The sequence below is a fragment of the Achromobacter sp. 2789STDY5608615 genome (assembly GCF_001298995.1).
GTDB lineage: Bacteria > Pseudomonadota > Gammaproteobacteria > Burkholderiales > Burkholderiaceae_B > Achromobacter > Achromobacter insuavis.
On record NZ_CYTY01000023.1, the window covers coordinates 51,358 to 100,822 of the forward strand.

At 68.1% G+C, this 49,465-nt stretch carries 50 protein-coding genes, 3 tRNA genes and 1 riboswitch; of the genes, 22 read left to right on the top strand and 31 right to left on the bottom strand.

All coding sequences use genetic code 11. The annotated features are described in order from the left end of the window. On the top strand, positions 1 to 651 hold a 651-nt coding region (locus tag AOZ49_RS19820), incomplete at its 5' end, for a complex I NDUFA9 subunit family protein (RefSeq protein ID WP_054477295.1). A gap of 64 nt (positions 652 to 715) precedes the next feature. On the opposite strand, the gene ruvA is transcribed toward AOZ49_RS19820, so the two are convergent. From ruvA to AOZ49_RS19850, 6 genes are all read right to left on the bottom strand, one after another. After that, positions 716 to 1,288, bottom strand: a complete 573-nt coding sequence (gene ruvA / locus AOZ49_RS19825) for a Holliday junction branch migration protein RuvA (protein WP_006393160.1) — start codon at positions 1,286 to 1,288, stop codon at positions 716 to 718. 95 nt (positions 1,289 to 1,383) lie between these two features. Further along, a complete protein-coding gene (gene ruvC, locus AOZ49_RS19830; protein ID WP_054432892.1) occupies positions 1,384 to 1,932 on the bottom strand; it encodes a crossover junction endodeoxyribonuclease RuvC in 549 nt (182 codons plus the stop codon). Next, positions 1,932 to 3,521, bottom strand: coding sequence for a bifunctional phosphoribosylaminoimidazolecarboxamide formyltransferase/IMP cyclohydrolase (purH, locus tag AOZ49_RS19835; RefSeq protein ID WP_054432893.1), 1,590 nt, complete (start codon positions 3,519 to 3,521; stop codon positions 1,932 to 1,934). The genes ruvC and purH overlap by 1 nt, the downstream gene beginning before the upstream one ends. A gap of 103 nt (positions 3,522 to 3,624) precedes the next feature. Then, the gene (locus AOZ49_RS19840; RefSeq protein WP_006217670.1) at positions 3,625 to 3,864 is read right to left on the bottom strand and encodes a helix-turn-helix domain-containing protein; all 240 of its coding nucleotides are present in this window, start codon (positions 3,862 to 3,864) and stop codon (positions 3,625 to 3,627) included. Between the two features lie 36 nt (positions 3,865 to 3,900). Continuing rightward, positions 3,901 to 4,926, bottom strand: a complete 1,026-nt coding sequence (dusB, locus tag AOZ49_RS19845; protein WP_054477297.1) for a tRNA dihydrouridine synthase DusB — start codon at positions 4,924 to 4,926, stop codon at positions 3,901 to 3,903. A gap of 82 nt (positions 4,927 to 5,008) precedes the next feature. Then, entirely contained in the window at positions 5,009 to 6,178 is a 1,170-nt protein-coding gene (locus AOZ49_RS19850) for a UbiH/UbiF/VisC/COQ6 family ubiquinone biosynthesis hydroxylase (RefSeq protein ID WP_054432895.1), read from the bottom strand. 79 nt (positions 6,179 to 6,257) lie between these two features. On the opposite strand from AOZ49_RS19850, the gene AOZ49_RS19855 reads away from it, so the two are divergent. Next, positions 6,258 to 6,722: a TM2 domain-containing protein gene (locus AOZ49_RS19855; protein WP_054432896.1), complete on the top strand. Its 465-nt coding sequence runs from the start codon at positions 6,258 to 6,260 to the stop codon at positions 6,720 to 6,722. Positions 6,723 to 6,780: 58 nt separating this feature from the next. On the opposite strand, the gene AOZ49_RS19860 is transcribed toward AOZ49_RS19855, so the two are convergent. Further along, a complete protein-coding gene (locus AOZ49_RS19860; RefSeq protein WP_054432897.1) occupies positions 6,781 to 8,124 on the bottom strand; it encodes an aminopeptidase P N-terminal domain-containing protein in 1,344 nt (447 codons plus the stop codon). 144 nt (positions 8,125 to 8,268) lie between these two features. Then, positions 8,269 to 8,423: riboswitch (yybP-ykoY riboswitch) on the top strand. A gap of 79 nt (positions 8,424 to 8,502) precedes the next feature. Between AOZ49_RS19860 and AOZ49_RS19865 the strand changes: the two genes are divergently transcribed. The 5 genes from AOZ49_RS19865 to AOZ49_RS19885 all read left to right on the top strand — a co-directional run bounded on the left by AOZ49_RS19865 (position 8,503) and on the right by AOZ49_RS19885 (position 15,693). Beyond that, positions 8,503 to 9,507: a sodium:calcium antiporter gene (locus AOZ49_RS19865; protein WP_006393167.1), complete on the top strand. Its 1,005-nt coding sequence runs from the start codon at positions 8,503 to 8,505 to the stop codon at positions 9,505 to 9,507. 455 nt (positions 9,508 to 9,962) lie between these two features. Beyond that, on the top strand, positions 9,963 to 10,295 hold the full coding sequence (locus AOZ49_RS19870; RefSeq protein WP_054477299.1) for a hypothetical protein: 333 nt from the start codon (positions 9,963 to 9,965) through the stop codon (positions 10,293 to 10,295). 420 nt (positions 10,296 to 10,715) lie between these two features. Next, positions 10,716 to 13,523: a magnesium-translocating P-type ATPase gene (gene mgtA / locus AOZ49_RS19875; protein WP_054477301.1), complete on the top strand. Its 2,808-nt coding sequence runs from the start codon at positions 10,716 to 10,718 to the stop codon at positions 13,521 to 13,523. 92 nt (positions 13,524 to 13,615) lie between these two features. Further along, positions 13,616 to 14,722 (top strand): porin, encoded by a 1,107-nt coding sequence (locus AOZ49_RS19880; RefSeq protein ID WP_054477303.1) that lies wholly within the window; start codon positions 13,616 to 13,618, stop codon positions 14,720 to 14,722. 98 nt (positions 14,723 to 14,820) lie between these two features. Then, entirely contained in the window at positions 14,821 to 15,693 is an 873-nt protein-coding gene (locus AOZ49_RS19885) for a cytochrome c oxidase assembly protein (protein WP_156333331.1), read from the top strand. A gap of 73 nt (positions 15,694 to 15,766) precedes the next feature. Here AOZ49_RS19885 and galU read toward each other — a convergent pair whose 3' ends face one another. After that, positions 15,767 to 16,618 (bottom strand): UTP--glucose-1-phosphate uridylyltransferase GalU, encoded by an 852-nt coding sequence (galU, locus tag AOZ49_RS19890; RefSeq protein ID WP_006393172.1) that lies wholly within the window; start codon positions 16,616 to 16,618, stop codon positions 15,767 to 15,769. Positions 16,619 to 16,691: 73 nt separating this feature from the next. Between galU and AOZ49_RS19895 the strand changes: the two genes are divergently transcribed. Beyond that, positions 16,692 to 18,200 (top strand): M48 family metalloprotease, encoded by a 1,509-nt coding sequence (locus AOZ49_RS19895; protein ID WP_231690396.1) that lies wholly within the window; start codon positions 16,692 to 16,694, stop codon positions 18,198 to 18,200. Between the two features lie 22 nt (positions 18,201 to 18,222). Here AOZ49_RS19895 and AOZ49_RS19900 read toward each other — a convergent pair whose 3' ends face one another. The 4 genes from AOZ49_RS19900 to AOZ49_RS19915 form a co-directional block, all read right to left on the bottom strand. Continuing rightward, positions 18,223 to 19,323 carry a YheT family hydrolase gene (locus tag AOZ49_RS19900; RefSeq protein ID WP_054432908.1) on the bottom strand — a complete coding sequence of 367 codons (1,101 nt, stop codon included), beginning with the start codon at positions 19,321 to 19,323 and terminating at the stop codon, positions 18,223 to 18,225. 12 nt (positions 19,324 to 19,335) lie between these two features. Then, positions 19,336 to 19,758: a YybH family protein gene (locus tag AOZ49_RS19905; RefSeq protein ID WP_006393176.1), complete on the bottom strand. Its 423-nt coding sequence runs from the start codon at positions 19,756 to 19,758 to the stop codon at positions 19,336 to 19,338. Between the two features lie 34 nt (positions 19,759 to 19,792). Further along, a complete protein-coding gene (locus AOZ49_RS19910; RefSeq protein ID WP_054432911.1) occupies positions 19,793 to 20,005 on the bottom strand; it encodes a zinc-finger domain-containing protein in 213 nt (70 codons plus the stop codon). Between the two features lie 79 nt (positions 20,006 to 20,084). Next, positions 20,085 to 21,005, bottom strand: a complete 921-nt coding sequence (locus AOZ49_RS19915) for a branched-chain amino acid transaminase (protein WP_054432913.1) — start codon at positions 21,003 to 21,005, stop codon at positions 20,085 to 20,087. 186 nt (positions 21,006 to 21,191) lie between these two features. Between AOZ49_RS19915 and AOZ49_RS19920 the strand changes: the two genes are divergently transcribed. Continuing rightward, positions 21,192 to 21,941 carry an AzlC family ABC transporter permease gene (locus AOZ49_RS19920; RefSeq protein WP_054432915.1) on the top strand — a complete coding sequence of 250 codons (750 nt, stop codon included), beginning with the start codon at positions 21,192 to 21,194 and terminating at the stop codon, positions 21,939 to 21,941. Continuing rightward, on the top strand, positions 21,938 to 22,273 hold the full coding sequence (locus AOZ49_RS19925; protein WP_054477307.1) for an AzlD domain-containing protein: 336 nt from the start codon (positions 21,938 to 21,940) through the stop codon (positions 22,271 to 22,273). The genes AOZ49_RS19920 and AOZ49_RS19925 overlap by 4 nt, the downstream gene beginning before the upstream one ends. A gap of 6 nt (positions 22,274 to 22,279) precedes the next feature. Here the strand turns inward: AOZ49_RS19925 and AOZ49_RS19930 are convergent, their stop codons facing one another. From AOZ49_RS19930 to AOZ49_RS19940, 3 genes are read right to left on the bottom strand one after another with little or no spacing between them, the layout of a single operon-like run. After that, positions 22,280 to 23,446: an FAD-dependent monooxygenase gene (locus tag AOZ49_RS19930; RefSeq protein ID WP_054477309.1), complete on the bottom strand. Its 1,167-nt coding sequence runs from the start codon at positions 23,444 to 23,446 to the stop codon at positions 22,280 to 22,282. Next, positions 23,439 to 24,695 (bottom strand): MFS transporter, encoded by a 1,257-nt coding sequence (locus tag AOZ49_RS19935; RefSeq protein WP_054477311.1) that lies wholly within the window; start codon positions 24,693 to 24,695, stop codon positions 23,439 to 23,441. The genes AOZ49_RS19930 and AOZ49_RS19935 overlap by 8 nt, the downstream gene beginning before the upstream one ends. 10 nt (positions 24,696 to 24,705) lie before the next feature. Next, positions 24,706 to 26,781 carry a TonB-dependent receptor gene (locus tag AOZ49_RS19940; protein WP_054477313.1) on the bottom strand — a complete coding sequence of 692 codons (2,076 nt, stop codon included), beginning with the start codon at positions 26,779 to 26,781 and terminating at the stop codon, positions 24,706 to 24,708. Positions 26,782 to 26,909: 128 nt separating this feature from the next. Between AOZ49_RS19940 and AOZ49_RS19945 the strand changes: the two genes are divergently transcribed. Beyond that, positions 26,910 to 27,863, top strand: coding sequence for a helix-turn-helix transcriptional regulator (locus AOZ49_RS19945; RefSeq protein WP_054477314.1), 954 nt, complete (start codon positions 26,910 to 26,912; stop codon positions 27,861 to 27,863). 243 nt (positions 27,864 to 28,106) lie between these two features. Beyond that, a complete protein-coding gene (locus AOZ49_RS19950; protein ID WP_156330720.1) occupies positions 28,107 to 29,567 on the top strand; it encodes a DEAD/DEAH box helicase in 1,461 nt (486 codons plus the stop codon). Positions 29,568 to 29,667: 100 nt separating this feature from the next. On the opposite strand, the gene AOZ49_RS19955 is transcribed toward AOZ49_RS19950, so the two are convergent. From AOZ49_RS19955 to AOZ49_RS19965, 3 genes are read right to left on the bottom strand one after another with little or no spacing between them, the layout of a single operon-like run. Next, positions 29,668 to 30,888 carry an MFS transporter gene (locus tag AOZ49_RS19955; RefSeq protein ID WP_231690397.1) on the bottom strand — a complete coding sequence of 407 codons (1,221 nt, stop codon included), beginning with the start codon at positions 30,886 to 30,888 and terminating at the stop codon, positions 29,668 to 29,670. 28 nt (positions 30,889 to 30,916) lie between these two features. Then, complete coding sequence (locus AOZ49_RS19960; RefSeq protein WP_054432925.1) at positions 30,917 to 31,915, bottom strand: asparaginase; 999 nt, start codon at positions 31,913 to 31,915, stop codon at positions 30,917 to 30,919. Positions 31,916 to 31,928: 13 nt separating this feature from the next. Beyond that, on the bottom strand, positions 31,929 to 32,834 hold the full coding sequence (locus AOZ49_RS19965) for a polysaccharide deacetylase family protein (protein ID WP_054477317.1): 906 nt from the start codon (positions 32,832 to 32,834) through the stop codon (positions 31,929 to 31,931). A gap of 174 nt (positions 32,835 to 33,008) precedes the next feature. Here AOZ49_RS19965 and AOZ49_RS19970 point away from each other — a divergent pair, with 174 nt between their 5' ends. Next, a complete protein-coding gene (locus AOZ49_RS19970; protein WP_054477320.1) occupies positions 33,009 to 33,785 on the top strand; it encodes an IclR family transcriptional regulator in 777 nt (258 codons plus the stop codon). Positions 33,786 to 33,841: 56 nt separating this feature from the next. Here AOZ49_RS19970 and AOZ49_RS19975 read toward each other — a convergent pair whose 3' ends face one another. After that, the gene (locus AOZ49_RS19975; protein WP_054432930.1) at positions 33,842 to 34,225 is read right to left on the bottom strand and encodes a thioredoxin family protein; all 384 of its coding nucleotides are present in this window, start codon (positions 34,223 to 34,225) and stop codon (positions 33,842 to 33,844) included. Positions 34,226 to 34,288: 63 nt separating this feature from the next. On the opposite strand from AOZ49_RS19975, the gene AOZ49_RS19980 reads away from it, so the two are divergent. From AOZ49_RS19980 to AOZ49_RS19990, 3 genes are all read left to right on the top strand, one after another. Continuing rightward, complete coding sequence (locus AOZ49_RS19980) at positions 34,289 to 35,092, top strand: EI24 domain-containing protein (protein WP_054432933.1); 804 nt, start codon at positions 34,289 to 34,291, stop codon at positions 35,090 to 35,092. Between the two features lie 46 nt (positions 35,093 to 35,138). Beyond that, positions 35,139 to 35,951, top strand: a complete 813-nt coding sequence (locus AOZ49_RS19985; protein WP_054432935.1) for a competence/damage-inducible protein A — start codon at positions 35,139 to 35,141, stop codon at positions 35,949 to 35,951. Positions 35,952 to 36,109: 158 nt separating this feature from the next. Beyond that, a complete protein-coding gene (locus AOZ49_RS19990) occupies positions 36,110 to 36,973 on the top strand; it encodes an IclR family transcriptional regulator (protein ID WP_006393193.1) in 864 nt (287 codons plus the stop codon). Between the two features lie 132 nt (positions 36,974 to 37,105). Here the strand turns inward: AOZ49_RS19990 and AOZ49_RS19995 are convergent, their stop codons facing one another. Beyond that, entirely contained in the window at positions 37,106 to 38,035 is a 930-nt protein-coding gene (locus AOZ49_RS19995) for a tripartite tricarboxylate transporter substrate binding protein BugD (protein ID WP_054477323.1), read from the bottom strand. A 432-nt stretch (positions 38,036 to 38,467) separates the two neighbouring features. On the opposite strand from AOZ49_RS19995, the gene phaP reads away from it, so the two are divergent. Further along, positions 38,468 to 39,046: a TIGR01841 family phasin gene (phaP, locus tag AOZ49_RS20000; RefSeq protein WP_054432936.1), complete on the top strand. Its 579-nt coding sequence runs from the start codon at positions 38,468 to 38,470 to the stop codon at positions 39,044 to 39,046. Positions 39,047 to 39,252: 206 nt separating this feature from the next. On the opposite strand, the gene AOZ49_RS20005 is transcribed toward phaP, so the two are convergent. The 5 genes from AOZ49_RS20005 to AOZ49_RS20025 form a co-directional block, all read right to left on the bottom strand. Further along, positions 39,253 to 40,299, bottom strand: coding sequence for a quinone-dependent dihydroorotate dehydrogenase (locus AOZ49_RS20005; protein ID WP_054477325.1), 1,047 nt, complete (start codon positions 40,297 to 40,299; stop codon positions 39,253 to 39,255). Between the two features lie 58 nt (positions 40,300 to 40,357). Then, complete coding sequence (locus AOZ49_RS20010; protein ID WP_054432941.1) at positions 40,358 to 41,107, bottom strand: arginyltransferase; 750 nt, start codon at positions 41,105 to 41,107, stop codon at positions 40,358 to 40,360. Positions 41,108 to 41,220: 113 nt separating this feature from the next. Then, positions 41,221 to 41,970, bottom strand: a complete 750-nt coding sequence (gene aat / locus AOZ49_RS20015; RefSeq protein ID WP_054477327.1) for a leucyl/phenylalanyl-tRNA--protein transferase — start codon at positions 41,968 to 41,970, stop codon at positions 41,221 to 41,223. Continuing rightward, complete coding sequence (locus tag AOZ49_RS20020; protein WP_054477329.1) at positions 41,967 to 42,548, bottom strand: NUDIX hydrolase; 582 nt, start codon at positions 42,546 to 42,548, stop codon at positions 41,967 to 41,969. Before AOZ49_RS20020 ends, aat begins: the two co-directional genes overlap by 4 nt. Positions 42,549 to 42,558: 10 nt before the next feature. Continuing rightward, the gene (locus AOZ49_RS20025; protein WP_054432946.1) at positions 42,559 to 43,491 is read right to left on the bottom strand and encodes a LysR family transcriptional regulator; all 933 of its coding nucleotides are present in this window, start codon (positions 43,489 to 43,491) and stop codon (positions 42,559 to 42,561) included. Between the two features lie 123 nt (positions 43,492 to 43,614). On the opposite strand from AOZ49_RS20025, the gene AOZ49_RS20030 reads away from it, so the two are divergent. Together AOZ49_RS20030 and AOZ49_RS20035 are read left to right on the top strand one after the other, a co-directional pair. Then, positions 43,615 to 44,016 carry a DoxX family protein gene (locus AOZ49_RS20030; RefSeq protein ID WP_054433086.1) on the top strand — a complete coding sequence of 134 codons (402 nt, stop codon included), beginning with the start codon at positions 43,615 to 43,617 and terminating at the stop codon, positions 44,014 to 44,016. A 97-nt stretch (positions 44,017 to 44,113) separates the two neighbouring features. Further along, positions 44,114 to 44,566, top strand: a complete 453-nt coding sequence (locus AOZ49_RS20035) for a nuclear transport factor 2 family protein (RefSeq protein WP_156355688.1) — start codon at positions 44,114 to 44,116, stop codon at positions 44,564 to 44,566. 47 nt (positions 44,567 to 44,613) lie between these two features. Here AOZ49_RS20035 and AOZ49_RS20040 read toward each other — a convergent pair whose 3' ends face one another. The 5 genes from AOZ49_RS20040 to AOZ49_RS20060 form a co-directional block, all read right to left on the bottom strand. Then, entirely contained in the window at positions 44,614 to 45,204 is a 591-nt protein-coding gene (locus AOZ49_RS20040; RefSeq protein ID WP_054432948.1) for a DUF2946 family protein, read from the bottom strand. Positions 45,205 to 45,206: 2 nt separating this feature from the next. After that, positions 45,207 to 45,545 (bottom strand): hypothetical protein, encoded by a 339-nt coding sequence (locus AOZ49_RS20045; RefSeq protein ID WP_054433088.1) that lies wholly within the window; start codon positions 45,543 to 45,545, stop codon positions 45,207 to 45,209. Between the two features lie 92 nt (positions 45,546 to 45,637). Next, positions 45,638 to 45,711, bottom strand: a tRNA-Cys gene (locus tag AOZ49_RS20050). A gap of 54 nt (positions 45,712 to 45,765) precedes the next feature. Then, positions 45,766 to 45,841, bottom strand: a tRNA-Gly gene (locus AOZ49_RS20055). 308 nt (positions 45,842 to 46,149) lie between these two features. Further along, a tRNA-Gly gene (locus AOZ49_RS20060) sits at positions 46,150 to 46,225 on the bottom strand. A 189-nt stretch (positions 46,226 to 46,414) separates the two neighbouring features. On the opposite strand from AOZ49_RS20060, the gene AOZ49_RS20065 reads away from it, so the two are divergent. Next, a complete protein-coding gene (locus AOZ49_RS20065; protein ID WP_054477333.1) occupies positions 46,415 to 46,894 on the top strand; it encodes a carboxymuconolactone decarboxylase family protein in 480 nt (159 codons plus the stop codon). Between the two features lie 54 nt (positions 46,895 to 46,948). Here AOZ49_RS20065 and AOZ49_RS20070 read toward each other — a convergent pair whose 3' ends face one another. Then, the gene (locus AOZ49_RS20070; RefSeq protein WP_054477335.1) at positions 46,949 to 48,364 is read right to left on the bottom strand and encodes a MocR-like pyridoxine biosynthesis transcription factor PdxR; all 1,416 of its coding nucleotides are present in this window, start codon (positions 48,362 to 48,364) and stop codon (positions 46,949 to 46,951) included. Between the two features lie 110 nt (positions 48,365 to 48,474). Between AOZ49_RS20070 and AOZ49_RS20075 the strand changes: the two genes are divergently transcribed. Beyond that, positions 48,475 to 48,921, top strand: a complete 447-nt coding sequence (locus AOZ49_RS20075; protein WP_054432954.1) for a GNAT family N-acetyltransferase — start codon at positions 48,475 to 48,477, stop codon at positions 48,919 to 48,921. After that, a partial coding sequence (locus AOZ49_RS20080) for an FMN-dependent NADH-azoreductase (RefSeq protein ID WP_054477337.1) occupies positions 48,918 to 49,465 on the top strand: 548 nt, incomplete at its 3' end. The genes AOZ49_RS20075 and AOZ49_RS20080, both read left to right, overlap by 4 nt.

Sequence of the window (49,465 nt, forward strand, 5' to 3'; positions counted from 1 at the left end):
GCCCACGTGCACCTGCCGCAGCGCATCGCGCGGGCCTGCCGCCGCCAGGGCGCGCGCCGCCTGCTGCACGTCAGCGCGCTGGGCGCCGATTCCAGCGGCGCCAGCATGTACCAGCGTTCCAAGGGCGACGGCGAGGCCGCCATCAAGCAGGAACTGGCCGACTGGCGCGAGGGCGGTTGGACCATCTTCCGTCCGTCGGTGGTGTTCGGCGCCGACGACAACTTCACCAACATGTTCGCGCGCCTGGCGCGCTGGCTGCCCATGTTGCCGCTGGCCGGCGCGCACGTGCGCATGCAGCCGGTGTTCGTGGGCGACGTGGTGACGGCGATGGTGGCGACGCTGGGCAATACCCACGCCTGGGGCAAGACCTATGAACTGGGCGGCCCGCAGGTCTACTCCCTGGGCGAGATCGCGCGCCTGTGCGCCGGCTGGGGCGGCCACCCGCGCCCGGTGGTCAACCTGCCGATGGGGCTGGGGCGGATGCAGGCCATGCTGTTCGAATGCCTGCCGGGCCGGCCCCTGATGTCGCGCGACAACCTCGATTCGCTGCGCAGCGACAACATCTGCGGCGCGCCGATGGCGCCCGAATTGAACGTGGTGCCGACCGGGCTGGAAGCGGTGGCGCCCGGTTATCTGTCGCCGATACGCTAGCCGGCCACATGGCAGGCCGGCGCCGCCGGGGCGCTCGCGGCCGGGGCGCGCCCCGGCGGCAGCTTCAGCGCACCAGCGCCTTCAAGGCCTGCTTGATGCCGTCCGACACGCCCACGCCTTCGGGCAGGGTCTTCAGCGCGGACAGCGATTCCTTCTCGGAGTACCCCAGCGCCAGCAGCGCGTTCAGGATGTCGGACTGGTTGTCCTGCACCGGATGCGCGGTGGCGCCGATGTCGGCGCCCAGCTTGCCGCGCATTTCCAGCAGCAGGCGCTCGGCGGTCTTCTTGCCGATGCCCGGCACGCGGGTCAGGCGACCCGATTCCTGCAGCGTGATGGCCTGGGCCAGGTCGGCCACCGACAGGCCCGACAGCACCGACAGCGCGGTGCGCGCGCCGATGCCGCTGACCTTGATCAGCTCGCGGAAGGCGCTGCGCTCGCCGGCCGTGGCGAAGCCGTAGAGGATGTGGGCGTCCTCGCGCACGGTCAGGTGCGTGTACAGGGTGACGCGCGCGCCGGTTTCCGGCAGCGAATAGAGCGTGCTCATGGGCACGTCGATGTCATAGCCCAGACCGTTGACGTCCACGCACACGGTGGGCGGCAGTTTCTCGATCAGGGTTCCGGTGATGCGTCCGATCATGGTGGCAGTGGCCTGGCAAAAGAGGGGGCCGCGACAGCCGCGGCGGATGCCGGGATTCTATACGGGTCCGCGCGAGGCGGGGGCGGGGGGGGGGCTCAGCCGAGCAGGCGGCCGTTGCGGATGCGGGTCTTGCCGCTCAGGCTCAGGCGCGTGCCCAGCTGCGTCAGCCGGTCCTGCAGCGGGCCGACGTGGGCGTGGCAGATGGCGCACGCCAGCGCGTCGGCCGAGTCGGGGGCGGGCGTGCCGTCCAGCGCCAGCAGGTGCTGCACCATCATCTGCACCTGCTCCTTGGCCGCGCGGCCGGTGCCCACCACCGCTTTCTTGATCTGCAGCGCGGTGTACTCGTGCACCGCCAGCGAACTGTCGGCCAGCGCGCACAGCGCCGCGCCGCGGGCCTGGCCCAGCAGCAGGGTGGAGGCCGGATTGGTGTTCAGGAAGATGATTTCCAGCGCGGCGACGTCGGGCTGCGTGTCGCGCGCCACCTGGCGCAGATTGTCCAGGATGACCTTGAGGCGCTCGGACAGCGTCAGCGCCGGCGGCACCACGATGGTGCCGCTGGCGACATAGCGCAGCCGCGAGCCGTCGGCATCGATCACACCGAAGCCGGTGCGGCGCAGGCCGGGATCGATGCCGAGGACGCGCATCAGTGGCGGAAGTGACGGGTGCCGGTCAGCACCATGGCGATGCCATGCTCGTCGGCCGCGGCGATGACTTCGTCGTCACGCATGCTGCCCCCGGGCTGGATCACGCAGGTCGCGCCCGCGGCCACCACCACGTCCAGGCCGTCGCGGAACGGGAAGAAGGCGTCCGACGCCACCGCCGAGCCCTTCAGCGTCAGGCCGGCGTTCTCGGCCTTGATCGAGGCGATGCGGGCCGAGTCGATGCGGCTCATCTGGCCGGCGCCGACGCCCAGCGTCATGCCGCCGCCGACGAACACGATGGCGTTGGACTTGACGTACTTGGCGACCTTCCAGGCGAACGCCAGGTCGTTCATTTCCTGCTCGGTGGGCTGGCGCTTGGACACGACCTTCAGGGCGTCGCGCGGCACGTTGTAGGCGTCCGGGCTCTGCACCAGCCAGCCGCCACCGACGCGCTTGACGTCGAAGGCGTTCTGGCCCGTGCCCATCGGCACTTCCAGCACGCGCACGTTCTTCTTGGCGGCCAGGATGGCCAGCGCGGCGCCGTCATAGGCCGGGGCCAGCAGCACTTCCAGGAACTGGGCGCTGACGGCTTCGGCGGTGGCGGCGTCGACCGGGCGGTTGAAGGCGATGATGCCGCCGAAGGCCGAGGTCGGGTCGGTCTTGAAGGCCTGCTGGTAGGCGCCCAGCGTGTCGGCCGCCACGGCCACGCCGCAGGGGTTGGCGTGCTTGACGATGACGCAGGCGGGCGCCTCGAAGCTGCGCGCGCATTCCCAGGCGGCATCGGCGTCGGCGATGTTGTTGTACGACAGTTCCTTGCCCTGCAGCTGGCGGTAGTTGCCCAGCAGGCCGGCGGAGCGCTGCGCGTCGACGTAGAACGCGGCGGTCTGGTGCGGGTTCTCGCCATAGCGCAGGGCCTGTTCCTGCTTGACCTGCAGGGTCAGGGTGCCCGGCCATTCCTGGCGGGCCGGCACGGCGTCCTGCGCCGGTTCGGCCTCGGTCAGGCTGGTCAGGTAGGCGGCGATGGCGCCGTCGTAGGCCGCGGTGTGGGCGTAGACCTTGGCGGCCAGCGCCAGGCGCAGGCCGTACGAGGTGCCGCCGCCCTGATCCATTTCGGACAGCACGCGCGAGTAGTCGACCGGGTCGATCACCACCGTCACGCCACCGGCTTCGGTGCCGTGGTTCTTGGCGGCGGCGCGCAGCATGGCCGGGCCGCCGATGTCGATGTTCTCGACCGCGTCGGCGAAGGTGCAGTCCGGCTTGGCCACGGTTTCGCGGAACGGATACAGGTTGACCACCAGCATGTCGATGCGATCGATACCGGCCGCCTTGATGGTGTCCATGTGCTCGGCGCTGTCGCGGCGGGCCAGCAGGCCGCCGTGGATCTTCGGGTGCAGCGTCTTGACGCGGCCGTCCAGGATCTCGGGCGAGCCGGTGTGGGCGGCCACTTCGGTGACGGTCAGGCCGGATTCGGCCAGCAGCTTGGCGGTGCCGCCGGTCGACAGCAGGCGCACGCCGCGCGCGGCCAGCGCGCGGGCAAATTCAACGATGCCGGTCTTGTCGGACACCGAAAGCAGGGCGGTTTCGATTTTCATGGTGAGGGACGGGAGTGGGGCGCGGGCGCCTGTCTCGCTTCAGGTCGGGATGGGAAATCTGTCATGCGGGGCGCGCCAGCCGGCCCGCCCGCGCGGCGATGCGCTATACCTGGATGTTGTGGGCCAGCAGTTTCTTGCGCAAGGTGTTGCGCGTGATGCCCAGCATTTCGGATGCCCGCGACTGGTTGCCGCCAGACCGTTCCAACGCCACTTCGAGGACCGGGCGCTCCACGCAGCGCATCACCATGTCCCACATGTCGTGGGGCTCGGATTCACCCAAGTCTTCGAAATAGCGCTCCAGGCTGGCGCGCACGCATTCTTCCAGGACATCTTTCTTGCTCATCGGAGTACAGATATTTTTATGTTGGTGTTGAGGCGGTTATGCCGCCAGCAGGGCTTTCGCGACAGGCGCCGGGTTGGGGTTGCCGTCACGGGAAAGATTGAGGAACCATTCCGACACCGCCCGCCACTGGTCGCGGGTGTTGTCGATGAGGTTCATGCGGTCGCGGAACGAGTCCGCATCCGGCAGGCCGTCCAGATACCACCCTATGTGCTTGCGCGCCGTGCGTACGCCGGTGTGTTCGCCATAGAAGCGGTAGTGGTCGTCGAGATGTTCGAGCAGCAGTTCGCGCATTTCCCCATAGCTGGGAGGGGCCAGTGTTTCGCCCGTGCGCAGGTAGTGGTCGACTTCGCGGAAGATCCAGGGACGGCCCTGTGCCGCCCGGCCGATCATGACCGCGTCGGCGCCAGTGTAATCCAGGACGCGCCTGGCCTTTTCAGGCGAGTCGATATCGCCATTGGCGATCAGCGGGATTTTCAGCTCGGCGCGGACGGCGCGGATAGTGTCATATTCCGCCTCGCCCGTATAGAGGTCGGCGCGGGTGCGTCCATGCAGTGTCAGGGCGGCGATGCCGGCGTCCTGGGCCAGCCTGGCCACGCGCAGGGCGTTGCGGCTGTCGCGGTCCCAGCCGGTGCGGGTCTTGAGGGTGACCGGCACCCCCAGCGGCGCGCAGGCCTCGACCACGGCGTCCAGGATGCGGACGATCAGGTCCTCGTGGCGCAGCAGGGCGGACCCCGACGCCACATTGCAGACCTTCTTCACGGGGCAGCCCATGTTGATGTCGATGATGCGCGCGCCCTTGTTGGCGTTGAACACGGCGGCCTCGGCCATCATGGCCGGGTCGGCGCCGGCGATCTGCACCGAAATGGGGGCGATCTCGCTGTCATGGTTCAGGCGGCGCGAGGTCTTGACGCTGTCCCACAGCTTGGGGTTGCTGGCGGCCATCTCCGAGACGGCGTAACCGGCCCCCAATTTCTTGCAAAGCTGTCGGAAAGGACGATCCGTCACGCCCGCCATGGGCGCGACCAGGACATTGTTGGGAAGGGTCCACGGGCCTATGCGCATGGTCACATTTTAACCGGCTCGATCGAACCCTCTTTTTTCGGCCGCAACAGCTTGGTAACAGGCGGACGAAAAAAGGGGAGGATCAGGCCCGGAAACCCTGCAGCAGGTGGCGGGCCAGCGGGGCCCGCAGGGGCGCCGCCAGGTCCAGGCCCAGCAGGGCCAGGCCGCAGGCATGCTCGACCGGCGCCAGGCCGGTGGCGAAGATGCGCGGCATCAGGTCGGTGAGGCCGGCGGTGACGATCCGGTCGACCTGGCGCGCGCGGCCGAAGTCGGCCAGCGCCGCGGCCGGGTTGGTATCCGGGGCGGGCAGCCACGCGCCCAGGGTCTGGGCCAGCCGGCCGGCATCGCGCAGCCCCAGGTTCAGGCCCTGGCCAGCCACCGGATGCAGCGTCTGCGCCGCGTTGCCGATCGCCGCCACGCGGCCCTGCACCAGGGCGCGCCGGGCGCTCAGCGCCAGCGGGAAGACGTGGCGCGGCGCCTGGCACGACAGGCGTCCCAGGCGGTCGCCGAAGGCCGCCGACAGCGCCCGCGAGAAGGCGCCGTTGTCCAGCGCCGCCAATTCGGCCGCGCGATCCGGCGCGCTGCACCAGACCACCGAATAGGCGTCCGGCGTCTGCGGGTGCGGCAGCAGCGCCAGCGGCCCCTCGGGGGTGAAGCGTTCCCAGGCCCAGCCGCGGCGCGGCAGGGTGGCGTGGGCGGTGGTCAGCAGGGCGTGCTGGCCGTAGTCGCGGCGCACGTCGCTGGCGCCGGCGCCGTCCGACTGCACGGCGACCCGGCAGGTCACGGCGGCGTCGCCCAGGCGGATGCGCACGCCGTCGGCGTCCTGGCCGTCGATCGTGGCCGGCGGCCCCGACAGCAGGGTCACGCCGCTGGCGGCCACGCATTCCTCCAGCTTGGCGTGCAGCGCCGAATAGGCGACCACGCAGCCCAGCTGCGGCACGTCGAAATCGGTGTTGCGGATCACGCTGCGGCCCAGCCGGCCGCGCTGCGAAACGTGGATGTTGAGGATGTCCGCCGCCTTGGCGGGCCAGGCGTGCAGCGATTCGAGCAGCACCCGGCTGCCGTGGTTCATGGCCAGCACGCGCGGATCGGCCGCGGGGATGGCGGCGGCGGGCGTCACGGGCGCCGGGCTGGCGCCTTGCAGCAGGGCGATGCGGGCCGGATCCGGCGCCACGCGCGCCAGCATCAACGCCAGGACACGCCCCACGGGGCCGGCGCCGAGAATCGCAATGTCGAAGGCGGAGATAGTCATGCCGCGATTTTACCTGTCCACTACAATCCGGGTCTGCCGGCGCGGCTTGGCGCCCGGGACCCTTTACCGGTTGATTGATATGACGCAGCTCGAGGCTTCTTCTTCGCTGTCCGCCGCAATCCCGCGCCGCCCCCGCGGCAAGGTCGCCGTCGGCCTGCTGGCCTGTCTGTTCGGCTGGCTCGGCGCGCACTGGTGGTACCTGGGCCGGCGCCATGCCTGGCTGGTGACGGCGCTGGCGCTGCTCAGCCTGTTCTGCGCGTTCCGCTACTACCCGGTCTGGTACGACAACCCGGCCTTCTTCCTGCTGTTCATCCCGATGATCGACGGCTTCATCGAGAGCGCGGTGTTCTCACTGATGCCGGACGAGAAGTTCGACCGCCTCTACAACCCCGGGCTGCCGCCGTCCCCGAAGACAGGATGGGGGCCGGTGCTGGTGGCCATCATGGCCTGCCTGGTGGGCGCCACCGTGTCGATGTTCGCGATCGCGATGGTGGTGGTCTACGTGTGGGTGGCGATGGGCTGGCTGGACGGCCTGACGCTGTAGGCCGGGGCCGCCATCACGGGCGCGGCCGGCGCCATGCCGGCCCGCGCGCGCCGCCCGCTCATTCGCGCATCAGCGCCTCGATCTCGCCGGCCTGCACCGGCACGCCGCGGGTGATCAGCTCGCAGCCCTCGTCCGTCACCAGCGCGTCGTCCTCGGTGCGGATGCCGATGTTCCAGTAGGCCTCGGGCACGTCGTCGGCCGGACGCACATAGATGCCCGGCTCGATCGTCAGCATCATGCCGCTCTCCAGCTTGCGCCACGGACGTTCCGCGCCGGGCGTGCCGCCCGGCTGGCGATAGTCGCCCACGTCGTGCACGTCCAGGCCCAGCCAGTGGCCGGTGCGGTGCATGTAGAAGCGGCTGTAGTCGCCCGACTCGATCACGCCATCCAGCGACCCCTTCAGCAGTTTCAGGTCCAGCATGCCCTGCGCCAGCACCCGCACCGCGGCCTCGTGGCCGTCGTTCCAGCCGCGTCCGGGCGCGGTCGCCTGGGCCGCGGCCTCCTGCGCCGCCACCGTCAGGTCGTACAGCGCGCGCTGCGGACCGCTGTAGCGGCCGTTGACCGGGAAAGTGCGGGTGATGTCGCTGGCGTAGCTGTCGACTTCGCAGCCCGCGTCGATCAGCACCAGGTCGCCGTCGCGCAGCACCGCCTCGCCGGCCGGGTAGTGCAGCACGCAGGCATTGGCGCCGGCCGCGACGATGCTGTTGTAGGCCACCGCCTGCGCGCCATGGCGACGGAATTCATACAGCAGTTCCGCTTCCAGTTCGTATTCGCGCATGCCGGCGCGCGCCGCCCGCATGGCGCGCGCATGGGCGCCGGCGGAGATCTTGGCCGCGCGCCGCATCGCGGCGATCTCGCTGGCGTCCTTGATCAAGCGCATCTCGGCCAGGATCGGCCGGATGTCCTGTTGCCGCATGGGCGGCTGATGGCCGCCGCGGCTGGCCTCGCGCGCCGCCGCCAGCCAGCGGTGCAGGCGGCCGTCGGTGCGCTTGTCGCCGGCCAGCGGCGCGTACAGGGTCGGCTGGTCCAGCAGCAGCTGGGGCGCCAGTTCATCGAGCGCGTCCAGCGCATGCGCGTCGTCGAAGCCGAAATGCTCGGCCGCGGCTTCCGGGCCGAAGCGGCGGCCCTCCCAGATCTCGTGCTCGATATGGCGCGGGCGGCAGAACAGCAGCGCGCGGTCGGTGGCGCCTGCGATCAGCACCAGCCAGGCGCCGGGCTCGGTGAAGCCGGTCAGGTAGAAGAAGTCGCTGTCGTGCCGGTAGGGATATTCGGCGTCGCGGTTGCGGATGGCCTCGGGCGCGGTGGCCAGGATGGCGATGCCGCCCCCGTCGGCGCGCATCCGCTCCATCAGGCGCTGGCGCCGGGCGGCGAAGGGGGCGATATCGACGGGAGGCAGGCTCATGAGGGGCAGGGGGGCGCGCGGCCCGGCGGGAAGCTGAGATGCCGTTTACTTTACTCGCCGTGCCGCAGATGCGACAGTCCGCGCCCATTTCCCCGCCGCGGGCGCGGATTCATTGGACTGTCATGGACGCGCTGCTACAATCGCCGCACTGTCATTGGGGAGTAGCCATCCTTTGTCCCCAAAGGAGTTAGCGTCAACAGACTTGGTGGTTCGGTACCGCGTAGCGGTCGCCAGAACTCCATGGCGCTAACGGTCTCCATGTCGCGGCCCGCCCGCGCATGGATCAGCCAGGCGAGACCTTTGGCCGCGTTGCGTTCACCCTAGCCGGGCGAGCCGCAGCGTCGCGCCAATTGGTTTCTGCTCGTCCGGCTCGTCTATATGTTGCTCACCCTGTTCCTGTTTTTCCTGTCCGCGGCAGTGATCTATCTCGCCTGCGAATTCTTCGTCAATGGCGTCGAATGGGTCGGACATCGCTTCCAGCTTGGCGCCACCGCGACCGGCACCGTGCTGGCCGCGTTCGGCACCGCCTTGCCGGAGAGCGCCGTGACCTTCATGGCCGTGGTGTTCGGCGAAACCCCCGAGCAGAAGGACATCGGCGTCGGCGCCGCCATGGGCGGCCCGCTGGTGCTGGCGACGCTGGCCTATGCCGTGGTCGGCCTGGCCCTGTGGCGCGCACGCCGCGGCCAACCCGCGCAGGCCAACTGTATCAACGCGGACCAGCGCCGGCTGGCCCGCGACCAGGCCTGGTTCATGGGCATCTTCGTCTTCAAGGTCGGGCTGGGCCTGCTGGCCTTCGCCTGGAAGCCCTGGCTGGGCATCCTGTTCCTGGCCACCTATGGCCTGTACATCAAGCGCGAGCTGAGCAACGATGAGGAATGCATCGACTGCGAAGACCTCGAGCCGCTCAAGCTGCGGCCGCGCGACGACAATCCGTCGATGTTCTGGGCCGCGACCCAGACGCTGCTGGCCCTGGTCGTGATCGCCGGCGCCTCGCACGTCTTCGTCAACCAGATCGAGGTGCTGGGCATCGCCATGGGCGCTTCGCCGCACGTGGCCGCGCTGCTGCTGGCGCCCGTCGCCACCGAACTGCCCGAGATCATGAACGCCCTGATCTGGGTGCGCCAGGGCAAGGAACGCCTGGCGCTGGCCAACATCTCCGGCGCCATGATGATCCAGGCCACCATCCCCAGCGCGCTCGGCATCTTCCTGACGCCCTGGCTGCTCGACGGTCCGCTGCTGGCCGCCGGCCTGTTCACCATGCTGTCGATCGGCCTGCTGTGGCTGCGCTTCCGCCGCGCCGGCATGAGCGTGCCGGCGCTGTCCGCGGTGGGCGGTTTCTATGCCTTGTTCGCGGCCTACCTGGGCTGGCATTTCTACGCCTGACGGACGCGGCTTGGGTTGGAAGGCGCGGGGTGGAACGGCCCCGCGCCTTTTTTGCACAAAAGCGGCCTTTTCTGCCCATAAACCTTGTCCATCAGTGGAAACCCGCGTAAAATTCCGCCCGTTATCCATCCCAGGAGCAGTCTTCGTGAATACCGATTCCGGCGAAAGTAGTCGATCTTGCATCGACGTCGCTGTTTGACAGGACCACGCAGAACTCCGTCTGCCGCAGCCTGTTGAACAGGTTGCGGTTGTATCCCAAGCCCCGGGCTTCTTTCCGGGCGGCAGTGCAGGCCCACGGCTTGCCGGGATTCTCCCCAACGTAAACCGCCAGAACCGCCGCTAGTCGCAGCGCCCGCGTTCGTGCACGCCTTTTTCGTGCCCGCCCGCCATGCGCCGTGTGCCTGCGTGCGCGCGTATGCGCGAAAGCCGCTCCCCATTACGCAATGGAGGCCGCTATGCGTTTCTTCGACTTGTTCCTGCGCCGCGCCGGCGTAGACCGCCCCACCGCCATGGGCCGCCGCCGCGGCACCTCGCGCCTGACGGTCATCTGCCCGCGCGACGAACTGGGCGCCCTGCGCAAGCAGATCTGCCTGGACTTCAGCGCGGCCGGACTCGACGTGTCGCAAGTGCAGATCGACCAGGGCCGCGACCCCAACATGGCGTCGGCCTGCATCACCGTGAACTGCCCGCCCGAGCTGCGCGGCGAACTGATGTCGCAAGCCCGCCGGCTGAGCGCCAACCCCGCTGTGCGCCACGTGCATTTCGGCGCGCAACCGCTGGCGGCCTGACGCCGCCGCCCGCCACCCCAGGAGAGACCATGCCCAGTGCCTTAGACCCCGAGCCTCGATTGCGCCTTGTGCGCGGCGCCGGCCTGCCTGTCTGACCCGTCCTCTCCCTTGCGAGCCGACTGGCCGGATAGTCACCCGGTCCGTACGGAATCCGCAGCCCTGAACCCCCGGCCAGGCCCGCTCGACGCGCGCCGGTTCCGCCGGCCCCGGTTCTTCCGCTAGTTTCCCGTTCCGCCTTCCGCACCCGGCGCGCCTCGACGCGATCCGGACACCGGCAACATCGCCCCGGTGCCTGCGCACGCCTGTACGTGGCGGAAACGGCCTGCCCTGAGCAGGCCGCGGCCCCGTGCTGCCCGCGCAAAGGCATGGCGGCGGCCAGCCCGTGTCTTCCAGAACAACACCAATAACGGGAACACTCCGATGTTCAAATTCCTGAAGACCTTCTTTTCCTCCGCGGCCGGGCTGCGGCGATCGGGGCGCCACTTCCGGCGTTCCCCCATGCTGGAGCAGGGCGGCGGGCAGCTTGCCGCTTCCGCCGACTCCTCCGATGCCGCGCGCCGCGCCAACCGCCGCATGCTCGATGTGGCGCGCATGGATTTCGACGCGCTGTTCTCGATGTTCCGCAGCGGCCGTGGCGGCCTGTCCGAAGCCCAGGCCGATGAGGCCCGCGCCCGCTACGGCGCCAACGAAGTCGATCACGAAAAGCCGCTGACCTGGTACGCCCACCTGTGGCAGTCGTTCCGCAATCCCTTCAACCTGCTGCTGACCGGCCTGGCCTCGCTGTCGTGGGTGACGGACGTGTACATGGCCGAGCCCGACGACCAGTCCTGGAAGGGCGTCATCATCATCGGCTCGATGGTGGTGATTTCGACGCTGCTGCGCTTCGTGCAGGAGCGGCGTTCCAATCGCGCCGCCGAGGCCCTGAAGGCCATGGTGCAGAACACCGCCACGGTGCTGCGCAGCGACGCCGCCGGCATGGCTGAGGGCGACGCGCGGCGCTTCTTCGGCGCCACGCTGCACGCCTCGGGCTCGCGCCAGATCGAGGTGCCGCTGGCCGAACTGGTGCCGGGCGACGTGGTGCTGCTGTCCGCGGGCGACATGATCCCCGCCGACTGCCGCATCCTGGGCGCCAAGGACCTGTTCGTGGCCCAGGCGGCCCTGACCGGCGAATCGCTGCCGGTCGAGAAATACGCCATGCAGCGCGTCGAGACCGCCAACGCGCTGGAGCTCGAGAACATGGCCTTCATGGGCACCAACGTGGTCAGCGGCTCCGGCACCGCCCTGGTGGTGGCGACCGGCTCCGGCACCTACTTCGGCCAGCTGGCCGGGCGCGTGACCCAGACCTCGCGCATGCCGACGCAGTTCCAGCAGGGCATCAACCGGGTCAGCTGGGTGCTGATCCGCTTCATGCTGGTGATGGCGCCCATCGTGCTGCTGATCAACGGCTTCACCAAGGGCGACTGGCTCGAGGCGCTGCTGTTCGCGCTGGCGATCGCCGTCGGCCTGACGCCGGAAATGCTGCCGATGATCGTCACGGCCACGCTGGCCAAGGGCGCGGTGCGGATGTCGCGCCGCAAGGTGGTGGTCAAGCGGCTGGACGCGATTCAGAACCTGGGCGCCATGAACGTGCTGTGCACCGACAAGACCGGCACGCTGACGCAGGACCGCATCGTGCTCGAGCGTCATACCGACGTGTACGGCGCCACCAGCGACGACGTGCTGGCCTATGCCTACCTCAACAGTTACTACCAGACCGGCCTGAAGAATCTGCTCGACGTGGCCGTGCTGCGCCATGCCGAAGTGGAGCGCAAGCTGGACCTGGCCGCGCGCTACCGCAAGATCGACGAGATCCCGTTCGACTTCTCGCGCCGCCGCATGTCGGTGGTCGTCAGCGAAACCGAGAACGGCCGCGAGCATCATGAACTGATCTGCAAGGGCGCGCTGGAGGAAATGCTCTCCGTGTGCACCCGCCTGCGGGTCGGCAAGGACGTGCATCCGCTGACGGACGCGCGCCGCGCCGACATCCGCCGCGTGACCGCCGACCTGAATCGTGACGGGCTGCGCGTGATCGCCGTGGGCGTGCGCGAACTGCCGCCCACCCAGCAGGCCTATGGCGTGGCCGACGAGGCCGAGCTGGTGCTGGTCGGTTACATCGCCTTCCTCGATCCTCCCAAGGAGTCCACCGGCCCGGCGCTGGCCGCGTTGCGCGCTTCCGGCATCGAGGTCAAGGTGCTGACGGGCGACGTCGAACTGGTGACGCAGAAGGTCTGCCGCGAAGTCGGCTTCGAGGTGCGCAAGGTCTACCTGGGCGCCGACATCGAGGCCATGGACGACGGCCGGCTGGCCGTGGCGGTGCGCGAGGCCAATGTGTTCGCGCGCCTGACGCCGGCGCACAAGGAGCGCATCGTCCGCATGCTGCGGGCCCAGGGCAACACCGTGGGCTTCATGGGGGACGGCATCAACGACGCGCCGGCCCTGCGCGCCGCCGACGTCGGCATTTCGGTGGACTCGGCGGTGGATATCTCGAAGGAAGCCGCCGACATCATCCTGCTGGAAAAGAGCCTGATGGTGCTGGAGGACGGCGTGATCGAAGGCCGCAAGACCTTCTGCAACATGCTCAAGTACCTGAAGATGACCGCCAGCTCCAATTTCGGTAACGTCTTCTCGGTGCTGGTGGCCAGCGCGTTCCTGCCGTTCCTGCCGATGCTGCCGATCCACCTGCTGCTGCAGAACTTGATGTACGACATCTCGCAGACCGCCATTCCCTTCGACAATGTCGACGAGGAACTGCTGAAAAAACCGCAGCAATGGGACCCCGCAGGACTAGGTCGATTCATGGTGTTCTTCGGCCCGATCAGCTCCATCTTCGACATCACCACCTACGCGCTCATGTGGTACGTATTCCAGGCCAATGCGCCCGAGCACCAGACGTTGTTCCAATCCGGCTGGTTCGTCGAAGGGCTGTTGTCGCAGACGCTCATCGTGCATATGATCCGCACACGCAAGATCCCGTTCCTGCAAAGCCGCGCCGCGTGGCCGTTGATGCTGATGACGGTCATGGTGGTCGGACTGGGGTTGTTCCTGCCGTTCTCGCCGCTGGCCGAGTACTTCCAGCTGCAGGCGCTGCCGTGGAGCTATTTCCCCTGGCTGGTCGGCATCCTGCTGAGCTACTGCGTGCTGACCCAATTGCTCAAGGGCATCTGGGTGCGTCGCTATGGCTGGCAATAGTCACTATTGATACACCTGGCGGCGGGCAGGCGCCCGCCGCGGATTCAATACCTCCGGTGGTGGCGGCGCCACCCCGGATTCTGGAGAGAAGCATGAAAATCTCGACTGTTGCCACGACGCTCATGGCGGGCGCCGCCTGGCTTCCGCTGGCGGCCAATGCGGCCGGTGATGGCCCGGGCATCCAACTCTACGGCGTGGTCGATGCGGGCATCGCCACCACCCATACCTCCGGGCAGGGCACCCACAATGGCGTCCTCAACGGCGGCTTGACCGACTCCCTGTGGGGCCTGCGTGGTTCCGAGGACCTGGGCGACGGCTGGAGCACCCGCTTCCAGCTCGAAAGCGGCTTCGACCCGTCCACCGGCAAGCGCGCCGACGACGACCGCATGTTCAACTACGGCGCCTGGGTCGGACTGGCCCATGACAGCTACGGCGACCTGCGCCTGGGGCGCCAGTACACCGTCGGCAAGACCTACGGCAACGCGCTGGAGCTGGCCTCCTGGAAGGAAATGGGCATGGGCGCCACCTTCAAGGCCTCGGACAACTACCAGTTCAGCAACCTGGTCAACTACTACACGCCCACCTGGCAGGGTTTCCAGGCGGGCATCGGCTATTCGTTCGACGCCGACGACAGCAACCGCTTCAAGACCGCGGCCAACAACCGCGCCCTCAGCCTGGGCCTGAAATACGAGGAAGGCCCCTTGCTGGCGGTCGCCACCTGGGACCAGCTGCGCCTGGCCGAGCCGATCCAGGGCAGCAGCGGCCGGCCGCAGGCGGTGCAACTGGGCGCTTCCTATGACTTCGAGGTGTTCAAGGTGTCGGCGGGATGGTCGCGCCAGCGCAACGGCTACGTTGGCCTGGACGGCGGCGATCCGGACAACCTGGGCCGGAACCTGGGGCCGGCGGCCTTCGCGCGCGGCGGCACCGTCGACGCCTGGCTGCTGGGCGCCAGCGTGCCGGTCGGCCACGGCGCCGTGGTGGTGCAGTGGTCGCTGGCGCGTCCCGACTGGAAATGGGAGGACGGTTCGAGCGCGCGCAATGCGCAATTGGTGACATTGGGGTATACGTATGACCTGTCGCCGCGCACCACGCTCTATGCGTTCGCCGGCTACACGTCCAATTACACCCTGGACAACCAGTTCGACCCTGGCCATTCCCACACGTCGCGCTTCGGTACGGGTATTTCGCACCGGTTCTGAGCCGTACGGGGGACGGCCGGGTCTACTACAATCGACCCGGCTGCGTGTTCCGGCCCGCTCAGGCCCGGGCACGCCACGCCCCCGTCGGCATTTTCCGGATGACCCGCATGGACAGTCTCGAATGGCTCATACCCTGGGAGTTCTCTCCCACGCTGGTGGCCTCCTTCCTGGTGGCCATCGTGCTGTTCGTGCGCGGCCAGCGCGTGCATCACGTCACGGGCGCGCGCCGCGCGCTGTTCTGGCTGGGCATGGTGCTGCTGTACCTGTCCATGCACACGCGCCTGGACTACTACGCCGAGCGCATGTTCTTCATCCACCGCATCCAGCACCTGGTGCTGCATCACCTTGGCCCGCTGCTGGTGATGGCGGCCTTTCCCGGGCAGGTCATGCGCGCCGGGCTGCCGATGTCGTGGCGCATCCGGCTGCGTGACTTCCTGCGCACCGGCGCCGGCCGCGCCACCGTGGCGGTGCTGACCAACAAGATCTTCGTGCCGACCCTGTTCGTGTTCCTGGTGCTGGTCTGGCTGATTCCGTCGGTGCAGTTCTATTCCATGCTCGACTGGCGGCTGTACCGCGTGATGAACTGGTCGGTGGTGATCAGCGGCTTCATGTACTGGAACCTGATCCTGGACCGCCGGCCCGCGCCGCCGGCCGCGATGACGCCGGGCGGCCGGGTGATCTCGCCGATCCTGACCATGCTGCCGCAGATGGTGGCGGGGGCGGTCATCGCTTTCACCGAAAGCGACATCTATCCCCTGTTCGAGCTGTGCGGCCGCGCCATCGCCATGTCCGCGCAGACCGACCAGACCATCGGCGGCCTGACCATGTGGATCCCGGCCGCGCTGGTCGAGGTGATCGGCCTGATGGTGGCCCTGGGCACGTTGATGCGGCTGTCCGCCAAGGGGCGCCTGCGCAAGGCCGACCGCGATGCCATGGCGCGGGCCCGCGGCCGCCGCGCGGCCTCCGCCTAGACGCCCGCCCAAAAGTCCGCGAGCGCCACAGGGGCGCTCGCTTCCGATGCTGCGGGAGGGGGCGCCAGCCGCCTTATTGCGGCAGCAGGCCGTGGTACTTCCGGCCCAGCGCCACCGTCGCCTCGAACATCCCGGCCTTGTTGCCACAGTCGTAGCGCGTGCCTTCGTAGCGGTGGGCGTACACCGCGCGCTCGCGCATCAGCGAGGCGATGCCGTCGGTCAGCTGGATTTCGTTGCCCGCGCCGCGCTTGGTCGAGCGCAGGTGGTCGAAGATCGCCGCTTCGAGCACGTAGCGTCCGACCACCGCCAGCGTCGAGGGCGCGTCCGCCGGATCGGGCTTTTCCACGATGTGGGTCACGCGCTCGGTGCGGCCGTCGGCGTGGCTGTCGTCCGCCTGGGCGGCGACGATGCCGTACTTGCGCGTGTCTTCGCGCGGCACGTCCTGCACGCCCAGCACGCTGGCGCTGCGGGCCACGGCCACGTCCACCAGCTGCTTGATGGACGGCGTGTCGGCGTCGATCAGGTCGTCGGCCAGCAGCACGGCGAAGGGCTCATCGCCCACGGCCGGGGCGGCCGACAGCACGGCATGGCCCAGGCCCAGCGGGGCCGACTGGCGGATATAGAGGCAATTGACGTGGGCAGGTAGAATGCCCCGCACCATTGCCAGAAGCTCATGCTTGCCCTTGCTTTCGAGATCGGATTCGAGCTCGGGAGCGGAATCGAAATGGTCTTCGATGGCGCGCTTGTTGCGGCCGGTAACGAAAATCAGGTCGGTGATGCCGGCGGCGACGGCTTCTTCAACGGCGTACTGGATCAGCGGTTTGTCGACGACGGGCAGCATTTCCTTGGGCATCGCCTTGGTGGCGGGCAGGAAGCGCGTACCCATGCCCGCGACAGGAAAAACGGCTTTACGGACGGGGCGCATTGAAACCTCATAAGGGGCAATCGGTGAAACATTTTAAGCGCATCGCTATCATAGGTTCATGAATCGCAGAAAAATGCCATCCATTTGCTCGATTGCGCAGCGGGGCGCGGTCGTCGGACTCTGTGTCGCGCTGGTCGCGCCGGCCCTGCCGGTCACGGCCTGGGCCCAACCCGTGGGGCTGCCGTCGATGGGCGCCGCTTCCTCGGCGGAGCTCTCGCCCATGCTGGAGCGCAGCCTGGGCGAGGCGATCATGTCGCAGGGCCGCCGCGACCCCACCTATGTCGATGATCCCGAACTCAGCCAGTACCTCACCACCATGGGGCGCAAGCTGGCGGCCTTCGCGCCCGGCGCGGTGCCCGAGGTCGAGATGTTCGGCGTGCGCGATCCCGAGATCAACGCCTTCGCCATGCCGGGCGGTTTCATCGGCGTCAATACCGGGCTGATCGTCTCCTCCGGTAGCGAGTCGGAACTGGCGGCGGTGCTGGCGCACGAAATCGGCCACGTGGTCCAGCGCCACATCGCGCGCGGCATGACGCAGCAGAGCCAGAACAGCATGGTCATGCTGGCGAGCCTGGCGGGCGCGCTGCTGGCGGCGCTGGCCGGCGGCGGCGGCAACCTGGCGATGGGCGTGGCCGCGTTTGGCCAGGCCGCCGCCATCAACCGCCAGCTGGGCTTTTCGCGCGATGCCGAACGCGAGGCCGACCGGGCCGGCTTCACCATGCTGACCAAGGCCGGCTACGACGCCCAGGGCATGGCGCAGATGTTCTCGCGCCTGATGAATGCCTCGCGCCTGAACGAAGGAGCGGGCGGCGGCTCCTGGGCCAGCACCCACCCGTTGTCGATCGAACGCATGTCCGACGTGCAGAACCGCGTGCGCTCGCTGCCGCCGTCGCGTCACGTCGACAGCGACGACTTCTGGTACGTGCGCGCCAAGATGCGCGTGGTGCAGGGCCGTGACGCGGTCAGCCTGCGTTCGGCCACGCAGCAGCTGCAGGACGAGGCCCAGGCCCTGTCCGGCGTGCGCCGCTCCGCCGCCTATTACGGGTTGGCGTTGCAGGCGTTCCAGCGCAACAACCTGGACGAGGCCGAACGGCAATTGGGCCTGGCCGCCGCCGACGGGCGCGATTCGGCGCAGATGGCCAAGCTGGCCGTCGACATCGCCCTGGCGCGCAAGGACAACCGGCGCGCGCTGGAGTTGGCGCAGGCCGCCACCAAGCGCTGGCCGGAGCAGCGGGCGCTGGGCATCGCCTACGCCGCGGCCTTGCAGAGCAACGGCCGCCACGCCGAGGCCCAGGACTACCTGCGGGGCAGGATCAAGCAGTGGGGCAGCGACGAGCCCAGCCTCTACCAGATGCTGGCGCACAGCGAAGAACGCACCGGCAAGCCGGTGCAGGCGCGCCGCGACCTGGCGCGCTATTACGTCCTGACCGGCGCCTTCGCGGCGGCGGAATCGCAGCTGCAGCAGGCGCGCGGCATGTCGAGCGATTTCTACGAGCAATCGCAGATCGACGTGCAGATCAAGGAAGTCAAGGACAAGCTGGCCGAGGAACGCCAGCTGCTGGAACGCTTCAAGTCGGGCTGACGCCGCGGGCGCCGCCCGGCGCCTACAGCCCGGTCTCGAAGAAGCGGCCCAGCCGTTGCGGCAGCCAGCCCAGGTGGGCCGGAAAGGCGCCGGTCGGAAAGCCCGCATGGCCGCCATCGGTGGGCTGGTGCAGCAGGATGGTGGGCGAGCACTCGTCCGGCTTGGGCAGCGCGCTGGCCGGGATGAACGGATCGTTCAGCGCGTTCAGCACCAGCGTCGGCACCGAGATGCGCGGCAGCCACGGCTTGCTGGACGCCCGCGTCCAGTAGTCGAGCGCATTGCGGAATCCATGCATCGGCGCGGTGTAGGCGTCGTCGAAGTCGCGCAGGTCGCGCGCGTGGGCGATGCGCATCACGTCGATGGCGCCGGGGTAGCGGTGGGCCTTCTCCAGCACCTTGTGCTTGAGGGTCTTGAGGAAGTGGCCCGTGTACACCTTGCGGTTGAAGAACCCGGTGGACAACGTCTTGCCGCAGGCCACGAGGTCCAGCGGCACCGAGACGCCCGCGCAGGCCGTCAGCCAGCCGGTGTCTTCCTGGTGCTCGCCCAGGTATTTCAGCAGTGCATTGCCGCCCAGCGACACGCCCACGGCGTGCCAGCGCGCGTGTGGAATGCGGTTGCGCACCGTGTTGAGCAGGAATCCGACCTCGGCCGAATCGCCCGAGTAATAGGCCCGCGCCAGGCGGTTGGGCACGCCGGAGCAGCCGCGGAAGTGCGCGATGACCACGATCCAGCCGCGCGCCCGGAAATGATGCGCGATGGATTGCGCGTAGCGGCTGGTGCTGCCGCCCTCCAGGCCGTGGAACAGCAGCAGCGCCGGCGTGTCGGCGGTCTGCGGCAGCGACTTCCAGTCGGCGTCGGTCATCCAGCGCGCGGCGGCGGTCTTGCCGTTGGCCACGGGCTGCTGGCCGCTCACGGGCGCGCCGTCGGCCGCCTTGTGCGGGAACAGCCCCGGCCCGGTCCAGTCGAAATCGACGAAATCGGTATCGGGCGTCTCGACCCGGTCGCGCACGAAGGCGATGCGGTGGTACTGCGCGAACAGCGCGGCGTACACCGTCTGGGCATCGCCTCCGGGCAGCCAGGAGGGAACAGGGCAGGGCGTTGTGTCGAAACGTGCAGCAGCCAAAGTCGACCCGGATCAGTGCAGCATGTCGGGCACGTCGTGCAAGTCGAGCACCCCGGCTTCGGTGGGCGCCGACGAGGCGTGATGCATGACCATGCGCCAGCCCGTGGGACCCTTGTGATAGATGTTGGTGGCGTAGCAGTTGGCGAACTGCGTGCCTTCCCGCGTGCGCACCGCGACCTGCTCGACCAGCACGTGCACCGCGCACATCATGCTCAGCATGACCAGCGGGCGCAATGGCCGGATGTGCAGCGGTCCGTTCGCCAGCACGTGCTGCCAGGACTCGTGCACGGCCGAGTGGCCGACGATGCGCAGGCCTCCCGGGTGGATGCAGACGACTTCCTCGTCGTCCGCCCACACTTGCATCAGGCGGACGGTGTCCCCCTGCTCAAGGGCTTCGTAGAACGCGTGTTCTGCTTCTTCGGGCGTGGCGAACATGATGGCGGGACGGATGGCTGTTGGGCGGCGGGTCTCAGTGGTGACCGTGCAGCACGGTGCCGGGCTTGAGCTTGTACTCGGCGCCGCAGTAGGCGCAGCGCGCCGAGCCGTTGCGGGCGACGTCCAGGAAGACGCGCGGGTGCATGCTCCACAGCGGGGCCTTGGGACCCGGACAGAACACGGGCAGGTCTTCGGCGCCGACTTCGATGACTTCGTGGGGGGCGGCGGCCGGGGCAGCGGCGGTCATGGAATTTCCTGAATAAAAAATACCGGTAAATCGGTAGGTTGGGGCAGTAATGCCGCCCTGCCGGGCAGGGCGGCGTGGATCAGACTTTGCTCAGCCAGTGATGGTACTTCGGGTTGCGGCCATTCACCATGTCAAAAAACGCTTTCTGCAGCTTCTCGGTGATGGGGCCGCGGCGGCCCGAGCCGATCTGGCGGTTGTCGACCTCGCGGATCGGCGTGACTTCGGCGGCGGTGCCGGTGAAGAAGGCCTCGTCGGCGATGTAGACGTCGTCGCGGGTCAGCCGCTTGGTCACCACGCGCAGGCCGAAATCGGCCGCCAGGGCGTGGATGGTCGAGCGGGTGATGCCGGTCAGGGCGGAGGCGATCTCGGGTTCGCACAGCACGCCGTCCTTGACCAGGAATAGGTTCTCGCCGGAGCCTTCGGCCACGAACCCCTCGGTGTCCAGCAGCAGGGCCTCGTCGTAGCCGTCCTGCAGGGCCTCGGTGTTGGCCAGGATCGAGTTGGCGTAGGTGGTGGCGACCTTGGCGCGCGGCATGGTCACGTTGACGTGCTGGCGGGCGAACGACGACACCTTGACCCGGATGCCCTGCGACAAGGCTTCTTCGCCCAAATAGGCGCCCCAGGGCCAGGCGGCGATCGCCACGTGCACCTTGGCGCCCTTGGGCGACACGCCCATCTTTTCGGGGCCGTAGAACACCAGCGGGCGCAGGTAGCCGGATTCGAGCTGGTTCTCGCGCACCACCATCCGCTGGGCTTCGTTGATCGTGTCGCGATCGAACGGCATGGGGATCTGGTAGATGTGCGCCGAATTGAACAGGCGGTTGGTGTGGTCTTCGAGGCGGAAGATGGCGGTGCCGATCTCGGAGCGATAGGCGCGCACGCCCTCGAATACCGACAGGCCATAGTGCAGGGAGTGCGTCAGCACGTGCGTGGTCGCGTCGCGCCAGGGCACGAGCTTGCCGTCATACCAGATGAAGCCATCGCGGTCAGCCATCGACATGGTTTGCTCCCTCACTAAACCTGAGGGCCGTATTGTATCAAGCGACGAGGTTACAATAGCGCTCCATTCGTGCACCGGCGCGGTGCCTGCTGGCGTCCGCGGGCCCGGCAGGCTAGCAGCTTGTCGTGCGGTTCCTTCCCCACAGAGTGTCCATGTCGTTCTGTCTGAATCCCCAGGGGCTCGCCGTTGTCCTCTGAGTCAGCGTTTCCCGAAACCGAAGACCCCCGGGAGGTCCGCCAGGAGCGCGTCGCCGCCTTCCGCGCCGGCGTGCATGCCATCGTGCCGGCCCTGATCGCCACCGCGACCTGGGGGCTGGTGACCGGCGTGGCCATGGTCAAGTCGGGCCTGACCGAATCCATGGCGCTGGCCATGACCCTGCTGCTGTACGCCGGATCGGCCCAGCTCACGTCCCTGCCGCTGATCGCCACCGGCGCGCCGCTGTGGTTGATCTTCGCCGCCGGCTGCGTGGTCAACCTGCGCTTCCTGATCTTCGGCGCGGCGTTGCAACCCTATTTCCGCCACCTGTCCTGGCCCAAGCGCCTGGGCCTGGGCTACTTCACCACCGACATGGGCTTCGTGCTGTTCATGCCGCGTTTCGGTGACGCGGCCGAGCGCGGCACCCGCGAGCAGCTCTGGTACTTCATCGGCACCATCGCCCCGGGCTGGTTCGTCTGGCAGGCGTCGTCGATCGTGGGGATCTACCTGGGCACCATGGTGCCGGCCGCCTGGTCGCTGGATTTCGCGGCGGTGCTGGCGCTGCTGGCGATCACGGTGCCGCTGGCCAATTCCAAGCCCATGCTGGTCTCGATGCTGGCCGCCGGCGTGGTCGCCTGGACCGGCCAGGTGCTGCCGCTGCGGCTGGGCCTGGCGGCGGCGGTCATCGCCGGCGTGGTGGCCGGCATGTGGGCCGAACGCTTCTTCAAGGCGCGCGCATGACCCTCTGGCCCTCCGAGATCTACGTCTATTCCGCCATCCTGCTGCTGGCGCTGTGCAGCGTGCTGACGCGCGCCGGCTTCATGCTGTTCGGCGACTACATTCCGCTGCCCGACGGCGTGCGGCGCGCCCTGCGCTACGCGCCGGCCGCCGCGCTCACCGCCATCGTGGTGCCCGACCTGCCGCCCTGGAAGGCGGGGCTGGGCCCCATCTTCGACTACAAGCTGGTGGCCGGCATCGTCGCCATCCTGGTCTTCCTGCGCACCCGCAGCGCGGTGCTGGTCATCGTGGTCGGCATGCTGATGCTGTGGGGCCTGCGCTGGCTGGCGGGTTGAGGCCCGTCAGCCCAGCGCGGCGGCGGCTTCCATTTCGGACTTCAGCCCACTGAGGAAATAGCGCTTCAGGATCAGCCTGGGCAGCAGCCGCAAGGCCGTGTTGCGCAGGCCGAAGGCGAATGCCGATTCCGGGACATAGACGGGCGCCAGCTTGCGGCTGCGCTGCTGCAGGCTGTCGATCACCGGCCGCAACCGCCGCTCGTGGGCCGCCAGCGCCTGTTCTAGCGGCAGCCTGCCCAGTTCCTGGGCCAGCACGTAGGCGCCAGCCAATGCCATCCCCGCGCCCTGCCCAGAAATGAGGGACAGGCTATGTGCGGCGTCGCCCGCCAGCAGGATGCGGCCCCGATGCCAACAGGGCAGTTCGACCAGCGCCAGGTCGTCCATGACGATGGGGGTGTCCTGCGCCAGCATGGCCAGCTGCCGGCCGACTTCCGCGTGCGTGTCGCGGGACAGTTCGCGCAGCAGGCCAAGCCGTTGCGGCGCCTCGACCCAGCCGTGCTCATGGCTGCGCCACACATGCAGGGCCGCCTTGCGGCCGCCGCCGAGCCCGTGGTATTCCACCTGGTGGCCGGGTGCCGCGTAGGACACGAAGTCCCGCGCCATGCCGGTGTCGTCCTCGGTGTCGTAGGCGGCGTAGCGATAGCCCAGCGCGGACAGCGGGGGATCGTCGGCGCCGAACACCTGGGCGCGCAATGCCGAGCGCACGCCGTCCGCCCCGATCAGGAGGTCGGCCCGCAACTGGCTGCCGTCCGACAGCGTGATGTCCACGCCATCCGGGTCCTGGGCGCAGTGGGCGACCGTGGTCGCCAGCCGGATCTCGGCGTGGTCGCGCACCGCGCCATGCAGGACCTGCACCAGGTCCGTGCGGCGCAAGGTGATCCAGTCCAGTTCCTTCAGCAGTTCGCGATAGCGGATCCGCATGACTTCGCGGCCCCGGCGGTCGCGGTAGATGTTTTCGCCGATCTCGCGTTCCACGGCGCGCAGCGCCGGTACCAGGTCCATGCGGCGCGCGGTCAGCAGGCCCGGGCCGGACAGGCCCATCATGTAGCCGCCATCGCGCAGGTGCGCGGCGCGTTCCGCGATGACGGCGCGCCAGCCGTGCCGCGTCAGCCACCAGGCGCAGGCCAGCCCGGCAACGCCGGCGCCGGCGATGACCGCGGTGCGTTCAGACATGTTCATTCTCCGGGGGAAAGGGCGGCGCCAGGTGCCGCATCAGGATAGGAAGGGCGAGCAACCCGGCAGCGCCGAAGGCCGCCGCGGCGCCGAAGCAGACGTCATAGCCCCAGTGCTGCGCCAGCCAGCCGGCGGCCACGCCGCCGATCGTGGCGATCATGGCGTCGGCGCACTGGAACAGGGTGAAGTCGACGCCGGCCTGCGCTGGCGAGGCCCGGCCCATGAGGAAGGCGTACAAGGCCACGAAGCCGGTGGCCGCCGTCGCCGCTTTCAGCAACGCCAGCGCCACCAGCCAATGCGGGCCGGCGTGCGGCAGCCAGGATGACGCCAACACGGCGGCCAGGAAGAGGACCAGCGCCATGGTCTGCAGGGCCAAGGCCACGACCACCGCCCGCGCCGCCGCGAGGCGCTGCAGGATCAAGGCGCCGAGCAGGGTGCCGGCCAGGCCCGCCACGACCGCGCCGGCGCCATTGATCCAGCCCACCGACGCCAGCGGCACACCGCGATCGAGCAGCAGCAGGGGCGTCATGCCATAGGCCAGCCGGGAGCCGGCCTGGAACACGATCGTGATGACCAGGCCCAGGCGCACGTCGGGGCGGCCCAGCGCATGCGCCAGGCTGGGGCGGTGCGCGGACGGTTGGGCCGCGCGCGCCGGCTCGCGCACCAGGGCGAATGGCAGCGTCAACAGCAGGACCAGTCCGCCCATGGCGGCCGCCGCCACGCGCCAGCCGTAGCTGCCTGCCAGGATGACGAACAATCCGGCGCCCAGGAACATGCCCAGATAGCTGGAGCCGACCTGGGTGGCGTTGCCCCAGCCGCGTCGGTTCTCCGCCAGCTGTTCGACGGCGAACGCGTCGCCGGCGATGTCCACCGTGGCCGCGGTCAACGAGATCAGGCTCAGAATGGCCAGCAGCACGGGCATGGCGGGCTGGCCCAGGCCCGCCAGCAGGAATAGCAGCGCGGCCAGCAACCATTGCCCGGGCAGCACGATGCGGCGGGTGCGCCGCTCGGCATGGCCCGCGGGCAGCCGGTAGCGTTCGATCCAGGGCGCCCACAGGAACTTGAGCGCCCAGGGCAGGAACGCCAGGTAGGCCAGGCCGATCTGGTCCAGCGGCGCGCCGCTGTCGCGCAGCAAGGCGGGCACGCCCTGGAAGGCGATGCCGCTCACCAGGCTTTGGGCCATGCAGATGCCGCCGATGGCGGCGATCACCTGCGCCGTGGGCAGGCGCGCGGGCACATCTGGGCGCATGAAGCCGATCCTAGTATTCGAAGGCGACGTTCAGGCCGACCGTCCGGCCCGGATCGACCTGGGCGAAGTTGCCCATCGGTCCGCCAGCGAAGGCGAAGGTGCGGTAGCGCTTGTCGGTGAGGTTGTTGGCATACAGCGTGGCCTCGACCTGCGGCCGGATGCGCCAGGCCAGGCTGAGGTCTACCAGCGTGTAGGCGTCCTGGCGCAGCGTGTTGGCGATGTCGAAGAACTGCGCGCCGATGCGCCGCACGGCCAAGGTCGGCGACAGCCGCCCGATGCCGGTGTCGAAGTGGCCGCGGGCGCTGGCGGTCAGGCCATAGCCCGGCGAGAACGGCACCCGGTTGCCGTCGCAGCCCTGGCAGGCGGAGGCGTCGCCGAAGCTGCGGAACGTGGTGTGGTTGACGAAGCCGTCCAGGCCCAGCGTCCACTGCGCGGAGACGTCCCAGCCCAGGTCGAACTCGACGCCCGTGGCGCGGGTGTTGCCGACGTTCTGCAGGTGTTGCTGCCCCAGTCCGCCGACATAGAGCTGCGCGTCGCGGATGTCGGTGCGGTAGACGGCGGCGCCCAGGCGCAGCGTGTCGCCGTCATAGCGCGTGCCGACCTCGTAGCTCATGCCTTTTTCCTTGCCGTAGGGGCGGGCGTCGCTGGGATTGGACGGCGCCAGGTTGTAGCCGCCCGGCTTGTAGCCCTGCGCGGCGTTGGCATACACGCGCCACTCGGGCGACAGCCGGTAGCCGGCCGACAGTTTGCCCAGCACGCTGTTGCCCGCGCTGGAGCCCGAACCGCCGAACGGCGCCTGGCCGAAGGTGGCGAAATCCAGCGCCTGGCCGTCATAGCGCGTGGCGGCCTTGTCGCGGGAATAGCGCAGGCCGGCCGACAGGTCGAGCGCGTCGGTGGCATGCCAGGTGGCGTCGGCATAGGCGGCGAGCGATTCACTGGTGTTGCGCGAGTCGACCTGGAGCGTGTCCAGCGGCATCGGCCCCTGCATCTGGTTGAACACCGCCCGCGATTGGGTGACGCGCTGGCGATACAGACCCAGCACGCCGTCGACGGCGCGCTGGCCGGTGGTGGACAGGCGCAGCTCCTGCACCTGCTGGCGCCAGCGCTCGGGCTGGCTGGTGTAGCTGGGGCCGATGGGGTAGTGGCGGTCGTAGTGCAGGGCCTGCCAGGCCGCCACCGCGTTCAGGCGCCAGCCGTCGAAATCGTAGCGGCCGGTCAGCGCCTGGCTGTTGCCGCAGCGCTTCTGGTAGAAATCCGCCAGCGACGCCGGCATGCCCGGCGCGGTGTACGCGTGGCTGGCTTGGAGATCGTCGAACGGGACGTAGGCGTCCTGGCTGGCGCGGGTGCATTCGCCGCTGATGGCCAGGCCCAGTTCCCAGGGGCTGCCGGCGGGCGCCAGGCGCAGGCGCGCGGCGCCCGCATTGGCCGAGGCGCCGCCGACGCGGCTGGCGCCGGTGGCGGGGTTGTCCAGCCGGCCGGGCGCGTCGTTCGTCACGACGGTGACCGAGCCGTACAGCAGGTTGTCGACCAGCGGCCCGCCGCCGCTGGCCTTGAACAGGTAGCCGTCGCGGCTGGCCACGCCGGCGCTGGCGCGGAAGTAGGGATCGTCGCCCGGCTGCCGCGACACGATGTTGAGGACGCCGCCCATGGCGCTCTTGCCGTAGAGCGTGCCCTGCGGGCCTTTCAGCAGCTCGACGCGGCCGACGTCGGTCAGCAACTGCGAGGTGAAGGTCGGCAATTGCGGCACGCCGTCAACGTAGACCGTCAGGGCGGGGTTGTAGAAGTCCTGCGCGGACGTGATGCCGCGCACCGAGATGATGGGATACAGGAGCGAGCCGCTGCTGGACATCTGCACGCCGGGCAGCACGCGCGACAACTGCATGGTGTTGTCGACCTGGGCGGCCTGCAGGGCCTCGGCCGGCACGACGATCGCGGCGCCGTTGAGATCGCGCAGCGACTGTTCCTGCTTGCTGGCGGTGACCGTGATGGGGGCCAGCTCGCTGACGGACTGTGCCGCGGCGGGCGCCGCGAAGGCGCACAGGGCGGCCGCCAGGGCGGTGTGTCGGAAAGGGAACGCTGTCGTCATGTTGTCGGCCCGGGCTTTCGGTAGAATTATTAATGAGAATTATTGTTGTTTGATGAGCGCCGCGCTGACGTTTTCAGTGCTGCCGTTGTTCAAATCGGGGCCTAAATTTGGATTCCGCCATTGCCGCCATGACGCGTACCTCCGCCGGATCGTCCGTCCGTTCCGGCCACCCGCTGTTGCCCGCGGTGTCGATACCGAGCGAATGGATCGCCCTGTCGCGCCAGGAAGCGTTCGACGAGGACCTGACCCTGACCGCCTGGAACGGCGCCCCCGCCGTCGGGCTCGACGTCGATGCCGAGGGTCCGCCGATGTTCTGCATCGCCGTTTTCCTGGACGGCCATGCGCGCATGTCGATCGAGGGCGGGGCACCCTTGGTGGTCGGACCCGGCATGGCCGTGGTGCAGACCGGCGAACGCGGCGCGCGGGGCCGTTTCCAGATGGCGGGCGGGCAGAATGTCCGCCTGGTGGACATCCGTTATTCACCCGCCGGGCTGTTGCGCGCCGGCGGCAGGCCGTTGGCCGCGTTGCGCGGCGCCTTCGTGCTGGATCACAGCGTGCCGGCCATGGGGTCGCTCATGGCCGGCTTTCCCGCGCCGCCCGGCCTGCTGCGGCTGGCCGGCGACGTGCTGGATTGCCTCCATGAGAACAACACCGCGCGCCGCCTGTACATGCGCGCCAAGGCGCTCGAAGCCCTGGCCATCGTGCTGGAAACCATGAGCGACGCGGCTGGCGAGCCCCCGGTGGCGCCGCGCGAACGGCGCCAGCTGGGGCAGGCGCGGCGCCTGATAGAGGTCCGCTACGGCGAGGAATGGACGGTATCGCGGCTGGCGCGCGAGGTCGGCCTGAGCGAAAAGAAGCTCAAGGCGGGCTTTCGCCAGGTGGCCGGCCGTTCGGTCCATGCCTATCTGAAGTCCGTCCGGCTGGAGGCCGCGGCGTCCATGCTGGAGGCCGGTTACAGCGTCGCGGACGCCGCGCTGGCCGCCGGATTCGCCAACCTGAGCCATTTCAGCAAGAGCTTCCGCCAGGCCAAAGGAGTCGCCCCCAGGCACTGGCTTGACCGCCCCGGCGTCCGGCTGCGCTAAAATTAAGTTATCCACAGCAATCCGGGCCTGGTACTGCCCTCATAAGTATCGAAACCAGAATGCGCCACCTGGCCTGCAAGGCAGGGTGCTGATTGCCCGCGACGCGCTTGTGCCTCGGGGTGGTTTGCACGTGGCCGCGCGAGCGTGGCGCGCGTTCCGGTTGTCCCGATGCATATGTCGTGCAGTGCTCGCAGCACTCTCGTTTTGTTCTTTTCCACTGGTCCCGGTATCTGCCAAACCCTGATGACTGAATCCACTCAATCCGCAGCACCCACCGCCGAAGCGCCCGCGCCTACGCCCACGTTCTCCGACTTCGGGCTGCATCCCCTGCTGTTGCAGTCGATCGCCGAAACCGGCTACACCACGCCCACCCCGATCCAGGCGCAAGCCATTCCCGTCGTGGTCGAAGGGCGCGACGTCATGGGCGCGGCCCAGACCGGCACCGGCAAGACGGCGGCCTTCACGCTGCCCATCCTGCATCGCCTGATGCCGCTGGCCAACACCAGCGCCTCGCCCGCGCGGCACCCGGTGCGCGCGCTGATCCTGACGCCCACGCGCGAGCTGGCCGACCAGGTCTACGAAAGCGTCAAGCGCTACAGCAAGCAGACGCCGCTGCGTTCCGCGGTGGTGTTCGGTGGTGTCGATATCGGTCCGCAGAAAGAAGCGCTGCGCCGTGGCTGCGAAGTGCTGGTGGCCACGCCCGGCCGCCTGCTCGACCACGTCGAGCAGAAGAACGTGAACCTGAGCCAGGTCGGCATCCTGGTGCTGGACGAAGCCGACCGCATGCTCGACATGGGCTTCCTGCCCGACCTGGAACGCATCATCCGCCTGCTGCCCGCGCAGCGTCAGGGCCTGCTGTTCTCGGCCACCTTCAGCAACGAAATCCGCAAGCTCGGCCGTTCGTACCTGAACCACCCGGTCGAAATCGAAGTCGCGGCGCGCAACGCCACTGCCAACACCATCACGCAGATCGCCTACAAGATGTCGGGCGACCAGAAGCGCGCGGCGGTGGTGCACCTGGTGAAGTCGCGCGGCCTGAAGCAGGTCATCGTGTTCTCGAACACCAAGATCGGCACCGCGCGCCTGGCGCGCGAGCTCGAGCGTGACGGCGTCAAGGCCGAATCGATCCACGGCGACAAGACCCAGGCCGACCGCATGAAGGCGCTCGAAGCCTTCAAGGCCGGCGAACTGGAAGTGCTGGTCGCCACCGACGTGGCCGCGCGCGGCCTGGACGTGGCCGGCGTGCCTTGCGTCATCAACTACGACCTGCCGTACAACGCCGAAGACTACGTGCACCGTATCGGCCGTACCGGCCGCGCCGGCGCCACCGGTGAAGCCATCGCCCTGTTCACGGGCGACGAAGAGCGTTTCCTGCTCGACATCGAAAAGCTGATCAAGCGCGAAGTGCCGCGCGGCACGCTGGAACTGCCCGCCGACCTGGTCGCGCGCAGCCATCATGGCCATGGCCGCCGCGAAGAGCGCGCCGCATCGCCGCGCGAAGGCGGCCGCGAGCGTGGCCGTTCGTCGGAACGCCGTTCGAGCGGCGGATCGTCGCGCCAGCCGGTGGACGATTTCTTCCTCAAGCCCTACGAGCCGTCGACGTCGTCGGCCCCGGCAGAAGAGCCCGACGCGCCGCGCCAGGGTGGCAATTCGTCCGCGCCCAAGCGCCAGATCGCCGTCCTGCTGGGCGGCAGCCGCAAGTAGCGGCAGCGCTGTGCGCCCGCATCGCCGATGCGGCCCGCGCCAAAGGAAAAGCGTCCTTGATGGACGCTTTTTTTGTTTCAAGACAACGGTGATGCGGCGTTCATGGGGCGCTCGTTGTCGTTGTGGGGATCGGATCCGGGCGCCGCACGCCGGCCGCGATCGAGAACAATGCCGCGAGGATCGCGCAGCCCGTTACCTGGAGAATGCCGGCCTGAGTCCAACCCAGCGTCAATTTCAATTGGCCCAGCAGATACCCGGCGAAGGCCGCGGGCACATACAGGCTGGCCACGAACAGGCCCGAGGCCTGCGCCGCCTTGGCCCGGCTGACGGATTTGATGATGCCGGCCGACAGGTTGGCATACACCATGCCGCTGATGGCGGCGCCGAAGATGAACGACATGGCGGCGTGCGCGCTCAGCGATTTCTCCAGGTCGGTGAACAGCAGTCCTCCGGCCAACGCCGACAACAGCAGCGACCCGAACAACAGTTTGCGGTAGTCGTAGCGGTCTCCGAGCCAGCCTCCCAGCAACGATAGCAGGGCGCCCAGGCCGTAGAAGCTGACTGCGCCCGCCGCCTGTTTGGGGCTGAAACCGAGGGCTTCGCGCAGGTAGGTGGGATACAAGCCCAGATAGCCATAGATCGACAGACCGGCGAACGCGGTCGCGATGGCCAGCATGACCGGCGTGCGCGCCCACAGGGTTGTCCCGGCCGCCGGGCTGGCGGTGTCTTCGGCCTGCGTCGGCAGCGCCTGTGCTTCGCTGAACCAGGGTTTGACCAGCGGCACGATCAGGATGATGGCGATGATGCCCGACAGCCCGAAAACGATGAAGGGCATCTGCCAGTGGCTTGCGGCCAGGATCGCGGCGCCGAGGTTGGGGCCGATGATGGCGCCGATGCCGAATGTGAAATTCAGCGAGCTCGCGGCGACCGCCCGGTGCTGCAGGAAGTAGCTCGTGCCAATGGCGAGCAGCGCCGTCAGCTGCATGGCTTCGCCCAGGCCGGAAATGAACCGGTAGGCCAGCAGGTCCGGCAGTCCTTTCGCATAGGCGGTGAGGAAGGTGGCCACGGAAAAGATGACCAGCCCGATCAGCGTGACGGACTTGCGCGACACCTTGCCCAGCAGATAGCCGGTGGGTATGCCGGCCAGGCCCATGCCCAGCGTGAAGACCGTCGAAGCCAGGCCGACCTGCGGCAAGGTCAGGCCCAGGGCGTTGCGTACATCCGTGGCAAGGACTGAAAACAGCTGCCGGTCGATGGCGTTGATGACATATGAGAAAAGCAGTACGGCGAACATCCCGAGCGCGTAGCGGCGCGTTTGCATGGCAGTCTCCTTTGAATGTCGATGGGCCCTAGGCGAGCGCGTCGCAGCGTCGGGCGAATTCGGCGGGCAGCGCCTCCGGGGAAGCGCCTGTGGCGAGCAGCAGGCGCAGCAGCAGGCGCGCCTTCAGGCCACCCAGCGCGCCGCCATGGATCAGCCCGCGGGACAGCAGATCCTTTTCCGATCCGGGGAAGGCATAGGCGGCGCGCAGCACCGGACCGGCGGCCACCCGGGTGCTGAGCACGACGGGCATCCGCGCCGCCAGGTCGCCCAGCAGCGGGGCCAGGTGGCCCGGCACATGGCCGGCCCCCATCGCCTCGATGACCGCGCCGCGAAAGCCCAGGTCAGGTAGCGCGGGCAGCAACCTGCCGTCGTCGTCCAGGCCGATGCGCAGCAACGCGATGGGCGCTTCCTGCAATGGGCGCGGAGACCGCAGCGCGGGCAGCGGCGTCAGCCGGGCGTGCAGATGCAGGCGCCCCTCGCACAGCGTGCCCAGCGGTCCCCGGCCGGGCGAATGGAAGGCCGACGGCAGCGTGGTATGCGCTTTCTGCACATGGCGGGCGGCGTGCACCTGGTCGCCAAGCACCACCAGCGCGCCCATGCCGGCCGCCGCGGGGGCGGCAGCCACGGTGACCGCCGCCAGCAGATTGGCGGGGCCGTCGGCGCCCGGCGCCGCCGCGCCGCGCATCGCTCCGGTCACGACGATGGGCAGCGGGCGGCGCGCCAGCAATTCCAGGGCGAAGGCAGTCTCGTCGATGGTGTCGGTGCCCTGGACCACCACCGCGCCCTGGCAGCCGCGGGCGAATCCCTCCTCGATCAACGCCGCCAGCTGCGCGAGATCTTGCTGCGTCAGGGACGCCCCGGGTTTGTTGGAGAAAGCGATGACCTCCAGGCTGGCCACCGCGGCCAGGTCCGGAACGGCGGCGACCAGGGCATGGGCGTCCAATGCGGGCGCGATGCCGCCATCGGCGCCGGGCGTCATGGCGATGGTGCCGCCAGTGGCCAGCAGGAGAACGCGGGGAAGGTCCATGTTCGGCTCCGGGCTAGGCCTGCTCGGGTTGGTCGGCTTGATTCCGATAGATATCGAGAATGTCGCCGCCGGTGCACAGACACACATCCGGGTGCGACAGGATGTGGTCGTACAGCTCGGCCAGGTAGCGGATGCGATGTGGCGCGCCCGTCAGATAAGGGTGGATCGAGATCGCCATGACCCGCGGGATGCTCGCCCCTTCCCGGTAGAGCTGGTCGAACTGGTCGCGGCCTCGGATCAGCAATTCCTCGGACCGGTGCTGCTGCACGGCGGAGATGACGACATCGTTGAGTTCGACGGTGTAGGGCACCGACAGCATGCTTCCCGTGCGTGTCCTGATGGGCACCGGCTGGTCGTCCAGCACCCAGTCGGCCACGTATTCGATGCCGGCGGCGGCCAGCAGGTCGATCGTGTCATCCGTCTCGGTCAGGCCGGGGCTTTCCCAGCCTCGCGGCGCCCGGCCGGTGACATCGCGGATGGCCGCGATCGTGTCGCGGATCGCCGCGGCCTGGTCCGCCACCCGGTGCATCGGTTGCTGCACATGGCCGTGGCCCATGAATTCCCAGCCGGCCTCCAGCGCCGCCTGGCAAGCCTGGGCGTATTCGCGGCAGGCGGTGCCATTGATTGCCAACGTGGCCTTCAGCCCGCGCGCGCCCAAGGTCTCGAGGAAGCGCCAGAAGCCGACGCGCATGCCGTACTCGTGCCAGCACCAATTCGGAATGTCCGGCAGCAACGGCTGTCCCATCGGCGGAGGCAGGACGGCGCGCGGCATCGCGTGTTGCGGCAGCCAGTTTTCCACGTTGACGATGGTCCAGACGGCAACGCGCGCGCCGCCGGGCAGCACGAATGGGCGACGTTGGGTAATCGGCTCGTAGGCGACGCGATCGCGAGCGGACCAGACGGGCGAGGGGTGATTCATCGGCAGGCTCCGTGCGGGGAAACACGCGGGAGCAATTCACGTTTGATTCCATTATTTGGAATTGAATGGAGACCAATGATTCAGTGAAATACTCCTGCTACTGGCGATAAATGCTAGCGTTGCGATAAATTCACTCGCAACACAACCGAAAATAATTCCACTAATTGGAATGGCATGAATGATTCCCTCGCGCGGGTCGATGGCGCCCAAGGCATTACCCGGGCGGTGCTGGTGCTCAAACTGTTGGCGCGCCAGGCCGATGTTGGCCTGCGGTTGGTCGATCTGGCGCAGGCCGCGGAATTGACGCGGCCCACCATGCATCGGCTGCTGAAGGCGCTCGTCGCGCAAGGCATGGCGGTGCAGGATGCCGCGACCCGTCGTTACCGGCTGGGTCCCCTGGTGTTCGAGCTGGGCCTGGCGGCGGCGCATCGTTTCAATCTGCGCGACCTGAGCACGGCCACCCTGGCGGACCTTGCCCGCGTGACGGGCGATACGACGTTCCTGTTTGTGCGCAGCGGCGACGACGCCGTCTGCATCAATCGCATCCAGGGGACCTATCCCGTGCAGACGCCGGCACTGCCGCTGGGCAGCCGCCAACCCCTGGGGGTCAGCGCGGGTGGCCTGGCGCTGCTGGCGGCGTTACCGGCCGCGGAACAGAAACGCATCATCGAGGCCGTTGCGCCGCGGCTTGGGGCATATGGGGAATTGGATGCCGACGATGTCCGCGCGCATTGCGCGCTGGTGGCAAAGGTTGGCTACGCGCACATCGCCAATCGCGCGGTGCCCGGCATCAGCGCGCTGGGTGTCCCCGTGTATGGCGAGAGTGGTCTGTTGCTGGCCGCTGTCACGGTCGCCGCGACCCACAACCGCATGACGGACGCCCGGGTGCGTGAGATCGTGCCGCTGCTGCGCGGGGCGGCGCAAGCCATCGGCGCCTTGTTGCAGCAATAACGGCGAATTGGGCCGAGCCTCCCCGGGGGGCGTGGATCTCCGGCCCGGCGTGGCCGTCAGGCGGCGAGCAGGCGGGGCAAATCGGGTAGCGCCGAGGTGACCGCCGCGCTGCGTTCGTCCAGGCTTTCCAGCAGACGTTCCAGATGGCCGATGTGCGGCAGCATCGGGCCGTAGAACACCACGCGGCCGCCGATCTGGATCAGCAGCGTGGGGAAGTTCTCGACGTCGACCTCGCCCAGCAATTCGGCGTGGTCCTCGATGTCGATCCAGGCGAAAACATGCCGCGGCAGGGCGCTGGACAGGGCGCGCAGCTTGGGTTTGTATTCTTCGCAGGTGTCGCACCAGGCGGCGCAGAAACAGGCGACCAGCCAGGCGTCGGGCGAGGCCGCCAATTGGGCGCGCAAGGCGGTGAGGTCGGAGCCGGGTACAAGTAATGTCATACGAGCGCAGGGGGGCGTGTTTGACTATCATACCCGGGATGATCACCTTCCTTTCGTCCTACGATGACCGCTTTGCGCACTGATTCCCCGCCGCCCGAAACCGGCCGCTTCGCCCGTGCCGCGAGCGGCGTCGGGTTGGCGTTCAAGCGCGCCCTGGTGTCGCAATGCCATCCGACGATGCTGTTCGCGGTGCTGCTGCCATTCCTGATCGCGCTGGTCGGCGTGGTGCTGCTGTTCTGGCTGTTCTGGACGCCCCTGACCGACTGGCTCGCCGCCCAGGCTTCACACTGGGACTTCATCAACCGCACCGAGGAATGGCTGCTGGCGATGGGGCTGTTCTCGCTCAAGATCTACCTGGTGCCGGTGATCGCGGTGTCGATCCTGTTGCCGCTGTCGGGCGTGCTGGGCCTGGCGATCGCGGCCGTGTTCGTCATGCCGCTGGTGCTGCGCCACGTCGGCCACCGCGAGTACGCCGGCCTCGGCCGGCAGGGCAAGCTGGCCACTTCCGTCAGCGTCTGGAACGCGATCTGGGTGTCGGGCGCGTTCGTGCTCGGCTGGCTGTTCACCATGCCGCTGTGGCTGGTGCCGCCGATGGCCCTGGTGCTGCCGATCTTCTGGTGGACCTTCGCCTTTTCGCGCATGATGCGGGTCGACGCCATCGTCGAGCACGCCAGCCCGGCCGAGCGCAAGCTCATCCTGGAGCGTCACAACGGCGGCTTCTGGATCATCGGCCTGATCTGCTCGCTGCTGAACCTGCTGCCGCCCGCCTGGATTATCCTGCCCGTGTTCTCGGCGCTGGTCTACGCGCACTATGGCCTGGACGCGCTCCAGCGGCTGCGCCAGGAACGCACCATCGACGTCGCCTGACGCGGCGCCTTCGCCTTCATTCAACCGCCAATTTCTGGAACCGGACATGGCAGCAGAATCCGCCTCCCGCCGCATCGGCCTCATCATCGTCGGCGACGAAATCCTGTCGGGCCGCCGCCAGGACAAGCACTTTTCCAAGGTCGTCGAGCTGCTCGGCGCGCGCGGCATGCAACTGGCCTGGGCGGAGTTCCTGCCGGATGACCGCGAGGTGCTGGTGGCCGCCTACCGGCGCAGCTTCGCCACCGGCGACGTGGTGTTTTCCTGCGGCGGCATCGGCGGCACGCCGGACGACCATACCCGCCAGGCCGCGGCGGCGGCCCTGGACCTGCCGCTGGCCCTGCATCCCGAGGCGGAGCAGGCGATCGCGCTGCGCACCGCCGAGATGGCGGCCAAGGGGCAGGGCACGGCCGACATGAGCGCGCCCGAGAACCAGCAACGGCTGCAGATGGGCGTGTTCCCCGAGGGCTGCGAGATCGTGCCCAATCCGTACAACCGCATCCCGGGCTTCTTCATCCGCGACCATACCTTCGTGCCGGGCTTTCCCGTGATGGCCTGGCCGATGCTCGAATGGACCCTGGATACGCGCTATCGTGCGTTGCAGCATACGCGCCGCCACGCGGAGCATTCGTTCCTGGTGTTCAGCATGCCGGAATCGCGCATCACGCCGGCCATGCAGACCGTCGAAAGCCGCTGGCCGGGCGTGCGCGCCTTCAGCCTGCCGAGCGTCGGCGAAGCCGGCGGCACGCCGCATATCGACCTGGGCGTGAAGGGCGAACCCGAGGCGGCGGCCGAGGCATTGGCCTTCCTGCGGGCCGAGGTGCTGCGCCTGGGCGGCAAGCTGGCGCCGCCCGCGGCCTGAGCCGGCGGCGGCAAGTGAAACGGGGCGCGTCCCCCGTTTGCGAGCCAAAAAACGGTTGCCAAATAGCCCGGTAAATTTCACAATACGGGAAAGAACTGTTTGCTGCGTTGCCGCAAGTCTGGTCTCTTTCGGTGGCGCCGCGCTAGCCCTTCCTTCCTATGTCCCGTCCTTCTTCCACCCGCAACGCCCTGGACGCCGAGGCCGATGGCGCTTCGGGCAGTCCCATTGCCATCCAGGTCATCGAGCGCGCCATGCGCCTGCTCGATGCGCTGGCCGCGCAGCCCGATCCCGTCACGCTCAAGGAATTGTCCGCGACCACCGGCCTGCATGCCTCCACCGCGCACCGCATCCTGAACGACCTGGTCGTGGGCCGCTATGTCGAGCGCGTCGATAACGGCCTGTACCAGCTGGGCATGCGCCTGCTGGAGCTGGGCTCGCTGGTCAAGGGACGGCTGAACGTGCGCGAGGCCGCCATTTCGGCGATGCGGTCGCTGCACAAGCTCACGGGCCAGACCATCAACCTGTCGGTGCAGCAGGGCGACGAAATCGTCTACATCGACCGCGCCTGGAGCGAGCGTTCGGGCATGCAGGTGGTGCGCGCCATCGGCGGCCGCGCGCCGCTGCACCTGACCTCCACCGGCAAGCTGTTCCTGTCGACCGGCGACGCCCGCCAGGTGCGCGCCTACGCCTTGCGCACCGGCCTGGCCGGCCACACCCGCAACAGCCTGACCGACCTCGACCGCCTCGAGCGCGAGCTGGCGCTGGTGCGCCGCCACGGCTACGCGCGCGACAACGAGGAACTGGAACTGGGCGTGCGCTGCATCGCCGCGGGCATTTTCGACGACACCGGCAAGCTGGTCGCCGGCCTGTCGATCTCGGCGCCCGCCGAGCGCCTGCAGGACGACTGGATCAAGGCCCTGGTGGACACGGCCGCCAGCATTTCCGAGGCGCTGGGCTACGAGCCCTCGGTGTCCAGCGGCTTCAACGGCCTGGGCATGGCGGCCGAAGCGATGCGCACCTGATCGACTGCGTTGCCACGGCCATGAAAAAGCCCCCCGGTTTCAGCAACCGAGGGGCTTTTTCATGGCCGTGGCGAAACTATCCGTCAGGCGCGATGCGCAGCGCAGGCCCCGTCTGGCGGGGCCCGCCCTGAATTACTGCTGTTCGACGCCGGCCTTCTTGAACAGCTCGGCCCACTGCGGGACCTGCTGCTTGACCTTGGCGTCCAGGGCCTGCGGATTGGCGTCGGCGGTCAGCACCGTGGCGCCCAGCTGCTTCATGCGTTCCTGGAACTTCGGATCCGCCAGGCCGGCCTGCAGGCTCTTGACCAGCTTGTCGACCACCGGCTTGGGCGTGCCCTTCGGCGCCCACATACCGTGCCAGATACCGACTTCGAAGCCCTTGAAGCCGGACTCGTCCATGGTCGGCAGCTTGGGCAGCGTGGGCACGCGCTGCAGGCTGGTGACGGCGTAGGCCTTGACCTTGCCGCTGTCGATCTGCTGCGTGGTGTTGGTGGTCTGGTCGCACAGCAGGTCGACCTGCTTGCCCAACAGGTCGTTCATGGCCGGCGCGGTGCCCTTGTAGGGGATCGTCAGCAACTGCACGCCCAGCGCCTCGACCAGCATGGTGCCGCACAGGTGGCTGGCGGCGCCGATGCCGGCGTTGGCCAGCGAGACCTTGTCCTTGTTCTTTTTGACGTAGTCGGCCAGTTCCTGGATGTTGTTGGGCGGGAAGTCCGAGCGCGCGATGATGGTCATCGGCACGTCGACCACCAGGCCGATCGGCTCGAAGCTCTTGTAGGGGTCGTACCCCGGATTCTTGTAGAGCGACGGCGCGGTCGAGAAGCCGGCGTGCATCAGCAGCACGGAATAGCCGTCCGGCTGCGCGCGGGCCACTTGGGTGGTGCCGATGGTGCCGCCCGCACCGCCCTTGTTTTCGACCACGACGGTCTGGCCCAGCGAATGCCGCATGGCTTCAGCCAGCGAACGCGCGACGTTGTCCGTCGGACCGCCGGCGGCGAAAGGCACCACCATGTTGATGGGGCGTTCCGGGAATTCCGCGTGGGCGGCGCCGGCCGCGAGCATGGCGCTGGCCGCGAGCAGGGCCGAAAGCGTGCGGGGGGATGAGGGTCATGAAGTCTCCAATTGCAGGGTTTTGCTTGCTGCGATGTGTTTTTGACCGCTGACTTATCGTTTGTGTTTGTCTGTCATCAGCGTGCAAGCAGTGTAGAAAAGAATTGATACGCCGTCATGTCCGGTATTTCCCGAATCATGGGAAATCCTTGTGCTGGATCAACCCCGCACCGGCGCTTGCACTGTTAATGTGCAAATAGTTGTTGCGTTGCACCAATATTGCTTGACAAGGTTTTTTAGGCCCGTAGAATATCAATTGTGCAGTGCATCAAACGGGCCGGCGGTAGCTTGTAGTACCAGTTTCCGCGCACGTTCCTTATTTCGTCGCAGACACCATCCTTACTTGCCGGAGAGCCTCCGGCTACCCCTAAAAGGAGCAATTCTATGAGCGCTATCCCGCAACAAGTCCTGGACCGTCAAAAAGCCAGCATCAACACCTTCGTGGCCGCCCAATCGGCCGTGTTCGCCGGCTTCGAAAAGCTGGTCGAGCTGAACCTGAAGGTCGTGCGCGCCACCCTGGACGAAGTCGCCCAGAAGTCGCAGCAAGCCGCCGAAGTCAAGGACCCGCAGGAAGCCGCGGCGTTCGCCTCGGGCCTGCTGCAGCCGGGCGCCGAAAAGGCCCTGGCCTACACCAAGCACGTGTACGACATCGTCGCCGGCGTGCAGGGCAACCTGGTCAAGCTGACCGAAGAACAAATCGCCGAAGGCCAACAGCAACTGAGCGACGCCGTCGAGCAGTTCTCCAAGAACGCCCCCACGGGTTCGGAAAGCGCCGTCGCCCTGATCAAGTCGTCGCTGGCCACCGCCAACAGCGCCTATGATTCGCTGACCAAGGCCGCCAAGCAGGCCGCCGAAGTCGCCGAGTCCAACCTGAATGCCGCCGCCAACGCGACCTTCAAGGCCGCGACGGATGCCGCCGACGCCGCCACCAAGGTCGCCAGCCGCAGCCGTCGCAGCGCCTAAGTATTTGGCGCGCGATGCTGCGCAAATCGCAGTAATGTAGTACTGTTGAGTGACAGAGCAGAGCTGGAATTAGGGCCACCCTTCGGGTGGCCTCTTTTTTTGCCCATTTTCCCCGCGGGATGACGGGCGCGCGCGGGCGCCGCCCGGGCAGCATGGCCGCCCGCGAGGTTCGTCCTGGAAAGCCCCGGCGTGGCCGGGGCGCGGGATCAGGCCCGGCGGGCCACCGCCCGCACGCACTCGCCCACCAGGGCGGGGCCGCGGTAGATCAGGCCTGTGTACAACTGCACCGCGTCGGCGCCGGCCTCGATTTTTTCGCGGGCCTGCTGGCCCGACAGCACGCCGCCCACGCCGATGATCGCCAGGCTGTCGCCCAGCTGCTGCTTGAGCCGGCGGATCACCGCCAGCGACAGCTCATGCACCGGCGCGCCGGACAGGCCGCCCGCTTCCTCGGCGTGCGCCATGCCGGTGACGGCATCGCGCGACAGGGTGGTGTTGGTGGCGATGACGCCGTCGATGCCATGGCGCGGCAGGGCGTCGGCGATGGCGTCGATCTGTTCCGTGGTCAGGTCGGGAGCGATCTTGACGGCCATCGGCACGCGGCGCTGGTGCTGGTCTTCCAGCGCGCGGCGCTTGTCCGCCAGTTGCGCCAGCAGCGCCGACAGTTCGTCGCCGCCTTGCAGGGCCCGCAGATTCTTGGTGTTGGGCGACGAGATGTTCACCGTGACGTAGTCGGCGTGCGGGTACACGCCGGCCAGGCCGATCAGGTAGTCGTCGGCCGCGCGCTCGATCGGGGTGTCGGCGTTCTTGCCGATGTTCAGGCCGAGGATGCCGCCCTGCTTGCGCCACTGGCTGCGCTGTACGTTGGCCAGGAACGCGTCCAGCCCCTGGTTGTTGAAGCCCAGGCGGTTGATCAGCGCGTTGGCGCGCGGCAGGCGGAACATGCGCGGCTTGGGGTTGCCCGGCTGTGCCCGCGGCGTCACCGTGCCGACCTCGACGAAACCGAAACCCAGATTGCCGAGCGCGTCGATATAGGCGCCGTTCTTGTCCAGTCCCGCCGCCAATCCGATGGGGTTGGCCAGCTGCATGCCCATCAGGGTGCAGGGCGCCTTGGGCCGCGCGTGCAGCAGCTTGCGCGTGGCGCCGCATTCGTAGGCCCGCTGCAGCCCCGACAGGGTGACTTCGTGGGCGGTTTCCGCGTCCATGGCGAACAGCGCCGGGCGGGCCAGGGGATAGGCGTGGAAGAGGATCGACATGGAGCGGGATTGTAAAGCGTCTTTGGCCGCCCTTGCGGGCCGCCGCCGCCGGGGCGGATCAGGCGGCCGGGCCGGGCGTGGCGGGCGCGGGCGGTTCGCCCCAGGCGCCATCGATCAGGTACTGGGCCGGATGGAAGCTGGCCTTGTACGACATTTTCTGGCTGTCGGCGATCCAGTAGCCCAGGTAGAGCCAGGGCAGGTTGAGCGTGCGGCACTGCTCGATCTGCCAGAGGATGCTGTAGGTGCCCAGGCTGCCCGGCACGTCGGGATCGTAGAAGGTGTAGACGGACGACAGGCCGTCGTCCAGCACGTCGATGATCGAGACCATCATCAGCACGCCCGCGGGATCGCGGAATTCGACCAGGCGGGTGTTGACGCGGCTGGTGAGCAGGAATTGCGCGTACTGCGTGCGGCTGTCCTCATCCATGCCGCCGCCGGGATGGCGGCCCTGCTGGTAGCGGGTATAGAGCCGGTAATGCTCGGGCGACCACGCCAGCTCGGCCACGAACGACTGCAGGTTGCGGTGGTCGCGCCAGGCGCGGCGCTGGCTGCGGTTGGGCGCGAAGCCGGCGGTGTCGACCCGCACCGGCACACAGGCGTGGCAACTGTCGCAGTGCGGGCGGTAGGTGAACAGGCCGCTGCGGCGAAAACCCTGCTCGACCAGTTGCGAGTAGGTGCCGGCGTTGATCAGGTGGCCGGGCGCGGCAACCTGCGACCGTGCCTGGCGTCCCGGCAGGTAGCTGCAAGGGTAGGGAGCGGTCGCGTAGAACTGCAGCGTGGAGAAAGGTAATTCTTTGAGCTGGCTCATGTGGGATCCCGGTGTCCGGCGCCAAGTCCGTGACGGGGACGACTACATATTAACGCCTAACCCGGCTCGCGATGTGGGGGGACGGAGCGCGGCGCCAGGCGCCGGGGCGGCCGTCAGGCGGCCGCCAGGGGCAGCAGCCGCCCCGTGCTGTCCGGCCGTCCGCGCGACCAGGCCAGCGGCGGCTGCACGGTGGCGGCGCGCACGTGTTGCAGGAAGCGCGAGCGTGGCACCGGCCGCGCGCCCAGGCTGGCCAGATGGCGGGTCTGCTGCTGGCAGTCGATCCACTGCACGCCCTGCGCGCTGACGTAGCGCACCAGGTAGGCCAGCGCGATCTTGGAGGCGTTGGGCGCGCGCGTGAACATCGATTCGCCGAAGAACATGCGGCCCAGGTTGATGCCGTACAGGCCGCCGGCCAGTTCGCCGTCGATCCAGGTTTCGATGCTGTGGACGTAGCCGGCCTCGTGCCAGGCGAGGTAGGCCTGCCGCATGGCGGCGGTGATCCAGGTGCCCGGCTGGCCATCGCGCGGCGCGGCGCAGTGGGCCATCACCGTGGCGAAGGCCGTGTCGACCCGCACCTCGATGCGCGGCGCGGCCTCGTGTTCGTGGCTGGCGATCTGGCGCAGCAGCTTGCGCAGCGAGTGCGAGGGCGCGAAGTCGCGACAGGCCAGCACCATGCGCGGATCCGGGCTCCACCACAGGATCGGCTCGCCCTCGGAATACCAGGGGAAGATGCCGTTCGAGTAGGCCTGGATCAGGCGCGGCGTGGACAGGTCGGCGCCGGCCGCCAGCAGGCCGTCCGGATCCGTCAGGGCGAATTCCGCCGGCGGAAAGGGCGTGTCGGCGGCGAGCCAGGGCAGCTTCAACGGTGCGATTCTAGGGTGTAGTGGTGAGGGCCGAACGTGCCGCGCTTGCGGTCCTCGAAATAGCGTTGCAGCGTGGTCGCCACGGTGCGGAACGCCAGGTCGCCCCAGGGAATCTCGGCCTCGTCGTAGAAGCGGGCTTCCAGGCTTTCCGGGCCGGGATCCAGCTCGGGGCCCAGCACTTCGGCCAGGTAGAAGACGTGCACCTGCTCGATCTGCGGCACGTCGATGATGGTGTAGATCTCGCCCAGCCGGATGCGCGCGCCGGATTCCTCCAGCGTTTCGCGGCCGGCGCCCTGCGCGGTGCTCTCGCCCAGCTCCATGAAACCGGCCGGCAGCGTCCAGGTGTTGTAGCGCGGCTCGATCGCGCGCCGGCACAGCAGCACGCGGTTGTCCAGCACCGGCACCGTGCCCACCACCAGGCGCGGGTTCTGGTAGTGGATCGCGCCGCAGTGATCGCAGATGTCGCGTTCGCGGTTGTCGCCCTCGGGCACCCGGCGGTTCACGGGCGAGCCGCATTGGCTGCAGAAGTTCGCACGGCGCGGCGCGGGGAAGTATTCGAGGGGCGATTTGGCGGTCATGGCTACGATTCTAACGGCTGCGGCGACGGCTGGCGCGTCGCGCGGGCGCCATCGGCGCGCGGCTGCCGAAGCGTTCTTCCAGGTGTTCGACGAAGGAACGCACCTTGGGCGAGAGGAAGCGCCGGTGCGGATAGGCGGCGTACATGGAAATCGGCGTGTGGGCGTAGTCCTGCAGCAGGGCGGTCAGGCGGCCGGCGCGCACGTCCTCGCCCACCAGGAATTCCGGCTGCAGGATCACGCCGTGTCCGGCCAGCGCGGCGGTGCGCAGCACGTCGCCATTGTTGGCGCGCAGGGCGGCGTTGACCCGCACCAGGTGGGTGACGCCGTCCTTCTCGAAATGCCATTCGTTGCCGGTGCTGGCGTAGGCGTAATGCAGGCAGCGGTGCTGCTTCAGGTCGTCGGGCGTTTGCGGCACGCCATGGCGCGCCAGGTAGGCGGGCGCGGCGCACACCAGCAACTGCTGCGGCGCCAGCGGCCGCGCCACCAGCGACGAGTCCTGCAGCGGGCCGATGCGCACCGCGACGTCGTAGCCGTCCTCGACCAGGTCGACCACGCGGTCGTTCAGGTCCAGGTCGATGATGACGTCGGGATAGCGCAGCAGGTATTCGGCGATGGCCGGCCCCAGGTGCAGGATGCCGAACGACACCGGCGCACTGACGCGCAGGCGTCCGCTGGGCGCCTGGCCCTCGGCCTGCAGCGACAGTTCCAGGTCGGCCACTTCGGCCAGGATCGGCCGCACCCGCTCGTAGAAGGCGCGGCCGGCGTCGGTCATGCTGAGCTTGCGGGTCGTGCGGTTCAGCAGCCGCACGCCGTACTTCTCTTCCAGGTGCGCGATCTGGCGCGTGACCACGGAACGGGCCTGGCCCATCTTGTCCGCGGCAGCCGCGAACGAGCCCAGTTCGACCACCCGGGCATAGGTCTGCATGGCGGTATGGGTGTCCATGATTGTTACCTAACGGGGAACAATAAGTTGCGATTTTGCATGTTTATCTTTGTTTTTGGAATCGCAAGAATAGCGGCCATGAAGAATCTTCCCGTCCTGGGCGATTCGCTCACGGAGAATGCAATGATCGATACCCGTACCGCGCCCTATGCCGCGCTCCTGCTTCGCATCGCGCTGGGCGTGATGTTCCTGGCCCATGGCCTGACCAAGCTGCTGGTGTTCACCCTGCCGGGCACCGCGCAGTTCTTCGCCAAGATCGGCTTTGCCGGCTGGCTGGCGTATCCGGTGACCTTCTTCGAGATCGGCGCCGGCGTGCTGCTGATCCTGGGCGTGTGGCCGCGCTGGATCGCCGTGATCGCCGCGGTGCAGCTGTTCGTTGCCTCCACCGTGCACTTCGGCAACGGCTGGGGCTTCAGCAACCCCAACGGCGGCTGGGAGTATCCGGTGTTCCTGTCGGTGGCCGCCGCGGTCCTGGCGCTGCTGGGCGACGGCAAGTTCGCGCTGCTCAAGAGCGGCCGCGGCTGATCGGCTCGCGCATCAAACTGTCTACTGGATTGGGTATCGCCCGCAAGGCGGCCGGCACCTAGAATGGGCCGGCCGCCTTGGCTTTTCTGGAGATTCCATGTCGTTCATCACGCGTGTCCTCGGCGCAGTCCTGTTTGCCGTCGCCCTGTCGCCCGCCGTCCAGGCCTCGACCGAACAAGAGGCCGCCAATAAGGCGGCCGTGCTGGCCTTCTATGAAAAGGGCCTGAACCAGAAAGACGCGGACGCCGCCGTGAAGTACCTGGGCGACCGCTACATCCAGCACAATCCAAACGCGGCTGATGGACCCGAGGGATTCCGCAAGTTCGTCGCCTTCCTGCGCGACAAATACCCGCAGTCGAAAAGCGAGATCAAGCGCGTCTTCACCGATGGCGATTATGTGATCCTGCATGTGCACGCGGTGCGCGAACCGGGGTCGCGCGGCAACGCCATCATCGACATCTTCCGGCTGGGGCAGGGCAAGATCGTCGAGCACTGGGACGCGGTGCAGCCGATTCCCGAGCAATCCGCCAACAGCAACGGCATGTTCTGAAGCGGGCGGCTTGCCGCCGGCGCGCCGTCTTGCGCGAACGCGCCGGATCAGGCGGTGGGGTTGGCCTGGAAACCCAGGCTGTCCGGCACCTGGGCGCGGTCGATCAGGCGCAGCGGCGCCGCGTCGTAGACGCCCGGCAGCGCGATGCGCAGCGATTGCGAGGGCGCCAGGCGATCGATGACGTCCAGCAGGGCGGCGCCGTCGTCCGTGACGAGCCGTTCCATCAGGGGCGGCAGGTCGCGATCCAGCACCACGCCGGGGCCCTGCGATGCCATGGCGTACAACTGTCCGGCGTCATCCAGCCACCAGCCGCTGACCGCGCCCACCGGTTGGCCGGTGTGCGTGAGCAGGGCGCGGCCGGCGTCATCGAGACGCAGCACGTACGGCGCGGCATCGAGCCGCAGGAAGACGCGCTGCGGCCCGTTCTGGAAGAACCAGCGACCGGCCTCGTCGTGTTCGTAATTGCGGTCGATGAAGCCCTGGATCTGGGGATTGGTGATGGACTCGCCCGGCCCGCCCGCGGCGGCCTGTCCTTGCGGATGCAGGCGCCAGCGGCCGCGCGGATCCAGCGACAGCCAGCCGAACACCGCGGGCACGTCGGGCCAGCGGGCGATGGCGTCTTTCACCGAGGGATCCATGGTCAGGGGCGGATGATGATGGGGGGCGGGTTGATGATGATGGCGGGCGCGGGCATGGCCGGCACCAGCACGGGCTGGGGCGCGTAACCGTAGCGGTAGTCGTCGCGGCACTTGCGCTTTTCGCGGTAGTCGCCGTTGCGTTTCCACTTGCGCTCGACTTCACAGGCGCCGTCCCAGTACTTCTCTTTATACTCGCCGCGGCCATGACCATGGCCATGGCCATGGCGGTGATGGCGGTCGGAATCGGCCTCGGCGGCCAGCGGCGCCAGCGTCATCAGCGTGGCGGCGGACAAGGCCAGCAGGGTGGGGCGGGCGCGTCGCGATTTTTGATTGCTGTGCATGGGATCGTCGTCGAATGAAAACGGCGTCACCTTAGCAATCAAACGATTGACTGGGCGTAGGGATGGGTAACGAGATGCAGGGGGAGAAATACTGGAGGCGCAAGCCGGAATCGAACCGACGTACACGGATTTGCAATCCGCTGCATAACCACTCTGCCATTGCGCCAGTACTGCAAGAAAAAAGGAAGCTCGGTATAGGCCGGTGCTTCCTTTTTGTATTTGGAGCGGGAGACGAGTCTCGAACTCGCGACCTCAACCTTGGCAAGGTTGCGCTCTACCAACTGAGCTACTCCCGCGGGGGCACTGCGTTTGATGAACCTGTTTTGTCGGCTGCTTTTGAAAGAGGCCGTGTCCACCAAAGACAGCGATTATACACAGTTTTTAGGACTTGTGCGGGCTCGCCGGGGCGTCAGGTAAAAAAAGTAGCCGCAACGATGCAGGCATGCGGGATGCAATGCGGCAAAGCTAGACAGTCGGGGATGGGATCGACAGGAATCTGTCGTGCAAGAAGGCGGTGCCGATGGTGCCTGGCGAACCGTTTCAATAAGCAGATCCGGCGGATGATTCCAACGATGCGGCGACGTTCATGAAACGGCGCATCTGCTGGAGCGGGAGACGAGTCTCGAACTCGCGACCTCAACCTTGGCAAGGTTGCGCTCTACCAACTGAGCTACTCCCGCGCGGATACTGCTGTACTGCGAAGAGGCGAGAGTATACCGTAATTTTCGGCCGGGGCAAGCGGACGTGCCCAGGCCCTATGGCCCAGGCCAAATGGTGATTCTTGGCGCTTTTTCGCCGCGGCCGCTGGCGGCACTATGTGGGCATGCGGCGATGTCGTCCGCAATGGCTCCCACAAAGGTATCCGTGACATGACCCAGCGTTTGAATTACTTCCAGGTTTCCGCCGAACTGTCCAAGCACTACCTCGACTTCAGCACCGCGCTGAAAAAGACGGCCGTGATCCGGGAATTCAATGACCTCGTGACTATCCGCGCCTCGCAGATCAATGGCTGCGGCTTCTGCCTGGACATGCACATCAAGCAGGCCAAGATCGGCGGCGAGCGCGAGCTGCGGCTGCACCACATCGCCATCTGGCGTGAGTCCACCCTGTTCAGCCCGCGCGAGCGCGCCGCGCTGGAATGGACCGAGGCGTTGACCACGCTGCACCCGCATGGCGTGTCCGAAGCGGTGTACGAACAGGTCCGCGGCCAGTTGTCCGAAGCCGAAATCTCGGATCTCACCTTCCTGGTGGTGGGCATCAACGGCTGGAACCGCCTGAACGTCGCCTTCCGCACCGAGCCGGGCTCCGCCGACGCCGCGTTCGGCCTGGACAAGGCCGGGTTGAAGTAAGCGGGATTGAGGCGGACGGCGGCGTCGTCTTGCCCATGGGCAAGACGCGGGTCGCTACATAAGTTCCAGGATGCGGCGCCCGAGCTGCTCGGCGCGCTCCTGGGACTCGATGTTGGTGAAGCTCATCAAGAGTCCGGCGCCGCATGGGGCGGCGGTCGTCCAGCGCGACAGGGCGTGCGCATAGATGCCGTGCTCGACCATGCGTTGCGCCAGCGGGCGGTCCGTCTGGTGGCCCTGCATCCGCACCAGCAGATGCATGCCGCCCGGTTGCGGATTGATCGGCATGGCGGGGCCGAACACCTTGGCCAGTCCCGCGGCCGTGGTGTTGCGGCGCTCCGAATAGAGCCGCCGCATGCGCTGGATGTGGCGCGCGAAGTGGCCCTCCAGCATGAAGGCGCTGACCAGCGCCTGGGTCAGGCCCGGAATGCCGTTGCCCAGCACCCGGTTTACATCCTCGAAGCGCCGCACCTGGGCCTCGGGCACCACCAGGTAGGCCAGGCGGATGCCGGGAAACATGACCTTGCTGAAGGTGCCCGCATAGAGCACGCGGCCGTGGCGGTCCAGGCTCTTCAGGGCCGGCAGCGGCCGGCTGACGTAGCGGTACTCGCCGTCGTAGTCGTCTTCCACGATCCAGCGCTGATTGCGCTCTGCCCACTCCAGCAGCGCCTGGCGGCGCGTCAGCGACAGCGTCACGCTCAGCGGGCTTTGGTGCGCGGGCGTGACGACCGCGGCGCTCGCCTGCGGCGCCTGCGCGATGCCCTGCGCCACCATGATGCCTTCGGCATCGACTTCCACCGGCGCGAGCGTCAGGCCCGAGTGCTTCAACAGCTCACGCGTCGGCGGGTAGCCGGGGTCTTCCACCCAGACCTCGTCGCCGGGCTGCAGCAGCGCCTGGATCACCAGGTTCAGGCTCTCGCGATAGCCGGACGTGATGAACACTTGCGCCGGCGAGCAGTGGATGCCGCGCGCGACCTGCAGGTGCGCGGCGATCGCGGTGCGCAGCGCGGGCAGGCCGTCGGCGGGCGGGTAGGACAGGTCGGCCGCCTGCGTGGCGCGCAGGTGGCGGGCGCCGAGCCGCGCCCAGATCTTGCGCGGAAAGGCGTCCAGCGCCGGCAGGCCCATCTGGAACGGCAGCAGCGTCGGCGGCTGGCGCCAGATGTCGGGGTCCGCCTTGGCGGGCGGCGGCAGCGGCCGGGGCGCGGCCTGCGCCTGCAGGCCGGGGGTGACCACGGTGCCGGCCTGGCCGCGCGGCTGCACATAGCCTTCGGCGTGCAGCAGCGAATAGGCCATCTCGATGGTGCCGCGCGCCACGCCCAGGTCCTTGGCCAGCGCGCGCGCCGACGGGATGCGGTCGCCCGGCTTGAGCGTGCCCTGGGCGATCGCGCCGCGGAAGCGCTCGTAGACCTGCCGGTACAGCGGTTCGTCGCCGGAAGCGGCGGGCGGCAGGCTGGCAAGGGAAGAGGGCGTCATGGCCTAGTCGAAAGGTCAATTTATGGTTCTTCAAATTATGGCATGGCTTCCTTAGCATCATGGTTGTGCCCGCCCTGGCGGCGGGTGGTTTCTTTCAAGACAGGATCCTCATGAGTCAACAGGACATCCGCCCTATCGAATCCGCCGAGGCGCTGCGCGCCTGCTTTCCGGTCATGCGCGAGTTGCGCCCGCACCTGGCCGACGAGCGCGATTTCGCCGACCGCGTCGCGCGCATGCGCGACGAGCATTACGCCCTGCTGGCGGTGTGGGAGGACGACGCGCCCGTCGCGCTGGCCGGCTACCGCTTTCAGGAAAACCTGATCTATGGCCGCTTCCTCTATGTCGACGACCTGGTCGTCACCGAGCGCAGCCGTGGCGCGCGTCATGGCGCCGCCCTGCTGCAGGCGCTCGAACGCATGGCGCGCGAGGCCGGCTGCGCCAAGCTGGTGCTGGACACCGGGCTGGCCAATGCGCTGGCGCAGCGCTTCTACTTCCGTCAGGGATTGCTGACCGGGGCGATGCGTTTCAGCAAGGTGCTGGGGGAGCAAGCGGCATGAGCGTCCTGCGTTTGACTTGCAGCCCGCGCGGCGCGGAATCGGAAAGCCACCGGCTGTCGCAGTTCGTCGTTGATGGCCTGGCGCGGGCGGATGCCGCGCGTGGCCGCGACCTCGTCGAGATCGACGCCAACCGGCTGCCGCATGTGGATGCCGAATACGCGTGGGCGCTGGGATCGCCCTCCGATCCGGACGGCGATCCCGCCGGATCGTTGCATCAGTCCGACCGCTTGATCCAATCGCTGGTCGAGGCCGATTACGTCGTCATCGCCACGCCGATGCACAACTACACCGTGCCTTCGGCCTTGAAGGTGTGGATCGATCACGTGGTGCGGGTGCGCAGCACGTTCACCGTGACGCGCGAAGGCAAGATCGGGGTGCTGGCCGACAAGCCGGTGTTCGTGGCGGTGTCGTCGGGCGGCCTGTTCTCCGGGGGCGAGGCGCGCCAGCCGGATTTCCTGACGCCCTATCTGAAAGTGGCGCTGGCCACCATCGGCCTGAAGCGCCTGACGTTCTTTTCGGTGGAAGGCACCGCGATGGGGGGGGG

Bases quoted from the DNA above. Each gene is read 5' to 3' on its own strand.
- ruvA (WP_006393160.1), bottom strand. From the start codon at position 1,288: ATGATCGGACGCATCACCGGAACCCTGATCGAGAAACTGCCGCCCACC.
- ruvC (WP_054432892.1), bottom strand. From the start codon at position 1,932: ATGCGCGTCCTCGGCATCGATCCCGGCCTGCGCCGCACCGGCTTCGGT.
- purH (WP_054432893.1), bottom strand. From the start codon at position 3,521: ATGAAAATCGAAACCGCCCTGCTTTCGGTGTCCGACAAGACCGGCATC.
- AOZ49_RS19840 (WP_006217670.1), bottom strand. From the start codon at position 3,864: ATGAGCAAGAAAGATGTCCTGGAAGAATGCGTGCGCGCCAGCCTGGAG.
- dusB (WP_054477297.1), bottom strand. From the start codon at position 4,926: ATGCGCATAGGCCCGTGGACCCTTCCCAACAATGTCCTGGTCGCGCCC.
- AOZ49_RS19850 (WP_054432895.1), bottom strand. From the start codon at position 6,178: ATGACTATCTCCGCCTTCGACATTGCGATTCTCGGCGCCGGCCCCGTG.
- AOZ49_RS19855 (WP_054432896.1), top strand. From the start codon at position 6,258: ATGACGCAGCTCGAGGCTTCTTCTTCGCTGTCCGCCGCAATCCCGCGC.
- AOZ49_RS19860 (WP_054432897.1), bottom strand. From the start codon at position 8,124: ATGAGCCTGCCTCCCGTCGATATCGCCCCCTTCGCCGCCCGGCGCCAG.
- AOZ49_RS19865 (WP_006393167.1), top strand. From the start codon at position 8,503: ATGTTGCTCACCCTGTTCCTGTTTTTCCTGTCCGCGGCAGTGATCTAT.
- AOZ49_RS19870 (WP_054477299.1), top strand. From the start codon at position 9,963: ATGCGTTTCTTCGACTTGTTCCTGCGCCGCGCCGGCGTAGACCGCCCC.
- mgtA (WP_054477301.1), top strand. From the start codon at position 10,716: ATGTTCAAATTCCTGAAGACCTTCTTTTCCTCCGCGGCCGGGCTGCGG.
- AOZ49_RS19880 (WP_054477303.1), top strand. From the start codon at position 13,616: ATGAAAATCTCGACTGTTGCCACGACGCTCATGGCGGGCGCCGCCTGG.
- AOZ49_RS19885 (WP_156333331.1), top strand. From the start codon at position 14,821: ATGACCCGCATGGACAGTCTCGAATGGCTCATACCCTGGGAGTTCTCT.
- galU (WP_006393172.1), bottom strand. From the start codon at position 16,618: ATGCGCCCCGTCCGTAAAGCCGTTTTTCCTGTCGCGGGCATGGGTACG.
- AOZ49_RS19895 (WP_231690396.1), top strand. From the start codon at position 16,692: ATGCCATCCATTTGCTCGATTGCGCAGCGGGGCGCGGTCGTCGGACTC.
- AOZ49_RS19905 (WP_006393176.1), bottom strand. From the start codon at position 19,758: ATGTTCGCCACGCCCGAAGAAGCAGAACACGCGTTCTACGAAGCCCTT.
- AOZ49_RS19910 (WP_054432911.1), bottom strand. From the start codon at position 20,005: ATGACCGCCGCTGCCCCGGCCGCCGCCCCCCACGAAGTCATCGAAGTC.
- AOZ49_RS19915 (WP_054432913.1), bottom strand. From the start codon at position 21,005: ATGTCGATGGCTGACCGCGATGGCTTCATCTGGTATGACGGCAAGCTC.
- AOZ49_RS19925 (WP_054477307.1), top strand. From the start codon at position 21,938: ATGACCCTCTGGCCCTCCGAGATCTACGTCTATTCCGCCATCCTGCTG.
- AOZ49_RS19930 (WP_054477309.1), bottom strand. From the start codon at position 23,446: ATGTCTGAACGCACCGCGGTCATCGCCGGCGCCGGCGTTGCCGGGCTG.
- AOZ49_RS19935 (WP_054477311.1), bottom strand. From the start codon at position 24,695: ATGCGCCCAGATGTGCCCGCGCGCCTGCCCACGGCGCAGGTGATCGCC.
- AOZ49_RS19940 (WP_054477313.1), bottom strand. From the start codon at position 26,781: ATGACGACAGCGTTCCCTTTCCGACACACCGCCCTGGCGGCCGCCCTG.
- AOZ49_RS19945 (WP_054477314.1), top strand. From the start codon at position 26,910: ATGACGCGTACCTCCGCCGGATCGTCCGTCCGTTCCGGCCACCCGCTG.
- AOZ49_RS19950 (WP_156330720.1), top strand. From the start codon at position 28,107: ATGACTGAATCCACTCAATCCGCAGCACCCACCGCCGAAGCGCCCGCG.
- AOZ49_RS19955 (WP_231690397.1), bottom strand. From the start codon at position 30,888: ATGCAAACGCGCCGCTACGCGCTCGGGATGTTCGCCGTACTGCTTTTC.
- AOZ49_RS19960 (WP_054432925.1), bottom strand. From the start codon at position 31,915: ATGGACCTTCCCCGCGTTCTCCTGCTGGCCACTGGCGGCACCATCGCC.
- AOZ49_RS19965 (WP_054477317.1), bottom strand. From the start codon at position 32,834: ATGAATCACCCCTCGCCCGTCTGGTCCGCTCGCGATCGCGTCGCCTAC.
- AOZ49_RS19970 (WP_054477320.1), top strand. From the start codon at position 33,009: ATGAATGATTCCCTCGCGCGGGTCGATGGCGCCCAAGGCATTACCCGG.
- AOZ49_RS19975 (WP_054432930.1), bottom strand. From the start codon at position 34,225: ATGACATTACTTGTACCCGGCTCCGACCTCACCGCCTTGCGCGCCCAA.
- AOZ49_RS19980 (WP_054432933.1), top strand. From the start codon at position 34,289: ATGACCGCTTTGCGCACTGATTCCCCGCCGCCCGAAACCGGCCGCTTC.
- AOZ49_RS19985 (WP_054432935.1), top strand. From the start codon at position 35,139: ATGGCAGCAGAATCCGCCTCCCGCCGCATCGGCCTCATCATCGTCGGC.
- AOZ49_RS19990 (WP_006393193.1), top strand. From the start codon at position 36,110: ATGTCCCGTCCTTCTTCCACCCGCAACGCCCTGGACGCCGAGGCCGAT.
- AOZ49_RS19995 (WP_054477323.1), bottom strand. From the start codon at position 38,035: ATGCTCGCGGCCGGCGCCGCCCACGCGGAATTCCCGGAACGCCCCATC.
- phaP (WP_054432936.1), top strand. From the start codon at position 38,468: ATGAGCGCTATCCCGCAACAAGTCCTGGACCGTCAAAAAGCCAGCATC.
- AOZ49_RS20005 (WP_054477325.1), bottom strand. From the start codon at position 40,299: ATGTCGATCCTCTTCCACGCCTATCCCCTGGCCCGCCCGGCGCTGTTC.
- AOZ49_RS20010 (WP_054432941.1), bottom strand. From the start codon at position 41,107: ATGAGCCAGCTCAAAGAATTACCTTTCTCCACGCTGCAGTTCTACGCG.
- AOZ49_RS20020 (WP_054477329.1), bottom strand. From the start codon at position 42,548: ATGACCGCCAAATCGCCCCTCGAATACTTCCCCGCGCCGCGCCGTGCG.
- AOZ49_RS20025 (WP_054432946.1), bottom strand. From the start codon at position 43,491: ATGGACACCCATACCGCCATGCAGACCTATGCCCGGGTGGTCGAACTG.
- AOZ49_RS20030 (WP_054433086.1), top strand. From the start codon at position 43,615: ATGATCGATACCCGTACCGCGCCCTATGCCGCGCTCCTGCTTCGCATC.
- AOZ49_RS20035 (WP_156355688.1), top strand. From the start codon at position 44,114: ATGTCGTTCATCACGCGTGTCCTCGGCGCAGTCCTGTTTGCCGTCGCC.
- AOZ49_RS20040 (WP_054432948.1), bottom strand. From the start codon at position 45,204: ATGGATCCCTCGGTGAAAGACGCCATCGCCCGCTGGCCCGACGTGCCC.
- AOZ49_RS20045 (WP_054433088.1), bottom strand. From the start codon at position 45,545: ATGCACAGCAATCAAAAATCGCGACGCGCCCGCCCCACCCTGCTGGCC.
- AOZ49_RS20065 (WP_054477333.1), top strand. From the start codon at position 46,415: ATGACCCAGCGTTTGAATTACTTCCAGGTTTCCGCCGAACTGTCCAAG.
- AOZ49_RS20070 (WP_054477335.1), bottom strand. From the start codon at position 48,364: ATGACGCCCTCTTCCCTTGCCAGCCTGCCGCCCGCCGCTTCCGGCGAC.
- AOZ49_RS20075 (WP_054432954.1), top strand. From the start codon at position 48,475: ATGAGTCAACAGGACATCCGCCCTATCGAATCCGCCGAGGCGCTGCGC.